General features: G+C 69.7%; 45 protein-coding genes (2 of these 45 cut by a window edge). 33 read left to right on the forward strand and 12 right to left on the reverse strand.

Features of this window, described 5'->3' with window-relative positions; genetic code table 11:
- Together ACTVAJ_RS14580 and ACTVAJ_RS14585 are read right to left on the reverse strand one after the other, a co-directional pair.
- Positions 1–62, reverse strand: the start of a protein-coding gene (locus ACTVAJ_RS14580) for an NUDIX hydrolase (RefSeq protein WP_470388676.1). 427 nt of this gene lie to the left of the window's left edge; 62 of the gene's 489 nt are visible here — the first part of the coding sequence; its start codon is at positions 60–62; its stop codon lies beyond the left edge, outside the window.
- Between the two features lie 2 nt (positions 63–64).
- Positions 65–874, reverse strand: a complete 810-nt coding sequence (locus ACTVAJ_RS14585; RefSeq protein WP_470388677.1) for a TauD/TfdA family dioxygenase — start codon at positions 872–874, stop codon at positions 65–67.
- 133 nt (positions 875–1,007) lie between these two features.
- Between ACTVAJ_RS14585 and ACTVAJ_RS14590 the strand changes: the two genes are divergently transcribed.
- The 5 genes from ACTVAJ_RS14590 (at position 1,008) to ACTVAJ_RS14610 (ending at position 8,507) form a co-directional block, all read left to right on the forward strand.
- Entirely contained in the window at positions 1,008–1,424 is a 417-nt protein-coding gene (locus ACTVAJ_RS14590) for an NUDIX hydrolase (RefSeq protein ID WP_470388678.1), read from the forward strand.
- Positions 1,421–2,599, forward strand: a complete 1,179-nt coding sequence (locus ACTVAJ_RS14595; protein ID WP_470388679.1) for a helix-turn-helix domain-containing protein — start codon at positions 1,421–1,423, stop codon at positions 2,597–2,599. The genes ACTVAJ_RS14590 and ACTVAJ_RS14595 overlap by 4 nt, the downstream gene beginning before the upstream one ends.
- Before the next feature lie 592 nt (positions 2,600–3,191).
- Complete coding sequence (gene tyrS / locus ACTVAJ_RS14600) at positions 3,192–4,613, forward strand: tyrosine--tRNA ligase (RefSeq protein WP_470388680.1); 1,422 nt, start codon at positions 3,192–3,194, stop codon at positions 4,611–4,613.
- Positions 4,614–4,733: 120 nt separating this feature from the next.
- Positions 4,734–6,614: a hypothetical protein gene (locus ACTVAJ_RS14605; RefSeq protein ID WP_470388681.1), complete on the forward strand. Its 1,881-nt coding sequence runs from the start codon at positions 4,734–4,736 to the stop codon at positions 6,612–6,614.
- Positions 6,615–6,821: 207 nt separating this feature from the next.
- Positions 6,822–8,507, forward strand: coding sequence for a DNA recombination protein RmuC (locus ACTVAJ_RS14610; RefSeq protein WP_470388682.1), 1,686 nt, complete (start codon positions 6,822–6,824; stop codon positions 8,505–8,507).
- Positions 8,508–8,748: 241 nt separating this feature from the next.
- Here ACTVAJ_RS14610 and ACTVAJ_RS14615 read toward each other — a convergent pair whose 3' ends face one another.
- Positions 8,749–9,309, reverse strand: coding sequence for a hypothetical protein (locus tag ACTVAJ_RS14615; protein WP_470388683.1), 561 nt, complete (start codon positions 9,307–9,309; stop codon positions 8,749–8,751).
- Positions 9,310–9,540: 231 nt separating this feature from the next.
- On the opposite strand from ACTVAJ_RS14615, the gene ACTVAJ_RS14620 reads away from it, so the two are divergent.
- From ACTVAJ_RS14620 to ACTVAJ_RS14670, 11 genes are all read left to right on the forward strand, one after another.
- Positions 9,541–11,649: a hypothetical protein gene (locus ACTVAJ_RS14620; RefSeq protein ID WP_470388684.1), complete on the forward strand. Its 2,109-nt coding sequence runs from the start codon at positions 9,541–9,543 to the stop codon at positions 11,647–11,649.
- A gap of 93 nt (positions 11,650–11,742) precedes the next feature.
- Positions 11,743–13,374, forward strand: coding sequence for a class I SAM-dependent DNA methyltransferase (locus tag ACTVAJ_RS14625; RefSeq protein WP_470388685.1), 1,632 nt, complete (start codon positions 11,743–11,745; stop codon positions 13,372–13,374).
- Positions 13,371–14,591 (forward strand): restriction endonuclease subunit S, encoded by a 1,221-nt coding sequence (locus tag ACTVAJ_RS14630; protein ID WP_470388686.1) that lies wholly within the window; start codon positions 13,371–13,373, stop codon positions 14,589–14,591. Before ACTVAJ_RS14625 ends, ACTVAJ_RS14630 begins: the two co-directional genes overlap by 4 nt.
- A complete protein-coding gene (locus tag ACTVAJ_RS14635) occupies positions 14,588–17,830 on the forward strand; it encodes a type I restriction endonuclease subunit R (protein ID WP_470388687.1) in 3,243 nt (1,080 codons plus the stop codon). The genes ACTVAJ_RS14630 and ACTVAJ_RS14635 overlap by 4 nt, the downstream gene beginning before the upstream one ends.
- 319 nt (positions 17,831–18,149) lie before the next feature.
- Positions 18,150–19,145 carry an SAVED domain-containing protein gene (locus ACTVAJ_RS14640; protein WP_470388688.1) on the forward strand — a complete coding sequence of 332 codons (996 nt, stop codon included), beginning with the start codon at positions 18,150–18,152 and terminating at the stop codon, positions 19,143–19,145.
- Complete coding sequence (locus ACTVAJ_RS14645) at positions 19,142–20,494, forward strand: SMODS domain-containing nucleotidyltransferase (RefSeq protein ID WP_470388689.1); 1,353 nt, start codon at positions 19,142–19,144, stop codon at positions 20,492–20,494. The genes ACTVAJ_RS14640 and ACTVAJ_RS14645 overlap by 4 nt, the downstream gene beginning before the upstream one ends.
- Positions 20,495–21,271: 777 nt before the next feature.
- Positions 21,272–21,565, forward strand: coding sequence for a lactococcin 972 family bacteriocin (locus ACTVAJ_RS14650; protein ID WP_470388690.1), 294 nt, complete (start codon positions 21,272–21,274; stop codon positions 21,563–21,565).
- A 16-nt stretch (positions 21,566–21,581) separates the two neighbouring features.
- Positions 21,582–21,884, forward strand: a complete 303-nt coding sequence (locus tag ACTVAJ_RS14655; protein WP_470388691.1) for a lactococcin 972 family bacteriocin — start codon at positions 21,582–21,584, stop codon at positions 21,882–21,884.
- Positions 21,885–21,963: 79 nt separating this feature from the next.
- Positions 21,964–24,036, forward strand: coding sequence for a bacteriocin-associated integral membrane family protein (locus ACTVAJ_RS14660; protein ID WP_470388692.1), 2,073 nt, complete (start codon positions 21,964–21,966; stop codon positions 24,034–24,036).
- Positions 24,037–24,047: 11 nt separating this feature from the next.
- Entirely contained in the window at positions 24,048–24,680 is a 633-nt protein-coding gene (locus ACTVAJ_RS14665; protein ID WP_470388693.1) for an ATP-binding cassette domain-containing protein, read from the forward strand.
- A 164-nt stretch (positions 24,681–24,844) separates the two neighbouring features.
- Entirely contained in the window at positions 24,845–25,039 is a 195-nt protein-coding gene (locus ACTVAJ_RS14670) for a hypothetical protein (protein WP_470388694.1), read from the forward strand.
- A 344-nt stretch (positions 25,040–25,383) separates the two neighbouring features.
- On the opposite strand, the gene ACTVAJ_RS14675 is transcribed toward ACTVAJ_RS14670, so the two are convergent.
- On the reverse strand, positions 25,384–26,094 hold the full coding sequence (locus ACTVAJ_RS14675) for a VOC family protein (RefSeq protein WP_470388695.1): 711 nt from the start codon (positions 26,092–26,094) through the stop codon (positions 25,384–25,386).
- A gap of 673 nt (positions 26,095–26,767) precedes the next feature.
- Here ACTVAJ_RS14675 and ACTVAJ_RS14680 point away from each other — a divergent pair.
- The gene (locus ACTVAJ_RS14680) at positions 26,768–27,943 is read left to right on the forward strand and encodes an acyltransferase family protein (protein WP_470388696.1); all 1,176 of its coding nucleotides are present in this window, start codon (positions 26,768–26,770) and stop codon (positions 27,941–27,943) included.
- 104 nt (positions 27,944–28,047) lie between these two features.
- Here the strand turns inward: ACTVAJ_RS14680 and ACTVAJ_RS14685 are convergent, their stop codons facing one another.
- The 4 genes from ACTVAJ_RS14685 to ACTVAJ_RS14700 form a co-directional block, all read right to left on the reverse strand.
- The gene (locus ACTVAJ_RS14685) at positions 28,048–30,561 is read right to left on the reverse strand and encodes an MMPL family transporter (protein ID WP_470388697.1); all 2,514 of its coding nucleotides are present in this window, start codon (positions 30,559–30,561) and stop codon (positions 28,048–28,050) included.
- A 40-nt stretch (positions 30,562–30,601) separates the two neighbouring features.
- A complete protein-coding gene (locus tag ACTVAJ_RS14690) occupies positions 30,602–31,276 on the reverse strand; it encodes a TetR/AcrR family transcriptional regulator (RefSeq protein ID WP_470388698.1) in 675 nt (224 codons plus the stop codon).
- 96 nt (positions 31,277–31,372) lie between these two features.
- On the reverse strand, positions 31,373–32,002 hold the full coding sequence (locus ACTVAJ_RS14695) for a hypothetical protein (RefSeq protein ID WP_470388699.1): 630 nt from the start codon (positions 32,000–32,002) through the stop codon (positions 31,373–31,375).
- Positions 31,995–32,531, reverse strand: a complete 537-nt coding sequence (locus ACTVAJ_RS14700; protein ID WP_470388700.1) for an RNA polymerase sigma factor — start codon at positions 32,529–32,531, stop codon at positions 31,995–31,997. The genes ACTVAJ_RS14695 and ACTVAJ_RS14700 overlap by 8 nt, the downstream gene beginning before the upstream one ends.
- A gap of 562 nt (positions 32,532–33,093) precedes the next feature.
- Here ACTVAJ_RS14700 and ACTVAJ_RS14705 point away from each other — a divergent pair.
- The gene (locus ACTVAJ_RS14705; protein WP_470388701.1) at positions 33,094–35,190 is read left to right on the forward strand and encodes an acyltransferase family protein; all 2,097 of its coding nucleotides are present in this window, start codon (positions 33,094–33,096) and stop codon (positions 35,188–35,190) included.
- 9 nt (positions 35,191–35,199) lie between these two features.
- Here the strand turns inward: ACTVAJ_RS14705 and ACTVAJ_RS14710 are convergent, their stop codons facing one another.
- Positions 35,200–36,261, reverse strand: a complete 1,062-nt coding sequence (locus ACTVAJ_RS14710; protein WP_470388702.1) for a hypothetical protein — start codon at positions 36,259–36,261, stop codon at positions 35,200–35,202.
- 669 nt (positions 36,262–36,930) lie between these two features.
- Between ACTVAJ_RS14710 and ACTVAJ_RS14715 the strand changes: the two genes are divergently transcribed.
- The 7 genes from ACTVAJ_RS14715 to ACTVAJ_RS14745 all read left to right on the forward strand — a co-directional run bounded on the left by ACTVAJ_RS14715 (position 36,931) and on the right by ACTVAJ_RS14745 (position 47,361).
- A complete protein-coding gene (locus ACTVAJ_RS14715) occupies positions 36,931–37,536 on the forward strand; it encodes a nucleotide exchange factor GrpE (RefSeq protein WP_470388703.1) in 606 nt (201 codons plus the stop codon).
- A 14-nt stretch (positions 37,537–37,550) separates the two neighbouring features.
- Entirely contained in the window at positions 37,551–39,179 is a 1,629-nt protein-coding gene (locus tag ACTVAJ_RS14720; RefSeq protein WP_470388704.1) for an Hsp70 family protein, read from the forward strand.
- A 62-nt stretch (positions 39,180–39,241) separates the two neighbouring features.
- A complete protein-coding gene (locus ACTVAJ_RS14725) occupies positions 39,242–41,953 on the forward strand; it encodes a SaeA-related protein (RefSeq protein WP_470388705.1) in 2,712 nt (903 codons plus the stop codon).
- The gene (locus tag ACTVAJ_RS14730) at positions 41,950–43,134 is read left to right on the forward strand and encodes a TRAFAC clade GTPase domain-containing protein (RefSeq protein WP_470388706.1); all 1,185 of its coding nucleotides are present in this window, start codon (positions 41,950–41,952) and stop codon (positions 43,132–43,134) included. The genes ACTVAJ_RS14725 and ACTVAJ_RS14730 overlap by 4 nt, the downstream gene beginning before the upstream one ends.
- A gap of 32 nt (positions 43,135–43,166) precedes the next feature.
- Positions 43,167–45,599 (forward strand): GTPase-associated protein 1-related protein, encoded by a 2,433-nt coding sequence (locus ACTVAJ_RS14735; RefSeq protein ID WP_470388707.1) that lies wholly within the window; start codon positions 43,167–43,169, stop codon positions 45,597–45,599.
- Between the two features lie 77 nt (positions 45,600–45,676).
- Positions 45,677–47,209 carry a TRAFAC clade GTPase domain-containing protein gene (locus ACTVAJ_RS14740; protein ID WP_470388708.1) on the forward strand — a complete coding sequence of 511 codons (1,533 nt, stop codon included), beginning with the start codon at positions 45,677–45,679 and terminating at the stop codon, positions 47,207–47,209.
- A complete protein-coding gene (locus tag ACTVAJ_RS14745) occupies positions 47,206–47,361 on the forward strand; it encodes a hypothetical protein (protein ID WP_470388709.1) in 156 nt (51 codons plus the stop codon). The genes ACTVAJ_RS14740 and ACTVAJ_RS14745 overlap by 4 nt, the downstream gene beginning before the upstream one ends.
- On the opposite strand, the gene ACTVAJ_RS14750 is transcribed toward ACTVAJ_RS14745, so the two are convergent.
- The 3 genes from ACTVAJ_RS14750 to ACTVAJ_RS14760 form a co-directional block, all read right to left on the reverse strand.
- The gene (locus ACTVAJ_RS14750; RefSeq protein ID WP_470388710.1) at positions 47,298–48,374 is read right to left on the reverse strand and encodes a protein kinase domain-containing protein; all 1,077 of its coding nucleotides are present in this window, start codon (positions 48,372–48,374) and stop codon (positions 47,298–47,300) included. The genes ACTVAJ_RS14745 and ACTVAJ_RS14750 overlap by 64 nt on opposite strands.
- A gap of 248 nt (positions 48,375–48,622) precedes the next feature.
- On the reverse strand, positions 48,623–49,000 hold the full coding sequence (locus ACTVAJ_RS14755; protein WP_470388711.1) for a YkvA family protein: 378 nt from the start codon (positions 48,998–49,000) through the stop codon (positions 48,623–48,625).
- 70 nt (positions 49,001–49,070) lie between these two features.
- On the reverse strand, positions 49,071–50,582 hold the full coding sequence (locus tag ACTVAJ_RS14760; RefSeq protein WP_470388712.1) for an MFS transporter: 1,512 nt from the start codon (positions 50,580–50,582) through the stop codon (positions 49,071–49,073).
- Positions 50,583–50,669: 87 nt separating this feature from the next.
- Between ACTVAJ_RS14760 and ACTVAJ_RS14765 the strand changes: the two genes are divergently transcribed.
- From ACTVAJ_RS14765 to ACTVAJ_RS14800, 8 genes are all read left to right on the forward strand, one after another.
- Entirely contained in the window at positions 50,670–51,065 is a 396-nt protein-coding gene (locus ACTVAJ_RS14765; protein WP_470388713.1) for a MarR family winged helix-turn-helix transcriptional regulator, read from the forward strand.
- Between the two features lie 499 nt (positions 51,066–51,564).
- Positions 51,565–52,575 (forward strand): hypothetical protein, encoded by a 1,011-nt coding sequence (locus ACTVAJ_RS14770; RefSeq protein WP_470388714.1) that lies wholly within the window; start codon positions 51,565–51,567, stop codon positions 52,573–52,575.
- 57 nt (positions 52,576–52,632) lie between these two features.
- Positions 52,633–53,400 carry a Flp pilus assembly protein CpaB gene (cpaB, locus tag ACTVAJ_RS14775; protein ID WP_470388715.1) on the forward strand — a complete coding sequence of 256 codons (768 nt, stop codon included), beginning with the start codon at positions 52,633–52,635 and terminating at the stop codon, positions 53,398–53,400.
- A gap of 3 nt (positions 53,401–53,403) precedes the next feature.
- A complete protein-coding gene (locus ACTVAJ_RS14780; protein ID WP_470388716.1) occupies positions 53,404–54,804 on the forward strand; it encodes an AAA family ATPase in 1,401 nt (466 codons plus the stop codon).
- A gap of 106 nt (positions 54,805–54,910) precedes the next feature.
- Entirely contained in the window at positions 54,911–55,270 is a 360-nt protein-coding gene (locus ACTVAJ_RS14785; protein ID WP_470388771.1) for a pilus assembly protein, read from the forward strand.
- On the forward strand, positions 55,267–55,662 hold the full coding sequence (locus tag ACTVAJ_RS14790) for a TadE/TadG family type IV pilus assembly protein (protein ID WP_470388717.1): 396 nt from the start codon (positions 55,267–55,269) through the stop codon (positions 55,660–55,662). Before ACTVAJ_RS14785 ends, ACTVAJ_RS14790 begins: the two co-directional genes overlap by 4 nt.
- 60 nt (positions 55,663–55,722) lie before the next feature.
- Positions 55,723–57,048 carry a CpaF family protein gene (locus ACTVAJ_RS14795; protein ID WP_470388718.1) on the forward strand — a complete coding sequence of 442 codons (1,326 nt, stop codon included), beginning with the start codon at positions 55,723–55,725 and terminating at the stop codon, positions 57,046–57,048.
- 58 nt (positions 57,049–57,106) lie between these two features.
- Positions 57,107–57,671, forward strand: partial view of a type II secretion system F family protein gene (locus ACTVAJ_RS14800; protein WP_470388719.1) — the 5' portion only. Its footprint extends 368 nt past the window's final position; only the first 565 of its 933 coding nucleotides appear in the window; it begins with the start codon at positions 57,107–57,109; the stop codon falls past the right edge of the window.

The raw sequence follows: 57,671 nt of genomic DNA on the forward strand, positions 1-57,671 counted from the left end.
ACCAAGCGCCCCTCGTTGTCGAAGAGGAGGGCGCGAGCGCTCTGTTTGACGATCTCGGTCATGTTCACTCGTTCCTGATCGTGTATTCGAGGTCGGGGAGGTGTACACGGAATCCGCGGTCCAGGGGAAGGCCAGAGCGCGGTTCCCCCAGGGCGCGCAGCATCACGCGAGGGCCCTTGAAGGAGTGGCGGCCGTGGAGCCAGCGCGTGTTGTCGAGGACGAACCCCTGTCCCGGGCTCAGGCGCAGGGTCGTCACGCGTCGGTCGATGACCTCCCGAAGGATCTCCACGTGCGGGATCGCGTAGGGCGCGAAGCGGACGAGTTCGTCGAGGCGCAGCCGGATCGTCCACCTGTCAGTACCGGTGGGCTCGAAGATCGCCCCGGCATGACCGGAGGCTCCCCCGAAGTAGGCGGTACGCGGGCCCGACAGCACACGCCAGGTCTCCGGCTCGGTACGGGCCAGGTCCTCGGCGACGGCTTGGCCGTCGGCGAGAAGGGTCTGGCCTCCGGCATCGGCCGGGGTCAGGCACATGAGCATGAGCAAACGCGGAGGAGTCGGCGCACACGACCGTTCCGTGTGAGGTAGCAGCTCGGAATCGGTGAACCCTCGCTTCCCCGCTCCCGGGCTCCCCTCTCGTGCGTGCAACAGGGTGAGGCCGTCCGGATCGCCGTCCGGGTGGGGGTAGAGGGCGGCCAGATCACGGGCCAGATCGGCGAAGGCAGCGCGGTCGGGGATCCCCTCGAAGATGGCCAGACCGCTCTTTGCGAGAACGGAGGCCAGACGTCGGTGGAGGTCGGTTCGGCTCAGGTCAACCAGGTGTCGGCCGAAGGAGGAGTCGACACCGGCGGTCGCAGGGGGTGTTGTCTCGTACACACCGCTCAGCTTCACGGACGGTGAGCGGGAAGGCCAGTGACAATCTGTCAAGGCGCGATCCGCCCAAAGGCGAGCGGTTCCCTGCTAGCTTCGCCAGTGTCGAGCCCACACGCCGTCGAAAGCGAGCTCTCCCGTGTCCGACACCCCCTACGTCCCGCGCACGTTCCCCGTCTCGGTCAAGGGCGTCGCCATCCGCGACGGCCAGGTGCTGCTGTTGCGCAACGAGCGCGACGAGTGGGAGCTGCCCGGCGGCAAGATCGAACTCGGGGAGACCCCCGAAGAGTGCCTGGCCCGGGAGATCGAGGAGGAGACCGGCTGGCCCGTTCAGGTGGCCGAGATCCTCGACTCGTGGATATACCACATCACCCAGGTCGACCGGCACGTCTTCATCGTCACCTACGGCTGCCACGTGGAATCTCACGCCCCGGTCGTGGTCTCCAGCGAACACAAGGAGGCCGGACTGTTCACCGAAGCCCAGGTGCCCGACCTGCCGATGCCCGAGGGCTACAAGCGGTCGGTCCTGGACTGGTTCGCCCGCTCCCGCGCGTGAGCGCTGCTCCCGCCATCCGCTGGCTCTGGCTGCTGCCCGAGGCACGCCGCGCCCTGGAAAGCCGGGAGTTGGCGGTGATCCTCCGCTGTTACCGGAAGCTGACCGGGTTGTCCCAGGCAGCGATGGGAGAGCTCCTGGGGTACGACCCCTCCTACGTTTCCCTGCTCGAGCGGCGACAGCGCACTATCAACGACCGTCAAGGGCTCCTGCACGTCAGCAAGGTTCTGGCTATCCCACCGCACGCCTTGGGGATCACAACCGAAGAGGACGCGGACTTCATCGCGGCACTCCAGTTCGGGGAGTCGACCGTACGGCTCGCGGAGATCGCACGGCAGGCGGGTCGCGCTGTCGAAGCGGTTGAGGAACTGTGGCCGCTGGTGGCCCGGTTGGAGGCCCGGCTCAGGGAGGGACGGGTCGACTACGGGACCGCCTCGCTGCTTGCCCGTGCGCGGGCGACCCTCGGCACGTCGTTGGGGCATGTCCTAGCGGAGGAACGACTGTACCTGGCCGCGTACTGGACGGGCCGGGCCATGCGGCTCGCTCGGCATCTGGACGACGGTGCCTTCCTCGGGCACGTGCTGCGGATGCACGGCAACGAGCTGAGGAAGGCGGGCCGCGAGGGGGCGGCCATCGCGCGACTGACTGAGGCCGCCGAGCTCTCCCATGACAAAAAGGAACGCGGCCAGACCCTGATCCTCCTTGCCAGAGCTGCAGGAGAACAGGGGAACACGGAGCTGCACGACGGCTCCGTGGCCACCGCCGAGCAGTTGATGGACACTGCGGGGCCGAGCGGGATCCTCTTCACCCCCTTCTCACTACGAGAGGTCCGAATGAGAGGGCTGATAGGAACCGGACGTGCGGCAATGGCGGCGGAGCTGGCCCAGTCGCGCCCAGGTTCAGGAGAGGCCCCGGCTCCTCAATGGGCGGCCATCGAGGCGGTCACCTCCGCAGACGCGCTTTCGGCGGCCGGAGACATCACCAGCGCACACGCTCTGTACGGCGAGGCCCTGTCGCTCGCCGTACGCCACAGGCTGCCGCACCAGGTTCAACGCGTCGTACGGAGCACGGCGGCGGTGGGGCTCGAGGAGGTCCGGGCCAGTGCCTTGGCACGCCTGCATGACCTAGGACGACACGGAACACCCGCCGGTTCCCTCACTGGCACCCCTAACGATTGAGTTCGAGCCCCAACACCCATCAGAGGCTCCATCACACCCGGAACGAAACAGGGTGTCTGGGAGCTGCTGTGGCCACGTCGTTTTCCGTCTCCTGTGTCTCTGGGCGTGGATATCATTGGTTAGGCGCCCGCACAATGGATGCGACGCCCAGCGTGTAACAGAACGCTTTGACCAACATGTCCCGCTATGCGGCGATGATTTCATACTGTCTGCGATCTATACACGACTCACCACAGGTTTCAACGGGCACCCGAAATCCTCGAAGAGCATCCCGGGATCCGGCATCACCGTCGAAACCCCCACCGACGAGATCCGCCGCCTGGTCAGAGCGGACCAAACCAAGGACCCCGCCCTCTCCCCCGTCTACCAGCTCATGTACCAGATGTCCTACACCTCATACGAGGATCTTCTCGACATCCACCAAGCCTGCACGGAAGGAACACCACGGTGGAAAGCGGAGAAGGAGCGCTTCATCGAGTTCCTCGCGCACGTCAAAGAGCTGTGGCCGTAATCCGATCGGACCGCGAAACCCATCCCGATAGACTTTGACGACGATCGATCAACCCCCGTCTGACTTTTGTGTAAGGACGCCATGACACGCCTCGGTGACTCGATATCCCACAGCCTCGGTCTGCTCGACCAGGACCTTTCCTCCGAAAAGGTCGTCGAGGAGCTGCTCACCGAGACCGTCGCCCGACGGCGGTTGGACCTGTCCGACCTCAGCCCGGCCGAGCAGGCCGAACTGATCGCTGGACGCACCGTGGACGTCCTGCCCACGGTCGAGAACCTGCGCGAGAAGATCGAGGAGGTGACCTCCGAAGGACGGCCCCTGACCGTCAAGCTGGGGATCGACCCCACATCCGCGGACGTCCACCTGGGGCACGCCGTCCCCATGATCATTCTCAGCCGGTTCCAACGCATGGGGCACCACATCGTGCTGATCATCGGCGACATCACCGCCAAGATCGGCGACCCCTCCGGCCGGTCGGGGGACCGCCCCGCCCTGACCGACGCCGACATCGCCCGCAACCTGGCCACCTACCGCGACCAGGTCGCGCCGTTCTTCGACTTCACCCGGGCCGACTTCCGACACAACAGCTCATGGCTCAGCGAGGTCCGGCTGCCCGAACTGATCGAGATCCTGGCCCAGGTCCCGGTGTCCATGTCACTGCAGCGCGAGGACTTCCGTACACGTCTGGAGCAGGGGCACGGGTTGAGCACGGCGGAGTTCATCTACTCCGTGGTCATGGCGATCGACTCGGTCAAGATCGAGGCCGACATCGAACTCGGCGGTGTGGACCAACTGCTCAACATGCAGATGGGACGCAAGGTCATGGAGATCACCGACCAGAAGCCCCAGCTCGTCGCCACCATGCCGCTCATCGAGGGCACCGACGGCACCGGCAAGAAGATGAGCAAGAGCATGGGCAACTACATCGCTCTGAGCGCCGCCCCCGAGGACATCTTCGGCAAGGTCATGTCGATCCCCGACCGGCTGGTCAGCCCCTACCTGCGCGCGTGGACCGAATGGAGCGACGCGGAGATCGACGCCGTGAACGCGCGTGTGGAGAAGGGGACCCTGCACCCGATGGATCTGAAGAAGGTCCTGGCGGGCGAGGCGGTCGCCGCGCTTCACGGCGTGGAGACGGCGATGTCGGCCCGAGCCGCGTTCACCGCCCAGTTCTCCCGTCGCGCGTTCGGTGACATCGACACGCTCCCGGTCGTGGACGCGGCCTCGGCCAGTGAGACGGTCGGTGCCGTACTCGCCCGAGTCCTGGAGTTCACCCCCAGTGTCTCGGCCGCACGACGGATCGCCAAGCAGAACGGCCTGCGCATCGTCATCGAGACAGCCGGAGGCCAGGAGGCCGTGATCCTGACCGAGGACGACGTCCAGCGACCGCTGAGCGAGGCCGTGGACAAGGCCCTCTCCTCCTCCGGACAGCCAACGGAAGAGACAGACGTGTACCTCAAGGCCGGACGCAAAGTCGCCCGCATCGAACGCTCGACGCAGTGAACGAGAACTAACGAGCGGTGGGAAGCCTCGGTGCCACAGAGCACCGAGGCGGGAGCTCCTTGTGGGGTTCGGGACTATGCCTAGGCAAGGGCCTTCTCGCGGAGCTCTGTCGTTGGGGCCTTGACCCTGGCGATCCCGCTTGTGGCCAAGAAGCGGTACAACTGTGGAGCCGAACCGGGCGCTGCCAGAGAGACCCCTCACAAGAAACGTCACCACATGACCGACCACGGCCCCTACGTCGGGCGGGTGTACGCGGCCTTGTCCAGATCGATGAGTATGCGCACCTTGGAGACCGGCCGCACGGGTACGGGCCGCTGGGCGCGCGCTCGTCTACGCTCCCCCTTCCCCAAGGGCATTCGCAGCGGATCCGTCGAGTGGAGCGACGATGCCGGTTGGTCGATGCTCCTGTCCACCACGAATGAACCCGAGCAGCGGTACTGGTTGAATCGGGCTCCGGTCGTCGCGGTGTCCGTTGTCGCAGACTGGGTTCTCCAACTGATCGAGGAAGTCCGGGTGCCGACCGCGGGGCTCCTGTTCTCCCTCGTGGATCTCCACACGAAGAGGGTGCCGCACACCGAGCCGCAGGAGAAGGTGGACCGGGAGCTTGCAGCCTACGAAGATCCGGCCAAGCGGTACGGCGGGTTCTGGGCGAACGGACAGCTCCCCATGGAGAAACCGCAGGAGCCCGAGACCAGAGTCGCCGCCCTCACGCTCACCGACGTGATGCACGACTTCCTGAGCCGGGACGGAATCGACAGCGGCCAGTATGCCGTGCGTGGAGCTCACGAAAAGTGGAAGCGCGGGACGTATCTGGGCCTGTTCATCGATGAACGGGCCGGTCGGGATGCGCGGACCGTCCTGGGCCTTGGAACGGTGGCTCCTGCGGGCAAGTCCGGGACCTTCGAGCGCAAAGTCGAGATCTCCCACTACGCCCGCCTGTCACAGCCGGTCCCCTTGGAGCTCTTCTCCGATCTGGGCAAGGTCGCCAGGGACTCCTTCGATCGCAACCGGAATCTGACCCCGGTGGCCGGGCAGAAGATCCTGGCAAGGTTGACCGATAGGTCACCCGAGGCCGCCCGGCTCATCGCATGGCTCGAAGAGCAGATCAGGCTGGAGGAGCCCGCTACCGAGGACCGTCCGATCCGGCCGCTGGAGCGCGACGCGCTCGGTGTGCTCTTCGAGGCCTTCGACATCGAGCGGGAGCACTTGCTGAGCTGGCGCAGGACGGACGAAGCCGATCCGTTCCTCACGGGACTCGCTGGGGCCCAGAAAGGGGGCCGGTTCAATCCGCAGGAGAAGTGGCAGGTGGACTTCGACGCCACCAACTTGCCGGGGTGGAGATTCCACAACACCGATCACGTGGCCTGGCGCAGGTTCGAGAACAAGTACGGGTCCAGATCCCTGCTGGTGGCCAATATCGACCGCACCCCCGGGGAGACTAAAACCGGTGTGGACCTGGTCTACTACAACCCCCACGGCGGCAACTTCGTCATGCTCCAGTACAAGACGATGCGTCAGACCAAGGAGGGCCTGTACAGCAGCATCGATGACCGGTTCCTCAAGCAGATCGAGCGCATGCGCGAACTGGACGAGAAGACCCGTGACACCACCCCCAGGCACCCGGACATCCGCCTCGTCGATACCCCCTGTTTCGTGAAGCTGTGCCCTCCACAAACACGCATACCTGCGGGTACCGAGCTCATCTCGGGCATGTACTTCACCCGTGAGCACTTCGAGATCATCCACGAGCACACCGAGGACCTCGGGCACGAGACAGGCAAGCGGATCCGCCAGACGTCGATTCCCCGGTACTTGACCGGCACCGACTTCATCTCCCTGATGTCCAACGGCTGGTTGGGCAGCCGGGGCACGGGGACCGAGCAGCTGTACGAACAGCTCGACCTCTCCCTGGCCGAGGGAAGGTCGGTCATGTTGGGGACGCACACCGACGGACTTCCTCTGATGAACCACAGCTCCGGGCAGTGGCAGGAGAACTTCTGACCCCCAATCAAAGGGAAAACTGGTCGAAACAGGCTGATAACCGGCCTTATCAAGGAATCAACTGCATTCCACCCTCTGGGTTCTCTATGGTGATGGCCATCGCGTTTCACCCGCTGCACACCTTTCCCGTGCAGCCAGTGGAGCGCGTGGTCCCATCCTCTTCGCGGACCGTTCGAGCGGCCCGCACACTTCCCCAGAGGAATCACCGTGAACACATTGCCCATCATTGTTCTGCCCGTGCTTGCGGGTGCGGTCTGCGCCGTCCTCGGCTACCTGTACGCCCGCCATCTCGCGGAGTCCGAGAGCCGCCGGCAGGAGAACGAACAGGGACTCCTGCACACTGATCTCAAGGTCACCGAGGAACAACGTGACCAGGCCCGCTCCCAGTCCGAGACACTGCGCGCCGAGCGCGACGAGGCCCAGCGGGCGCAACGCGAACACGAGTCCGCCCTCTCCGAACTGCACTCCCGGTTGAACACCGCGTCCGAGGAGAGGGGCAGGCTGGAGACGGAGCTCGACGCGGCTCGGGACAGGCACCGGCAGGCCGCCGCTGAGGCCGAGGGGCTAAAGAAGTCCCTTGAGGCGAGCGACCAGCAAGTCCGTGACCTGACCGGCGGTCTGGCCACCGCCGACAAGGACAAGGTGGCGTTGGAGACCGAGGCCGCCCAGTTGAAGGAGCGTGTCAACCACCACGAGACCGAGCTCGCGAAACTGCGCACCGAGCGGGTGGAGCTGGAGAAGCGGCAGGCCGAGGTGGCTGCGGCCCAGAAGGAACTGGAGAAGGTCCGTGAGAAGCACGACCGCCTGCACTCCGAGCAGGTCGAGGCGACCGTGACCAAGATGCTGGCTGCCTCCCAGGAGAAGCTGACCGCCACGGCCGACGAGAAGCTCGGAGCGACCACCAAGGCCGTCACCGAGGTGCTGCGGGAGATGGGTGTGCAGTTGCGGGAGATCGATGGTAGGCGGACCTCCACCGAGGCACGGCTCAACGAGCAGATCAAGAGTCTGGCGGCGGAGAACGTGCGGAGCCGCACCCAGACCGAGGAGCTGGTGAAGGTGCTGCGCAAGCCACAGGTTCGCGGGCAGTGGGGCGAGATGCACCTGAAGAAGACGGTCGAACTCGCCAACCTGCGCGAGCACGTCGACTTCAAACGTCAGGTCACGGTCGAGGGCGAAGAGGGGAATCTGCGCCCCGACATGACCATCGAACTGGTCAACGGGCACAAGATCGTGGTGGACGCCAAGGTGTCGCTGGAGGCGTTCATGAACGCGGTGGAGGCCGACGACGAGGCCGAGTACGACAGGTTCATGGGCGAGCACGCCACACACGTTCGTAAGCACGTGGACGGGCTGGCTGCCAAGGAGTACTTCACGAAGGTGGCCGGAAGCCCAGACTTCGTCGTCATGTTCCTGCCGAACGAGGCCCTATTGCAGGCTGCCCTGGACAAGCGGCCCGACCTGCACGAATACGCCTTGAACAAGAGGGTCGTGATCGCCACCCCGACCATCTTGATCCCGGTCCTGCGCGTCATTGGCCTGTCCTGGGAGGAGGAGAAGGTCCGGGAGAACGCGGAGGCCATCCAGAAGCTGGGGCGGGAGATCTACGAGCGCCTCGCCACCTTGGGTGGGCACCTCTCCTCGCTCGGCAAGCACCTCGACCGGTCGGTGGAGTACTACAACAGGACGATCGGCTCGTTGGAGCACAACGTGCTTCCGGCCGCGCGCCGTTTCCCCGACCTGGGGGTCTCCACACCCAAGGAGTTGCAGGAACTGGACCAGGTGGGCGAGATGACCCGGACCCTCAAGGCCCCAGAGTTGGTGGCGTCGGCCGCCGCGGGCGCCGGATCCACCGGCCCTGACGAAGCCATTCGGGAGACCGAACCGCTCGACTGAGCGGGTGCACCGGCCCGACCGGCCGTTCCCCGTGGTGTTGGGGGAACGGCCGGTCTTTCGGCTCCGTTCGGTAGGTCAGGTGGAGGTCGTCACGGCGGCGCGCAGCGCAGGGTGTAGACCCCGACGGACTCCCCCGCCTCCGAGTGGAGCGGGTTGCTCTCCGCCGCTCTCTCCCGCTGACCAGAAGACACAACGGTGCCCGGTCGTCGCCTCCCCTGGCGATGACCGGGCACCTGCACGTTCACCCGTGCCTGCCGGGCAGCAGGCACGGGCTCCCCTCTTCCTCCCGCAGCCATCCCTGATCCACCAGGTACCTGATCACCAGCGCGCCCTCCCACTGGTCCCAGCCGAACACCGCCTCCAGCTCGCGCCAGGTGGGGCCGCGCCCGTGTTCGGCGAGGTGGTCGCCCGCGTAGGCGGCCACCCATGGCTCAAGCCCCTGGACGATACGGTGCGCGCGCCACGCCTGCCCCGTCCTCAGCCGCCGCTGCGCCCCCGGTTTCCTGGGCTCCACCCGGCGGCGAGGCCGTGGAACTCGGGGATCCTCAGCAGAGGGCTGAACAGCGCGAGCGGGGTAGGACCGCTTCTCCTGGGACGTCAGATGCCACCCCTTGCAGGCCGGACACTCGTAGACGCGTCGGGGAAGCCGGTCCGACCGATCCCTCCCGTAGCGACGGATGGCGGCGAGGGCGAGCTCGGCGCTGATCCTGTCCTTGAACCAGCGCTTGCCGCAGCGGCGCGGACGGGGGGCGCGCGGCGGCCTGGTGTTGTTCTTGCGGTTGCGGTGGTCGTGTCGACTCATGAGGGGTCCTCAGGGTTCGCCGGTGCCGGTGGCGCACCGGATGCCATGGGCTGAGCGGCGGGCGGCTAACCGTCCGTACCGATGCCAGGACGGTAGCCAAAATGGCTCTGACTTAGCCATCGCGATACTGATAACCCTGGTTATCAGTGAACCTGAGACATAATCGGTGTTTCTGCCCTAGAGTGGCCACACCCCTGACCCCAACCAGCGCAGAGAGCGAGGAAGCACCGGATGCCGTCATCACCCCCGCTGCTCTCCCTGTCCGACATCGCGACCCTCGCCCGTGTCCAGCGCCCGGTCGTCTCCACCTGGCGGCGCCGCCACCCGGACTTCCCCGAACCCGTGGCCGAGCACGGAAACCGCACTTGGTTCGACGGCCGCGCGGTGGTCGACTGGCTCACCGCCACTGGCCTGGGCAATACCCCCGCCGACGAGGTCGGCCCGGAGCTGGCCGCGCACGGACTCATCTGCCTCTCGGAGGAGATCGGCACCGATCGCCTCGTCTCGGTGATCGGCGCGCTGCTGTGCCTGCACCACATGGACGAGAAACCCCTCGCGGGCACCACCCAGGACGCCCTGCTCTCCCGGGTGGAACGGATGGACCCCGACGACGAGTTCTTCCTCCGGGAGCTGACCGAGGATCCCGAGCTCACCCTGCGCCTCGCGCCCGTCGCCGAGGAACTGATCGAGGCCGCCTACACCGCCGGCGGCGCCCACGAACACCTCATGAGGCACCGGCACCGACTCGGGCTCAACGGTCCCGCCACCGGCTCCCTCTCCCCCGAGCTGCGCCGCCTGGTACTCCAGGCCGCCGACCCGCTCGGCCACGTCTCTGCGAACGGCACCCTGACCATCGCCGACCCGTACGCGCTCTGCGGGGACCTGCTCCACGACATGGTCTCCGCGCTCGACGACCCCTCCGATGTCACCGTGCTGGCCGCCGAGCAACGCGCCGACCTGGCCCGCCTCACCCGCCGCCGTCTGCTACTGGCCGGGGTGCCCGAACTCGACCTGGACGTGCAGGAGGGCACCGAGCCGGAGGACCGCCTGGCCGAGGTCGACGTGCTCGTTACCCTCCTGCCCTACCAGGCCGGGGAGAGCCGTTCACGGCTGCGAGCACTGCACCAAGTCGAGGCGGTCGGCGACCTGCTCGGGCCTGGGTCCACGGCGGTGATCATCGGCCCGACCGACGCGCTCGTGGGCGCGCTGGACACGGAGGAGGCCCAGGCCCGTTCCGCCCTGCTCCGCGGCGGGCTGGTCGAATCGGTCACCACGCTGCCCGGAGGGGTCGACCCCTCCCGCCCTGGCTACCGGTGCGCCCTGTGGACCCTGCGCAGAGGGCCGGTACCATCCACGCGCGGCCGGGTTCTGATCAGCGACATCGGTACCCGGCCGCTGGCAGAGAGCACCCAGACCCTGGCCGAGGACATCCTGCTCTGGCGGGAGGGCGGTCACCACCGCTCCGCCGACGACCCCCTGCCTGAGCCGTCCAATTTCGGCCTGTCCGACGAGCACGCGTACCGGCACGGCCACGCGATCCCTCTGGACACGCTCGAAAAGCGGTTCGGGTCGCCTCTGGTGCCGTCCGGCCCTCCGGAATCCCTGGCCCTGTCCCGCACGATCGGTGACCGCCCCGCGCTCATCGCCGAGGCCGAAAGACGCCTGTCCGAAAACGAGGCCCGGGCCTGCGCCTACGCGGAGGAGCGCGGAGCGTTCCGGGGGGACCTGCAACGCCGTGTCGGCCCCGCCCCGAGGCGGATCACCGTGGGCACCCTCATCCAGCAGCGGCGGATCGTCCCCGTCAAAGGGCACCGGATCGCGGCCGAACACATCGACCCGCAGGGACAGTTGGACGTGCTCGGGCCCGACGAGGTCCTGGGGCGGGCGCCGCACGGCAGCCAACGGATTGACCGGCTGGTGCTGGCCGCGGAGTACCCGCACGCGGACCTGACCGAGCCGGGGGACGTGGTGTACACGACTGGCTCGGAGTTCGGGGTGATGGTCGACCACGAGGGTTCTTCCGTGGTCTCCTTCCCCGCCCGGATCCTGCGGGTGAACCGTGCGGCCCGCCGAGCGCTGACCCCCCGGGTACTGGCCCTGCTGCTAGAGGGGGACTCCTCCGTCCAGCGAACGCCGAGGGCAGTCCGGGCGCCCCGCGGAATCAGGGAGGTCGTCGTGCCCGATCTGCACCCGGACGAGGTGGCCAGGCTGGACGGCTTCCTGGCCGAGGCCGAACGAAGGCGCGCGCTCCTGGACGAGCAGTACGCCGAGCTCGACACGATCCGGCGGCTGAGCGCCGCCGGGTTCGCCGACGGAACCCTGACGGTCCCCGCCACCTGACAGACTTTCGGAGTATCCCCGCTGCTTCGGCCCGGCCCCTCCGTGCGACCGCGTCACCGGACAGCACCACCACCCAGAAGGAACACACGACACATGCCACCACGCAAACGCGCCGGAGCCGATCAGGGCGAGCTCTTCAGCGCGTCCAGCCCCCAGCAGATCCGGGCCATCCTGTGGAAGGCCGCCGACCAACTGCGCGGCTCGATGGACGCCGCCCAGTACAAGGAGTTCGTACTCGGGCTGGTCTTCCTCAAGTACGTCTCCGACGCCTTCGAGGAGCGTCAGCGGGAAATCCTCGTGGAGTTGAAGGAGGAAGGCGTCCCCGAGCACCGCTGGCCCGAGTTCCTGGAGGACCCAGACTCCTACGCCGAGGAGAACATCTTCTGGGTGCCCAAGAAGGCCCGGTGGAAGTACATCGCGGACAACGCCGCCAGCACCCCCGAAGGGGTCGGCAAGCTCATCGACGACGCGATGGGCGAGATCATGACCGCGAACAAGGCCCTGACCGGTGTGCTGCCGCAGATCTTCAACCGCGACAACGTCGACCAGAAGCGGTTGAAGGGGCTGGTGGACCTCATCAGCGACGCCCGGTTCACCGGGGACGGCGAGAAGACCGCCCAGGACGTGCTCGGCGAGACCTACGAATACTTCCTGGAGCAGTTCGCCCGCGCCGAGGGCAAACGGGCCGGTGAGTTCTACACCCCGAAAAGCGTGGTCGAGCTGCTGGTGGAGATCCTGGAGCCGTACGAGGGGCGCGTCTACGACCCGTGCTGCGGCTCGGGCGGCATGTTCGTGCAGGCGCAGAAGTTCGTCGAGCACCACGGCGGCCGTGACCACACGCACGACATCGCGGTCTACGGCCAAGAGGCCAACGAGCGCACGTGGCGACTGGCCAAGATGAACCTGGCCATCCACGGCATGGACCCCGAGGGAGTGGGAAAGCGGTGGGCGGACACGTTCGCCGACGACAAGCTGCCCGACCTCAGGGCCGACTTCGTCCTGGCCAACCCCCCGTTCAACCTGCATCCGTGGGAGCGGCGGGCAGACGACGACCGGTGGAAGTTCGGCACCCCTCCGGCGAACAACGCCAACTTCGCCTGGTTGCAGCATATCGTCTCCAAGCTCGGCGACCGGGGCAAGGCGGGCGTGGTCCTGGCCAACGGGTCGATGTCCTCCCAGTCCTCGGGTGAGGGCGAGATCCGCAAGGCGCTCGTGGACGCTGACCTGGTGGCGTGCATGGTGGCGCTGCCGGGGAACCTGTTCCGCACCACGGCGATCCCGGCGTGCTTGTGGTTCCTGGTCAGGGACAAGGGCGTGCAGGGTGCCACAGCGACCAGCGACCGGCGCGGAGAGGTGCTGTTCATCGATGCCCGCGAGATGGGCGAGATGGTCAACCGCACCGAGCGGGTCTTCTCCCCGGAGGACGTGGAAAGGATCGCGGACACCTTCCACGCCTGGCGCGGCACCGCTTCGGCCAGGAAGAAGAAGCTGACCTACGAGGACGTTCCCGGCTTCGCCTACTCGGCCAAGCTCCAGGAGATCGCCAAGCACGACTACGTGCTCACCCCGGGGCGGTACGTGGGGGCGGCCGAGGTCGAGGAGGATCCGGACGCCGAGCCGCTGGACGAGAAGATCGCCCGCCTGACGAAGGAGCTCTTCGAGCACTTCGACGAGTCCAAGCGCCTTGAGGCCGTCGTCCGCGAGCAGCTCGGGAGGATCGGATGAGCGAGTGGCCCACAGTTAAATTCCATGAACTATCCGCAAAAGAAAAGAGTTCAATATCTAAGCCTTACGGATCAGCATTCACAAAAAATGACTACACCTCACATGGCATCCCCATGGTACGAGGAATCAATCTAGCCAAGGGAATATTCCACGATGATGACTTCACATTCATCAGTACAGAAAAAGCCAACAAAGTCCCCGGAGCAAAGCTTAAATCAGGAGACCTAGTATTTACACATAGGGGCACCGTGGGTCAAGTCTCCATGATTCCCAGAAAACCAAAATTTGAAATATACGTAGCCTCGACCAGTCAAGTGAAAGCACGACTGGACCCCAGCCTGGCCTTGCCAGAGTTTTATTATTACTGGTTCCGGTCACCCGAAGGACAACAAAGACTCCTCAGCAATACATCCACCGTCGGAGTACCCGGGCTGGGACAACCAGTGGCCACCATCAAGGCCATCGATGTCCCCCATCCTCCAATCTCCGTACAACAGGCCATCACTGCGGCCCTCGGCGCACTGGATGACAAAATCGCAGCCAACGAGCGCATAGCAAGAACAGCTTCAGATCTTGCCACATCCCACTTCAAGCTTCACACAATCTCCGCTGGCAAGGTCTCACTAGCACGCATAGCCAGCCCAGTCCTGGGCGGCACCCCTGACCGACAAATGCCCGCATACTGGGGAGGTAGCGTTCCCTGGGCATCGGCAAGGGATGTTGCCAAGGCCGAGTCTGGGGTACTTCTCGACACCGAAGAAAAAATCACCCACTCCGCAACCGAGAACACACGCGCGAAGCCCGTACCCGAGGGTTCTGTAATAATCACGGCACGCGGAACAGTCGGCGCGGTCGCGCGAACCACTAAAGCATCCACGATCAACCAGTCCTGCTATGCTTTCATTCCAGGAATCATCACGCGATCGGTGCTCTACGAAACCGTCCTCATGGCAGCCCAGGAAAGCCTAAACGTCAGCCACGGCACGGTCTTCTCTACATTGAATATGAAATCCTTCGAGCATCTTCTTGTCCCGTCCATAGAAAAGGAACAAGCGGCGACCATCGAAAAGGCCATCCACCCTCTGCACAGGTCCGTTGAAGGCGCCCTGCAAGAATCCCGTGCACTCGCGGAGCTGCGGGACACCCTTCTGCCTCAGCTGATGTCCGGAAAGCTGCGTGTCAAGGACGCCGAGAAAATCGTGGAGGACAACGTATGACACCCCCCAGACCCGGCGCTACCGCTTCCTCCGACCGGGTGACCGAAGCCCAGTTGGAGCAGCACGCCAAGGACGAGCTCGGAGAGCTCGCCTGGCTGCCCACCGACGGCAAGGAGATCGCCCCCGGCTCCGGGAAGCGCCGGGCCTGGGACGACCTCATCCTCCACGATGAGCTGCGCGAGGCCGTGGAACGGCTCAACCCCGAGCTGACTGGTGACGCCGTGGACCGCGTCCTGACCATCGCCACCACCCCGCACTCGCGCGAGGCCCTGCCCGAGAACCAACTGGCCCACGGCTACCTCACCTCGGGCATCCGCCTGACCTACACCGACGAGTTCGGTGCCGAGGTCTCCCCTACCGTCCGGCTCATCGACTTCCGCGACCCGTACGCCAACTCCTTCCGAGCGGTCAACCAGGTCCGCGTCGTCGACGGCGACCACGAGCGCCGCTTCGATCTCGTCCTGTACGTCAATGGCCTACCCCTGGCCGTGGTCGAGCTCAAGAACGCCTCCGACGAACACGCCACCCTCGCCAGGGCCCACGCCCAACTGCTCACCTACGCCGACGAGTTCCCAGCCGCGTTCCGCTACAACGTGCTCTGCCTGGTCTCAGACGGGGTAACCGCCAAGTACGGCACCCCGTTCACGCCCTTCGAACACTTCGCCCCCTGGAACGTGGACGGTCAGGGCAACCCCGTCGGCGACGCCGATTCAGAGTACGCCGGTGCCGAGCCCCCGCTGGTGCTGACCCTGTCGCTGCACGGGCTGTTCGACCAGGCCCGCTTCCTGGACTTGGCCCGCAACTTCGTCAACTTCACCGGTACCGGCAAGCGCATCGCCAAGGCCCACCAGTACTTCGCGGTGACCAAGGCCCTGAAGGCCGTTGTGGAGGCCTCCCGGACCAACGGCCAGGCGGGCGTGGTCTGGCACACGCAGGGGTCGGGCAAGTCCGAGGAAATGGTGTGCCTGAGCGGCCTGGTCGGCCGCGAACCGGCACTGAACAACCCCACCGTCGTGGTGATCACCGACCGCAACGACCTCGACGACCAGCTCCTGGGCACCTTCCAGGCCAGCCGTGAACTGCTCGGCACCGACCCGGTCCGGGCCGACAGCCGTCGGCGACTGCGTGAGGTGCTGACCAACACCAACACCGGCGGGATCGTCTTCACCACCTTGCAGAAGTTCGGCAAGACCAAGGCCGAACGCGATTCCGGGGCCGACCACCCCCTGCTGTCCGACCGGCGCAACATCCTGGTCATCGTCGACGAGGCCCACCGCAGCCACTACGACAGCCTCGACGGCTACGCCCGCCACCTGCGCGACGCCCTTCCCCACGCCACCCTCATCGCCTTCACCGGGACTCCGCTTTCGCAGGCCGACGCCAACACCCGCGAGGTCTTCGGCGGGGGCAAGGACTACATCGACGTCTACGATCTGCGCCGGGCGGTGGAGGACGAGGCGACCGTCCGCGTCTACCATGAACCGCGGCTCATCCCCGTCTCCCTCCCCGCAGACGTGGATCCTGAGACCATCGACCAGCAGGCCGACTCACTCACCTCCGGCATGGACGACGCCGAACGCCGCAGGGCGCTGCGGGCCGCCCTGCGGATGACCAGCGTCTACGGCGCCCCCGACCGGGTGGCCAAGCTCGCCGACGACCTGATCGCGCACTGGGAGGAGCGCTCCCGCCTGGTCCGCCCCCATCTGGGCGGCCCCGGAAAGGCCATACTGGTGTGCTCCACCCGCGAGGTGTGCGTGCGGATGTTCGACGCCCTGGCCGAGCGGCGTCCGGACTGGGCCGGCGAGGGCCCCGGCCGGGGCGTGATGAAGGTGGTCCTGCACAGCGAACCCTCCGACCCCGCCGTGCTCAAGGCCCACGCCATGCGTCCCTCCGAGCACCGGATCGTGCAGGCCCGCGCCAAGGACCCCGACGACGAGCTCCAGTTGCTCATCGTGCACTCGATGCTGCTCACCGGGTACGACGCGCCGCCGATCCACACCATGTACATGGACCGGCCGATGCGCGGCGCCGGCCTGATGCAGGCGCTGGCCCGTGTCAACCGGCGTTTCCGAGGCAAACGGGACGGCCTGCTGGTGGGCTACGCACCGCTGACCGAGAACCTGCGCAAGGCTCTGGACGAGTACTCCCCTGGCGACCGCGAGGACCAGACCCTGGGCCGAGGCGTCGACCGGGCCATCACCGAGGTCCGCAACGAGTACGAGACGATCTGCGGTCTGCTATCGGGGATCGACTGGCGCAGACTGCTCTCCACCAGTGGTGGGGACTCGCGTCTGCGGGCGCTGAAGCTGGTCTCCGACCACCTGGTCTCCCGCGCGGCCAAGTGGGAGCCTGCGGAAGGCGAGGGCAAATCCCTCTCCAAGCGTTTCCGTGACAGCGCTACCCGGTTGGAACGCTACTTCCAGCTGTGCGCGATGAGTTCGGAGATCTCCGAGCGGTTCGAGGACCTGGAGCACTGGCGGCGCGACATCGCCTTCTTCGTGGAGGTGCGCGCCTGGGTAGTCAAGATCGAGGCTGCCAACCGCGAGGCACGGGGCGAGAAGCTGCCCGCCGAGATCAGCATGTACCTGTCCCAGTTGGCGGCCGAAGCCGTGGACGCCGAAGAGATCACCGACCTGTACGCCGAGGCGGGTCTGGGGAAACTGGACATCACCCGCCTGAACGAGGCACAACTGCGCCGCCTCCAGGATTCACCGACCCCGAACCTGGCGGTGGAGGCGCTGCACCGCCTGGCCCAGGAGAAGATGCGTGAGGCCACCCGGTACAACGCGATCAGCCGGGAGCGCTTCACCCGAAAGCTGGAGGAGCTCATGATGCGTTACATGCGCGAGCAGCTCACCAGCGCCCAGGTACTGGCCGAACTGTTCTCCGTGGCGCAGGAGGCCATGGCCGAGTTCCGGCGCGGCGAGCGCTTCGACCCTCCGCTCAGCCACAAGGAGCTGGCCTTCTACGACGCCGTGTGCAAGAGCGAGAGCGCCCGCGAGCTGATGAAGGACGAGGTGCTGGCCGATATCGCCCGTGCGCTGGTCCGGGACGTCGAGAAGAACCTGAGCACCGACTGGTTGTCCCGCAAGCCGGTACGGGCCAAGCTCCGCAGCCGGATCAAGAGGCTCCTGGCCAAGTTCGACTATCCGCCGGACCAGGAGGAGAACGCCGTCAAGGACGTGATCGAGCAGATGGAGAGGTTCGCGGGGGTCGAGGCTCCCAATGCCGGGAGCTGACCGCCTGAGAACACGGCACACAGGGCCGGAGAACCGAGTGTTTCGTGCCGGGTGTGATGGAGTCGGCTCCCGGCACAGCCGCTGAGTGATGTCCTGCGAGGTCAAGTTGGCGTCAAGCAAGGGTGGCAGCAAACGGAAGACCCTGCCTGACAAAGTCAGGCTGGAAGTGTGGGTCCGTTCGGGCGGCCGGTGCACACTGTGCAATCGGTACCTCCTTGACGGGACGATGACTGGCAGACCCGTCCGGCTGGGGGAACTCGCCCACATCGTGGGGCAGCAGAACACGCCCGGCTCCCCGCGAGGCCGAAGCAACCTCGTCATGCGCGACACCGCAGACAACCTCATGCTGGTCTGCGCGGACGAACACGACGAGATCGACGCCCGCGAAACACTGGATCACTTCACTGTAGAAAAGCTGCGTGAAATCAAACGAGCCCACGAGGATCGGATCAAGCACGCGACAGGGATCGCTCCTGGCCGCACCACCACCGTGGTACGGATGATCGGTCAGGTTCGAGGTCAGGAGGTCGAACTCACTCGGGAGACAGCCTCCTCGGCCGTTCTCGCCTCGGGCAACCGCATCCCCCTCTACCTTGAGTCCTACTCCCGCCACGGCATCGAGATCGATCTGCGCCACGTTCTCGGCGAGGCCACGATGGATCTTCGAGAGGCCCCCGGCGAGAACAGTGCCAACGGCGACTACTACCGCCAGGCCAAGGCCGTAATTGATCGCGTGATCGACCACAAGCTCAACGAAGGCATCGCCAACGACCACGTATCGCATCTAAGCATCTTCGGCTTCGCGCGTCTTCCCTTGCTCGTCTACCTTGGGTCACGGCTAGACGACACCGTGCCCACCGACGTCTACCAGCGCCATCGGTACAGCGAGTCCTGGGCCTGGAGCGACGAGGGGCAAGCCGTCATCTTCAGCGCTCACCGCAGCCTGGAACTGCAGCCAGAAGGTGGTAGCGAGGCCGTGCTAGTGCTCAATATCTCTGGCACGATCCAGACCAGGGAGCTTCCAGCCCCCCTGACCGGGCTACCTCGCTATCTGATTAGCCCGATGGATGCGAGAGCCGTCCCGGACGTCATGCGGCACCGGGTGAGCCTCTCCAACTTCCAGCAATGCTTGCGGGAGTTCTTCTCCGAGATCGAGGCGGACGCCAAGTACATCCGACGCCTCCACGTCCTGCCAGCTGTGCCTCTCTCAGCGGCGGTGAGCCTGGGCCGCCTCCACGACCACCAGGTCCACCCTGCTCTGACGATCTACGACCGCACCAACTACGGATACCGTCCTGCCCTGGAGATCAAGTGAAACTGAACGGCTACTTCGACACCCTCCTCAAGGGCACCGTAAACCTCAATCAGACCCGCCTCGACCAACTGCAAGACCACGTCACTGCCATCCTCAACTACCTGAACAGCGACCCGGAGTTCGGCCCCTTGGTCCTTGACCACACCCCACAAGGATCCTGGGCCCACCGAACTATCATTAAACCGGTGGCCGGAAAAAATGACGAGTTCGACGCCGACTTTCTACTCAACGTCACTGTCCAGACAGGCTGGGAATCCACCCCCTCCAAATACCGAGACGCCTTATACAAGGCACTGAATCGCAGCAGTAACTACAGTTCAAAGGTAATCGAGAAGAACCGCTGCGTTCGAATCAAATACGCTGGCGACTGCCACGTGGATATCGTTCCGCACCTTATCCTTCCCGATGATCGCCAGGTAATCGTCAACTCGGATGATGAGGAGTTCGAGGAGACCAACCCCGAGGGCTACACCGCTTGGATGAAAGAGAAGGATGCGCTTGCCGGCGGCCACCTGCGCAAGGTGATCCGCTTGGTGAAGTACCTCCGGGATTCCAAAGACACCTTCTCGATCCCCTCGGTCATCCTCACGGCTCTACTCGGCGAACGGGTCCAGGTCTACGACACGGACAACCGCTACAGCGGTGTAGCCAACACGCTCGTTCATCTCATCGAAGACCTGTCGGCGTGGCTGGACATGCATCCTCAGATACCCATCATCGCTGACCCCAGTTGCCCGCAGACCAGCTTCAACCACCGGTGGGACCAAGACAAATACGCCAACTTCGCTAAGTGCGTCCACTCCTATGCCATACGTATGCGCGCAGCCCTCGACGAGGAGGACAAGGACAAAAGCATCCGGCTCTGGCAAGATCTCTTCGGCAACGGATTCAGAGCACCTACTACCGTCGAGTCGTCTTCCTCCACCAAGCGCACACAGCCCGAAAATTTGACCTCACGGGCACCAAACGAGAAATTCATCGAGGAAATGGGGATTCCATTATCCGGTGGGTTTCGGGCTCACATCGCTGCCCGCGTCAAGCATCCAACCAGAAGCCGCTCGTCTGATCTCCGAAGGGCCAGATTCGCCCCGAAAGGGTGGAACATTAGATTTATGGTAACCACCGACGCTCCACCACCGTACGAGATCTGGTGGAAGGTCCGTAACCACGGACAGGATGCCGAGAACGCACGTGACCTACGCGGCCAAATCACGAAGAAGCGTGGGGCTCAGATCGTTGAAACCGCACGCTACTGCGGCAAACACTACGTAGAGGTATGGATCATAAAGGATGAAAAGGTCGTGGCCAGCGACCATCACGATGTTGAGATTCGTCGGACGCCGTCCTGACTTCGGAACTTAAAGTCCGATGACAGAGACAGAACCACTGTGGTGCACCCCCCCGGGGGGTGCACCAGACGGGCCAAGGACGTGCACCCGGAGGGTGCACACTCCCCAGCGGAACGCGGGGCAACCCGGCGCAACCGAGCAGCCGCCTCCCCCACTGCCTGCGGGTTCTCGCGTTTTCCCAGGTCAGGCCGCTTCCCCACCGCAGTTCAAGTCCCGTCACTCACCCCAGAGCCGACAAAGCCCTGACCTCCGGAAACATCCGTCGGTCAGGGCCTTTCGCGTTGCCGGGGTGCACCAGCGGGTGCACGGGGGTGCACAAGCCAGGGCGTGAAGCGGACAACCCACGCAAAACCAAACAGGTCGGCCATGGCGGCACTTGGTTGCGGATCGACTCGCACTGGCACCAGCCCCCGGCCGCACCCAAGGCGAGCTTTCCACCGCCCCAACCTCGAGTTCACCATGGCCACGGTGGAGTCGCCCAAGACCGCCAACAGGGGGACCGACAAACCGCCCACCAGCCACTTGCGGGCACCGGGAAACCACACACCGATGCCCTGGGCGCCAGTGTTTCCCAGTGTGCCGGATACGGCCATGGCCAGCTCCGGACACCTCCACCACCTGGAATGAAATACCAGGTGAAACAACGTTCCTTCGCAGGGTGCTCTTATTTGCGCAGGTAAAAGAGTTCTGTCGTATCTGAATGATCACTGTTAGCTTCCTTGGGGCCGGTCGCCATGCGTGACCGGACGACAACAACTCCTACCAAGGAAGCCACCCATGAAGAACAACCTCAGACGTGCCGCAAGCACCGTGCTACTTACCGGCAGTTTGGCTCTCGGCGCCACCGGCATCGCCTCTGCGGTCGTCGACTATGTCGGAGGCGGCGCATGGGACCACGGCATCATCAACAATCGTGTGTATTCGAACTACTACCACGGCTCCACCTGCCACGGTTCCACGGCTGTGGGTACCTACGTCGATCGCGCCTCGGCCGGAGCCGGAAGAACCTCCTTCGCCGATGCCCCCGAAGCGTGGACGAACAACCAGACCTACTACCGCACAAGCTGCTGACCTAGGGAGAGACCCTGTGAACACCCTCAAGCGTCTGTCCATGGCCACACTCATCGCCGCCGGCATCACCGCGGGAACCGCGGGTATCGCGACGGCGACGACCGAGTACGTCGGTGGCGGCACCTGGCAGCACGGCGTCACCGGCATTCCCGGCGCTGGCACCAGCTACTCGTACTACCACAACAACTACGTGTGCCACGGGGCCACTGCGGTGGGTACCAGAACCGTCCGTGACTCCGCATACGCCGGTTCCTGGGCCAGGGCCGAGGCGCCACGTGCCGTTGGCAACAATCAGGCGTACTGGCGCGCTAGCTGCTGACCACCGCCCCTACCGCAGCCCGCCGGTACAGCTTCACCGGCGGGCTGCCAGCCCGCCCATCCCCTGACAGGACCACCAGGTGCCGAACAGAATCCTCTCCTTCGCCTACACGGCGTGTATCGCGTTCGCGGCGCTCATCGCTTTCCTTCTCGCCGCCACCGCCGAGCAGACGATCTACGTCCTCGAAGACTCGGAGATGGTGTGGATCACGGAGAACGAGGGCACCCACGACATCGACGATGTCGCACGCACCGTGCAGGAAATCGCCGACGAGTACGACGCTGCCGTCGGTTACACCATCCTCGACGTCAACGAACCCTCATCGCTGGCCCACATGTACCTGGCCGTCTCCGAACCGGACTCCCGCTACGCCAGATGGTTGGAGGAGGAATACCCGTCCTTCAGCCGCGGCTTCACGGTACGAACCCACCCCATCAGCGAGTTCGGCGAGGTGGGGCCCAACGGGCACTACCTCATCTTCGGCGCCCCAGAGGCCCAGCCCGTGTTACGTGACGCGCTTACTGAGCACGGCCTGCATGAGGCTCCCGGAACCCAGGTCACCCAACTGTGGCACTTCTTCACCGGCGGCCACCTGCTCAACCTCATGGCTGTCGCCCTGCTCGGTACCATCACCGCTGTCGGTGCCGGCGTCCTGCTCGCTTCTCGCGACTATGCCGTCATGCGTCTCCAAGGCCACTCCTATGCGGCCATTCTGCGCGAGGACCTGGTCAAGGTCGCCCGCTTGTACGCAATAGCGATGCCCGTAGTCGCCGCCGTCGTGCTGGCCTTTCTGGGTTTCTACAACGGGTGGAACCAGTTCGGCTTCTACGCGCCGCTGGCACTGGCGTTCCTGGCGATCCTCGTCCTGCCCTGCCTGCTCGTGCACGCCGCCGTGCTCGGTCTGGTACACACCACTGACATACTCCCCGCGCTCAAGGGCCGCCTACCCATACGCAGTACCACGGTGGCCATCTACCTGGTGCGTGTTCCCGTACTCATCCTGGCCCTGGTCATCGTCGGCACCGTCGTCACCGCCGGTCAGAACGCCCGCGATCAGCGCATCGGCCTGGAGGTCTACGAGCGGTACGGTGACACCTCGCGTCCCGCGCTCAGCGCCAACTACGGCTGGTCGGACGAACAGGCCGTCGACGACGAACTCGGGCCGTGGCTTCGTCAGGTCGACTCCGAGGGCGACATGGTGCTGGCTGTGCACGTGGACCCGTTCTCGATCCTGCCCAGTGACCCGTCCGGGGTGGTAGCACCCGGCATGGACCACCCCATCCTCCTGGTCAACGACACCTACCTGACCGAGCAGGAGGTCCTTTCGCCCTCCAGAGATCGCTACGGGCCGGACGAGACCATTCGCGTCATCGCGCCCTCCTCCGCCTCCAGCTACACCGACCAACTGGTGGAAGGTATCGACAACTGGTTGGAGGTGAACGGTAGGGCCGAGCGCACCTTCAACATCGAGGTGCTGCTGGCCGCCGACGACCAGACCATGTTCACCTATGGTGCGCAGCGCTTCGACGGGCCGATGTTCCTGCCCCTGTTGCGCGAACCGGTCATCATCGCCCTGCCCAACGGCGAGGTGATGTCCGACAGCAGCTACGTCACCCACATGTCCGGGCGGGAGACCGTCTTCCCCGACCCGGAGGTGGTCGAGGAGTTCCGGACCGATAATCCCGAAGCGTCCCGCTACATCTCCATGGTCGAAACCCTCACCACCAGCGCGCTGATAGAACATGCCAACACGCTGGTCACGTTGCGCAGCGAAGTGTTCAACCTCATGGGTGCGAGCGCCGTGCTGCTGTTGACGGCTGTGGCCGCGTGCATCATCCACGTGCGTACCCGAGCACAGACCATCTTCGCCCGACATCTCAGCGGATGGTCCTTCACCGCCACACACCGGCGGCTGCTGGCCGTCGAGGGAACGATCTCGGCGGCCTTCGTGGGTTGGGCCACCTGGAGCACCGTCACCACTCTGGCCACGGCAAACGACCCTACCCGGCCAGCACCTCCCTCGGCGATGAGCACCACGGGGGCCGAACCGTTCTACGCCACGGTGATCGCCTTGGTCTCCCTGGCGATCACCATCGCCACGCTGGCGTTCTTCCACCGCCGTATCGTCCATGAAGGCGCCTCCCAGGCCTAAGGAGTCCACCCGTGATTCGCACTCTCCAACTGACCAAGTCCTTCGGTGAACGAACCCTGTGGCAGGACGTCGACCTGACCGTCCGCACCGGTGAGATGCTCGCCCTCGTCGGACCCTCCGGGTCCGGCAAGACAACCCTGCTCAATTGCCTGGGGCTCCTCGAGAAACCGAGTGGCGGAGTCATCGTCCACGACGGCAAGAGAATCACGCGTCTCGGCGCGGGCGGTCGGCGCCGCTTCCGCCGAGCCCACCTGGGCTACCTGTTCCAGAACTACGCACTGATGGAGAACGCCACGATCAAGGAGAACCTCGACGTGGTCGGGCGTGACCGGAATCTCCAGACAGAGGCGTTGAATCGTGTCGACCTGGCCAAGCGAGAAAAGGAGAAGGTGCACCGACTGTCTGGTGGTGAGCAGCAACGCGTCGCTCTGGCACGGCTGATGGTCAAGCAACCCACCGTGGTGCTGGCCGACGAGCCGACTGGTGCGCTGGACGAGGCCAACGGGCGCATGGTCATCGACACCCTGCGCGAGATGGCCCGAGAAGGATGCGCGGTGGTGGTCGCCACCCACAATGAAGTTGTACGCGAATCCTGCGACGCGGTGTTCAACGTTCGCACCCAACGTCTCACCACAGCCGTGTAGGAATAAGAGATTCTCAAAAAGAAATTCATCGAACCGACATACTGATTTTCATATCCCTTAACAGGGATATATCCATGCCCCGCGAAAACCAAGCCAGCGAAGGTTCTCGAAGATCTTCCGCCGATTCCCTTCGCTTCGTCCCGCACCCAAGCGATGGTCCACGCATGGCAACCATCAACCAGCGCATACTGGCCGACGGGCGCACCCGGTACTGGGTGAAATGGCGCCTGGGCGGCACCCGTGGCGGAGCACCCCAGTCCGAGCCGTTCGACACCCACGCCGACGCCCACACCTTCAAACTCCACGTCGAAGCAGCGGGCCACCAGTGGCCGGAGAACGGGATCCCCCGCAACGGATGAGCGCAGGGGTGGGTCCCCGGCCACGGATGGATCAAGGTCGACAAGAAGGCTGCGTCGAGGGGAACGGACAGCACGTGTCGATCAACGTTGGCAGTGGGTGCAGCCCTCCGCCGCGGGCAGTGTGCATGGGTTCCGGAAGCACTGCGGCCTTCCGAGTTCCGGGGATGGCCGCCGCTCGCCACGCCTGAAGATCGTTCGCCCCGGTGTCGTCCGGTACCGGCCGCCGGTATCGGACGACACCGGCCAGATGGGCTCCCACACCGGCGGAGGGCCTCCGTCGGTGACGCTGGCCGGGGGAGCACCGGAGGCGGCGCTCCCCCGTACCTGGTCGGTACGGCTCCGCCTCAGGCCGGGGTGAGGACGCAGAACTCGTGGCCCTCGGGGTCGGCCAGGACCGTCCACGGCACGTCGCCCTGGCCGATGTCGACGAGGGTGGCGCCGAGCTCCCGCAGCCGGGACACCTCCTGCGCCTGATCGTCGCCGCGGTACGGGCGAAGGTCGAGATGGACGCGGTTCTTCACGGTCTTGGCGTCGGGCACGCGGAGGAACTCGAGATACGGGCCGACGCCCTTGGCGGAGCGCATGACCGCGTGATCGTCGCTCACCTCGTGCAGGGTCCAGTCCATCGCCTCGTCCCAGAACCGGGCCATCGCCCGGGGGTCGACGCAGTCGACCGTCACCGCGGCCACCGGCCCGGTGTCCCGGTACGTCTCCCGGGGCTCCAGCACACGGAACTCGTTACCCTCGGGGTCGGCCAGGGCGGTCCACGGCACGTCGCCCTGGCCCGGGTCGGCGGGCGTCGCTCCCAGATCCCTGAGACGCGCGACCAGCTCCCTCTGATGGTCCGCGGAGGTCGTGGCGAGGTCGATACGCACACGGTTCCTCACCGTCTTGGGTTCCGGGACGGCGACGATGTCCAGGCAGACGGCGACGGGGTCCGGATAGTCGAAGCCCTCGGGTTCCAGGTTGGTCACGCCGGGACCCTCACTGGAGAGTTCCCAGCCGAGGACCTTCGCCCAGAACTCGCCGAGCGCCGAGTCATCCAGAGCACTCATATGAATTTGAATAAGCCGGGTTGCCATGCCGCCGATCCTATGCCCGCGCGGATCAGGGAATCGGCCCGCCACCGGACCGGAGCGGAGGTCGGGCCGCCCCCGGAGTCTCGTCGGCGCCCCCTCGGCGGCCGACCAGATACGCCGGGCACGGGGAACAAAGGTCCTCAGGAGGTGTGCCCGGCCGGTGCAACGGCGCGGCATCCGCAGCTACCGACAGCCGGAACCGTTCGCTACAGGCACAGAACACACCAGACCGCGTGGTTACGTCACACGACCGCATTGGGCGACCCCCTGAACCGGTAAAACGTTAAATCATTGCCGGTTTCCGAGGGCGGGTCCCGGCGCGCCGCCCAGAATCGGTTCGGGCCCCGGCCCCGTCCGTTCCGACCCCAACTCCCGCTCTCCCCGTACCGGACGCACCGCGATCAACGGCACCGTCAGCAGCGTCGGCCACAGAATCCGCCGGGCCGGGAATCCCCGGCTGACCGCGAGCCGGGCCACCGACGGGGACAGCGGTGACACACCGGTCGGGGCCGGAGCCGGGGTCCGGAGCACGCACGGGCCACGGCGTCTCCCGGCTCGGGGCCACCGCCGCAGGATCCACCGATCGGTGGAGGCGTTCTGTCCGGTCGGTCGATGGTCGCTGCCGGGCCGGGTCCCTAGCGTCGGGGACATGAACCAGGACACCACCGAACCCGCCCCCGCGACAGCCCCCGCCGGAGTCCGTCTGCACGGCCTCGACGCCCTGCGCGGCAGTGCCCTGCTCCTGGGCATCCTGTTACACGCGGTGCTGCCGTTCGTCCCCGGCCTCCCGTGGTTGGTCACCGACCCCTCCCCCACGGCGGCCGTGGTACCGCTGGTCTTCCTCATCCACCTGTTCCGGATGTCACTGTTCATGGTGCTCGCCGGATACTTCGGCGCCATGGTGCTCGAGCGACGCGGCCCGTGGAACTACCTCAGGGACCGGCTGACCCGGATCGTGCTGCCGGCCGTGGTCTTCTGGCCGGTCTCGGTGGCCACCCTGGGCCTGCTGGCCGTGGCCGACTCCGCGTGGCGCGGGCTGCCCCCGCCCGAGCCCCCGCAGAGCGCCCCGGGCCTTCTGGGCGTCTTCGGCCCCGGGCAGCTGTGGTTCCTCTGGACGCTGGCGCAGGCCGTGGTGGTCGTCCTCGTCGCCAGGACCGTCGCGTACCGGCTGCTCGGCGCCGAACGCGTGCGGGGGACGGTCTCGCGCGCCGGTGACCTGCTGGCCTCGCCGGGCGGGATGCTGCTGGCCGCCGTCCCGTACCTGGTGGGTCTCCTCATCCAGGGGGACGTCTCCAGCGGAGGCATCGTGGCCCCGTCGACCGTTCTTCCCGAGGCGGGTTCGCTGATCCCCTACCTGGGCGCGTTCGCGGTGGGGTGGGCGCTGCGCCGCGGCCGGGACGCGCTGCCGCGGCTGTCCGGCCGCTGGATCCCGTACCTGGTGGTGGCGGTGGCCGCCTCGGTCGCCGCGGGCGCGGACTTCGGACAGGTCCTTCCGCTTCCGGTCGGGGCCGCGCTCATCGCGGTGGCGGGCTGGGCCTGGACCTACTGCCTCGTCGGTGTGTGCGTGCGGTACCTGACCCGGGAACGGCCGGCGGTCCGCTACGTCGCGGACGCCTCGTACTGGGGCTATCTGCTGCACATGCCGCTGCTCGTGCTCGGTCAGATCCTGGTCGCCGACCAGCCCTGGCCGGTACCGGTCAAGCTGGGGGCGGTGCTCGGCGCGACGTGCCTGGTGCTGCTGGTGAGCTACCACCTGCTGGTGCGCTCGACCGTCCTCGGCCGGTGGCTCAACGGTAGGCGGCACCCGTTCCGGCTGCGGCCCTGACCCTCCACGCGGTTCGGCGGCGGGGATCCGGCGGGGCGCGAGGGCCCACCGCCGGAACCGCCCCGCCGGATGCCCCCGCCCGACGCGTTCGGGTGCACCAAAGGTCAGGCCCGCCCCGAGCCGACGCCGATCCCGTTCCCGGTCGGCGGCTCCGCGCCGGTCTCCTCCTCCGCCACGGCCCGTTCCGGGGCGTGGTCGCGCTCCAGGGCCGAGCCCTCCACGTCGATGTCGGGAAGGATCCGGTCGAGCCACCCCGGCAGCCACCAGGCCGCCTCCCCCGCCAGGTGCATGACCGCGGGGACCAGCAGCATACGGACCACGAACGCGTCGATCAGGACGCCGAAGGCGAGCGCGAAACCGACGGAGCTGATCATCATCGTCTCGGAGAAGACGAACCCGCCGAACACCGAGATCATGATGATCGCCGCGGCCGCGACCACCGCGCGTCCGGCGCGGAAACCGCGCACGACGGCGAGCCGGGCCGGGGTGCCGTGCACGTAGGCCTCACGTATCCCCGTTCCGATGAAGAGCATGTAGTCCATCGCCAGGCCGAACAGGATGCCCACCAGGAGGGTGGGCAGGAAGTTCAGGATCGGCCCCGGGTTCTCCAACCCGATGATCCCACCGAGCCAGCCCCACTGGTAGACGGCGACCACACCGCCGAGTGCGGCGAGGTAGGACAGGACGAACCCGAGCGTGGCCACGACCGGCACGAGGACCGACCGGAACACCAATAGCAGGATGAACAGGGAGAGTCCCACGACCACCGTGAGGTAGGTCGGCAGCGCCTCGCTGAGTGTCTCGGAGATGTCGATGTTGCCGCTGGCCATGCCGGCGACCCCGAGCGTCCCGGTGCCGTGGATGGGTTCCAGGTCGCGGAGGGTGTGCACCAGCTCCTCGGTCGACGGACTGGCCGGACCCTCCGCCGGGACCACCTGGAAGATGGCCAGGGTGTGGTCGTCCGAGACCCCGACGGGCGCCACCGCGGCGACGTCGGCGTGGGAGTACAGCTCCTCGGCGACCTCGTACTGGTAGCGCACCGCGTTGGCCTCGGCCGCCTCGTCGGTGGGACCGCCGGGCAGGTCGGCGGTGACCAGGAGGGCCCCGTTGCGTCCCTCCCCGAAGTCCTCGGCGACGGCGGTGTGGGCGCGGTACTGGGTGGAGTCGGTGGGCTGCGAGGAGCCGTCGGGCATCCCCACCCGCAGGTCCAGGGCGGGAAGGGCGACGACGCCGAGCGCCAGGACGGCGATCGCCGCGCGGCCGAGTGCCCCGCGGTTGGACATCGGCCCGGGCCCGGCGCCTGGCCCACCGGCGGGGTCGCGCCCGTCCCCGGCGGCGAGGCGGTCGCGCTCGCGACGGGACAGGATGCGCGTGCCCACCAGCGACAGCAGGGCCGGAACGAGCGTCACCGCGATCAGCACGGCGAAGGTGATGGCGATGGCGCCCACACTCCCCATGAGGCCGAGGAAGCCGATACCGGTCAGGTTCAGGCCCAGGAGGGCGATGAGCACGGTGCTGCCCGCGAAGACCACGGCGTTGCCCGCGGTGCCGTTGGCCAGCCCGATCGACTCGGCGACACCGGCGCCCTGTCTGAGCTGGCGGCGGTGCCGGTTGACGATGAACAGCGCGTAGTCGATGCCGACGGCGAGGCCGAGCATGAGCCCGAGGATCGGTGTCACCGTGGCGATCTCCAGCACACCGGACAGCGACATCGCGGTGAGCGTGGCGATACCGACGCCGACCAGGGCGGTCAGGATCGGCAGTCCGGCGCCCACGAGGGTGTTGAGCATGACCACGAGCACGACGCCCGCGACGATCACGCCGATCGCCTCGGTGGCGCTGACGAGGCTGGGCAGGGCCATGGCGATGTCGTCGCCGAAGTCGACCGTGGTTCCGGCCACCGGGCCGTCCTCGAAGACGGCGATCACCGCTTCCTTGGTCTCCTGGGAGACCTCCTCCTGGCTGTCGGTGAAGGAGACGTTCACCAGGGCGGTGGCTCCGTCCTCGGACACGGTGCGGATACCGGCGGCCATGTCCATCAGGGCCTCGCCCCGGTCGAGCTGCTCGCCCTCGGCCTCCATGGTCTGCCTGTGGACGTCGATCTCGGCCTGCTGCGCGTCGAAACCGGCCTCGAGCTGTGCGTCGAGGATGCCGGAGGCCTCGGCCCGGGCCCGGCCCCCGTCGAGCCGTTCCTGGTTCTCCTCGAGTTCGGCCCGACCGGCGTCCAGCTGCTCACGGCCCTCTGCCAGCTCCTCCCACCGTTCGGCCCGCTCGTCCTCGGTCGCGAACGGGTCGATGACGTCCTCGACCCCGGGCACCTCGGCGGCCCGCTCGACGCGTGCGCCGATGGCCTGCCGCTGCTCCTCGGTGAGGGCGGACCCGTCCTCGCTCTGGTAGACGACGGTGCCCACACCGCCGCCCATACCGGGGAACTCCTCCTTGAGGCGCTGGTTCACCTGGTCGGTGGGGGTACCGGGGATGGAGAAACTGTCCTCCAACTCCCCGGCGAAGAGGGAGAAGGCGCCGCCGGCCGACACCAGGAGCGCCAGCCAGAGCGCGATGACGGTTCGGGCGCGCCGCGCCGAGGCTCGCCCGAGTCTGTGGAGAAGTTCAGCCATGGTTGCTCGCAGAGGGAGGTGGGTGGGCTGGGGGGCGCGCTCAGGACGCGTCGGCGTCGGAGGCCAAAGCTCCGAACCCGTCGCGGTTCACCCTGATCATGCGCTTCAGGAGCTCGTCCCAGACGCGGCGGGACCCGGCGGAGTCGACTCCCCCGGTGCGCTGCTCCCAGTGCCGGACCACCACCAGCGCCCCGCCGACGAGCGCGCCGCACATCAGGTCGACCTCCAGGGGGTCGGCCGCGGGGTGGTGGCGCAGGGTGGTGGCCGCCATCCGGGATCCCAGTGTGCTGATCGCGCGTTCGAAGAGCACCGCCTGACGGGGCTGGGGCCCGTGGTCCCCCTCCCCGAAGATCCGGGTGAGCTCGGTGATGGGGGTGACCAGGTCGGTGGCGCGCAGAGCGCCCGCGAGCCGGTCGAACATCGAGGGGTCGTCGGGGCGCTCGACCGCCGACGCGGAGAAGTTGGCCTCGACGTTGTCCAGGACCGCCCCGAGCATCTCGTGGAACACCTCGAGGGTGATGTCGTCCACCGACCTGAAGTGGTTGAACACGGTTCGGCGCGAGACGTCGGCCCGTGTCGCCAGCTGGTCGACGGTGAAGTCGGTGCCGCCGATCTCGGTCATCAGCTGCGCGGCCGCGTCGACGATGGCCCTGCGGTGCCGTGCCTTGAGGGCCTCCCGCCGATCGGGCGCGGGAGACGGGTGGTGCTCTGTCATGACCTCAGACTAGGGATATGAATGCACTCAGTGCAACGACGCACTGAGCGCAACCAATCGCACCGCCCCGGCCGCTGCCGCACCGCGCCCCCGCCCTCACTCGGCGGTGTCGTCGGTGTCGCGCCACTCCGGAGGACACTCGGTGTACTCGGCCTCGGGCAGGTCCCGCGTGATCTCGGACCTCCCGGCGGGGATCTGGTCCCCCTCGTAGATCGCCGCCTGGTCCGAGGGACGCTCCGGAACCATGATCAGGATGTCCGTTCCCGCTTCGAGCGCGTTCAGCTGATCGACGTGGGCGGGGTCCTGAACGGTCATCCGCACCGTCGGATCCCCCGAGTCGGGTTTGATCCACTCCCGGACGGCGATCGACAGCGTCACCGTGTGCGGTTCCCCGGCCTGCTCCACGGAGGTGACCTCACCCTCGACGATCGTCCGGGCACAGGCGATGGCCTCCGGCAGTGTCTGTCCCCGGCCCGCGCTGGCGGCCTCCTCCTCCCCGGAGATTCCGGTTCCCGCGTCGTTCAGCACGGTGACGGCCAGTACGCCGGCGGACACGGCGACCACCGCGCCGAGAGCGCCGGCCACGGGTACACGCCAACGGGGACGCCTGGCGGTCGCGACGTTTCGCGCCCCGACGCCTCCCGGGGCACGGCCGACCTCGTCACCGATCAACCGGAAGGCGCGGCGCAGCCGCTGCTCCTCGAGGTCCTCGAAACCGTCACCCATGGTCCTTCACCTCCGTGTCGCCCAGCTTCGAGCGCATCGCGCCCACAGCTTTGTGCAGCCTGCTCTTGACCGTGCCTTCGGGGATCTCCAGGACGGCCGCGATGTCACGCACCGTCAGGTCGGCGTAGAAGCGCAGGGTCAGGAGCTGCCGCTGCGCGGCGGGCAACTCGTCCAGACAGTCGGCCACGGTCAGAGCGAGGACGCGTTCCTCCTCACCTCCGGCCGCCGCGGGGTGCCTGGACCACCGCACGGCCAACCGTTCACGGAGGCCGTCCTCCCGTGTCCTGCCCCGGTGCCAGTCCGCGGCGACCCGGGAGGCCACGACGGCCAACCACGCCAACGGCCGACGGATGGGGGCGTTCTCCGCTCGGGCACTGTGCTGGAGGAGTTTCAGACGGACCTCCTGGACCCCGTCGTCCAGGTCGTCCCAGGGCACCCCGCCCAGAGCGAGTACGGCACGGATCCTGGCCGTGCCCTCCTCGTCAGCCGCGACATCCTCGGTTCTCCGCGCACCACGGAATCCCGCCATATCCTGGTCCTCTCTTCCCCTGTCATGACGGAACCGGCGCGCGGAACGTTCATCGTGTCGGGGGACACGAAAGCGGGCGGGGTCGGGTGGCCCCGCCCGTTCCTCAGGCTCGGTCAGTCACACGCGTCCTCGGTCGCGGCCTCGACCGCGAAGGTGTCCGGCCGGGGCGACGCGGCGTTCAGCGCCCGAACGAGCGCGGCACGGTCCTGCCCCACCAGCTGCTCCTCCAAGGCGTGCGCGGAGTGCTCCGCGGCGGCAGCGGCCCGCCGTGCCTCCGCGCTGTCGCGGACCCGCCCCTCCAGTTCGCCCCGACCGATCGCCCCGTCGTCGAAGGGAACCTCGGAGCCCTCGCCGAGTCCGCGCCACCCCGCGGGGGAGGGCCCGGAAGCGGACCCCGACCGGTGGGGAGGACGGGCGCGGCCGGATGCGACGGGCCCCGAAACCGTGGTCGGGGAAGGGAACGCGACTCCCGGAAGGCCGTCGGGTGAACTCCGGACTGAGGTTGCGCCAACGCCCCCCGTGTCGGCTTTGTCCCCCGCGGTGACGACGGCAACATAACGGAATGCGCCCGAACCTCGTGTGGCGTCCGACGCCACGAACCACCCCCCGGCCGAGTGACGGATCCGGACCGCCCGCGGCCGCGCACGACGGCCGCAGGTTCCGCCCCGAGGTACAGGGGTTGCGCGCCCTGGCCGTGCTGCTGGTCCTCGTCTACCACCTGGACCCCCGTCTGCTTCCGGGCGGCTACGTCGGCGTCGACGTGTTCTTCGTGATCTCCGGCTTCCTCATCACCTCGCTGCTGTACCGCGAGGCGGCCGGGCACGACGGCCGTGTCCGGCTCGGCCGGTTCTACGTGCGGCGGGTCCGGCGGCTCCTGCCCGCCGCGACGGTCGTGCTCGTGGCCACGGGCGCCGCCTCGCTCGTCCTCCTCCCGCTGACCCGGCTGGCCGACACCGCGTGGCAGCTGGTGGCCTCCGCCGCCTACGTCGAGAACCTCTACCTGGCCGACCAGGCGGTGGACTACCTGTCCGCCGAGGCGCCGCCCAGCCCGGTACAGCACTTCTGGTCGCTGTCGGTCGAGGAGCAGTTCTACGTGGTCTGGCCGCTGCTGTTCGCCGTGTGGGCCCTGGCCCGACGGCGGCTGCGCGCCGACGCCGGGCTCCTGGTCGCGATCCTCGGCGCACTGTTCACGGCGTCGCTGGCCGCCTCGGTCCTGTCGGCCGTGGAGGGCACGGCCGCGGCGTACTTCCTTCCCACCACACGCGCCTGGGAGCTGGCGACCGGAGGACTGCTCGCGGTGGGGCTGGCGCGGGGCGGCACGCCCCCCTGGCTCAGGCTCCCCCTGGGGTGGCTCGGTCTGGCCGCGATCATCGCGGCCGCCGTGTTCTACGACTCCGGTACGGCCTTCCCCGGGTGGGCCGCGGCCCTGCCCGTCCTCGGTGCCGTCGCGGTGATCGCGGCCGAGGACTCCCCCGGGCTCCCGGCCGCGTCGGCGTTGCTGAGCACGGCCCCCGCCCGTTTCGTCGGGGACGTGTCCTACTCGCTGTACCTGTGGCACTGGCCGCTGATCATCCTCACCCTCGCGGTGACGGGGCGGGAGCGGTTGGGGATCCTCGACGTCGCGGTCGTGGCCGCGCTCTCCCTCCTGCTGGCGTGGGGGACGAAGGCGTGGGTGGAGGATCCCGTGCGCGACCGGGGTCTGGTGCCCGACGGGCGCCGGGCGCTCCTCGTCGCCCTCGCGGGCCTGCTCGTGGTGGGCTCGGTCGCCGCCGTGGGCCTGGTCCGGGTGGAGCGTGCCGGATCGGTGGCCTTCGATCCCTCCGTGCACACGGGGCCGGCGGCGCTCGACCGTGCGCTGCCCTCCTCCGGGGATCTCATGTACCCGGCCCCGCTGGACGCCGCCGAGGACCTGCCCGCGGTCTACGACGACGGCTGCCAGGCCTCCCAGGACGCCACGGCACCGGACACCTCGTGCGTCTACGGCGTGGCGGACGCCGCCGTGACGGTCGCGGTCGTGGGTGACTCGCACAGCGCGCAGTGGATCCCGGCGCTGGAGGAGTTGGCGCTGGCGCGCGGCTGGCGGCTGGTGGTGTTCACGAAGTCCGCGTGCGCGTTCACGGACACTCTGACCAGGCGGTCGGAGTCACAGCCCTACGAGGAGTGCCGGACGTGGAACCGTGCCGTGGTCGACGAGCTGCTCACCCTGCGCCCGGACATGGCGGTCACGAGTTCGTCGGCGATGGCGGACCCCGCCGACGACGTGTCGCCGGGAGAGGCGCGGAACCTCATGGCCGAGGGGATGAGCCGGCTGTGGGACCGGGTGGGCGAGGCCGGAACGGACGTGGTCATGATCCGGGACACGCCCCGTACGGGCGAGGACGTCCTGGAGTGCCTGGCCGCCAACACCGACGACCTGTCCCGGTGCGACCGGTCGGAGGAGGAGGCGCTGGAGCTCGACGACCCCCAGGAGCGGGCCGTCCGGATGATCGACGGCGACGCCGCCCTCATCGATCTCAGCGACCGGTTCTGCGCGGCGGGCACGTGCCCGGCCGTGGTGGGGAACGTGGTGGTCTACCGGGACTCCCACCACATGACGGGCACCTACTCCCGGATGCTCAGCCAGGACCTGGGGGAGCGGCTCGACGCGGCGCTGGACTGACGCGGGCGCCTATCCGTGCTCCCCGGGGACGGTTGGTGCGCCGTCCCCGGCCTCGTGCGATCCGTCGTGGGCCCGGGATCCGCCCTCGGTCTCGGGGAAGAGCCCCCGCAGCCGGCTCGCGACCCCGGTGAAACCGCCGCGTTCGAGGACGCCCACCTGGTCCCGGGCGAAGGCCGTGCGGGCGTCCGCGTCCCCGGCGGAGTCGATGAGGCCGCGGATGATGGCCACCTGGACGTCCTCCTCGGCCGGATGGGGCCCTGGGGCGTCGTCGGCGGGCCACCAGTAGCTCTCGTAACCCTCACCGTCGACGTCACTGCCCGGTCCGGGGGGCGGGGGCAGGTCGGGGCCGTCGAAGGGGGTGAGTTCCTCGTAGTCGGCGGCGTAGTCGGGCTCGTCGGCCCCCACCAGGTCCGCCCCCGGTGCGTGCGGCGGGGCCGGAAGCGCGCCCAGGTCCTCCTCGGCCGCGCGGATCGCCTCCCGCAACGCGCGGTCCTTGCGCAGGTCGGCCATCCGGCACAGCCGCTCGACGTCCCCGTCCGGGAGGCGCAGCCGCACGTCCTCGGCCCACACGACGATCCCGGCACCGGTGACCGCCCGTTCGACGGCCAGGAGCGCCCCCAGTTCGCACTCGGCCAGTCCGCGGTCGTGGGGGTCGACCTCCCGGGCGAGCTCGGCCGCCCGGGTCACGACGGCGAGCACGGCCGGGCCGACGGGATGCCGCAGACGCAGGTCCATGTGACCGTCCCAGCGCCAGTGGACCACGGCGGAGAAGTCGAACCGGTGATCCTCGACCGCGCTGGGCAGTGCGACCGGGCGCACCCGTGTGCCCGGCGCTCCCCCGGCGGCGGCCCCCTGTGCGGTGGGCGACCGGCCTCCGGGAGCCGCGGCACCGGGGTCGGCGGTCCCGGAGGCCGCGGTGCCGGGGCGGACCAGGATAACGCCCACGGCGAGGAGGACGGCCGGTATCAACAGCAGGACCCACGGAGGCGGCAGGAGATAGGCGACGACGCAGGGGACGGCGAGGGCGACCGCGGCGACGACCAGGGCACGCGGACGGAGGGCGGGGGACACGGGGAGCGTCTCCTCTCGCGGTGCGGCGTCGGGGTCCGGGCCCGCGACCGGGGGTTCGGTGCGGTGCCGTCCCCGACAGTCTGCCCGAGTCCCCGAGCGGTCGGGGCCGGAACGGTGCTCCGGACCGGGGGTGAAGCGTCACAGGGGCGCCCGTGTGTCACCCGTCCGCGTCCGGGACCCGCGGCGAGCTGATCCCGGCGCCAGCACGGTGTCACCGGCTCCCCGGGGCTCGCCGACCGGCGTCCCCGAAGCCCTCACGCGGTCCAGGACGATGCGGTCCAGGACGACCCCGGCACGGCCGAACACCGCGACCGCGAGGAGCGTCCGGAAGGCGCCCCGGCTCCCCACAGCGGCGGTGGCCCGGACCACCGCCGTCGACGCCTCCGCTCCGCCGCGGCGGTTCCCCGATTCCGGGCGCCCCCCTGTCCGGTTTCGGCCAGCAGACCGGTGCCCCGACCCTGCACGAGGGGGATCCTCCCAGGTCGGGACAGCGCAGCTCCCGGCGTTCCCACCGCACGCCCGTATTCTCCCCGTGAAAACCCGGGTTCGGGAGTATGCTCATGCACGCCCAGGCCCTCTCCGTCCCCCTCCCCGGTGGTCCGCCCGGCCTCCTCCGAGCAGCGGGGCCGTCATGCGCGCCCGCGCACACCGCGGTGAAAGGCAGCACCGATGGAATCACCCGACGACGCCCCCAAGGCCCGTCCACCGCGGCCGGCGGACACCTCCGACACGGCCCCGGCCGGTCCCGACGCCTCGGCCGCAGTTCCCCCACCCGCGTGGGAGCGGCTCTCCGCACAGGTCACCGCCCTGGACGAGCGGCTGGCCGGACTGGACGAGCGCGCCCGTCACCGCGAGGCGGTCATCGACCGGCTGCACACGGAGAACCAGGAGCTCAAGGCGGGCGAGCGGCGCGCCGTCCTCGACCCGGTGATCACCGACCTCATCAACCTGTACGAACAGCTCGACCGCGAGTCCGGCGGTCTGCGCGAGCGCGGCCAGGGCCGCCTGGCCGACCTTCTGGCGAGCCTGGCCGACGACGCCCTCCTGGCCCTGGAGCGGGTCGGGGTCGAACCCGTGGACACCAAGGCCGGCGACCCCTTCCGGCCGGACCTGCACCGGCCCCTGTCCACCGTCGACGACCCCGACCCCGAGCGCGCCCACACCGTCGCGCGCGTCGTCTCCCACGGATTCCGGGACGCCGCCACCGGGCGGGTCCGCCGCAGGGTCCAGGCGCACTTCTTCCGACACGTCGACCCCGACCCCGAGCACCCCTGACCAGGAAAGGGCCCATGACCACCTACGGAATCGACCTTGGCACCACCTACTCCTGTGTCGCCTCGGTGGATGACACCGGGCGAGCCGCCATCGCCAAGAACGCCATGGGCAACGACACCACGCCCTCGGTGGTCTACTTCGAGTCGGCGGACAACGTGGTCGTGGGCGAGGAGGCCAAGAACACCGCGATCCTCTTCCCCGAACAGGTCGTCTCCCTGGTCAAACGGCAGATGGGCGAGTCGGCCGGTTACGAGTTCCACGGCCACACGCACACCCCGGAGACCATCTCCGCGCTGATCCTGCGCGAGCTGGCGCGCGCGGCCGGGGAGCACGACCGCGGCACCGTGGAGGACGTCGTCATCACCGTGCCCGCCTACTTCGGCATCACGGAGAAGGAGGCCACCCGCAGGGCCGGGGAGATCGCCGGCCTCAACGTCCTGGACATCGTCCCCGAGCCGGTCGCCGCGGCCCTGCACTACCAGAGCCTGGACACCGACGCCGGGGTCCGGCACCTGCTCGTCTACGACCTCGGCGGCGGGACCTTCGACACCACCGTCATCCGCGTGGAGGACAACGACGTCCGCGTGGTGTGCACCGACGGCGACCACCGCCTCGGCGGAGCGGACTGGGACGAGAAACTCACGGACTTCCTGCTGGAGCGGTTCGTCTCCGAGCACCCCGACCCCGACCCCAGCGGCGACGAGCAGTTCCTCCAGGACCTGGCCACCGCCGCCGAGCAGATCAAGAAGTCCCTGAGCACCCGTGAGAACGCCCGCCACAACCTGCGGTTCGAGGGGTCGGCCGTCCGGGTGGAGCTCACCCGCGGCGACTTCGAGGAACTCACCTCCGACCTGGTCGAACGCACCCTGGCCATCACCGAGCGCACGGTCGGGGCCGCCCGTGAGCGCGGGGTCACCCACTTCGACGACGTCCTGCTCGTGGGCGGGATGACCCGTATGCCGGTCGTCGCCCGGTCACTGCGCGACCGGTTCGGGTTCGACGCGCACATGCACGAGCCCGACCTCGCCGTGGCCAAGGGCGCGGCCCTGTTCGCACTGGTGCGCCAGGTGAAGAACGTCATGGGGGCGGCCGCCGACGACGGGGACCGCGCACGCCGGGCCGGAGAGGTGGCGGCCGCGCTCAACATCCCCACCGCCCAGGTCGAGCAGCTCGCGGACAAGTCGATCACCAGCGTCGCCCCGCGCGCGTTCGGCGTGAAGGTCGTCGACACCGACGATCCCGTCTTCGCCCGCGACCCCGACTCCGCGCGCCGGTTCGTCAGCCACCTCATCCGCGCCAACGAACCCCTGCCCGCCACGGCCGAGGACGGTTTCGCGACCGTGTCCGACCACCAGGAGTCGGTGGAGATCGACGTCTGGGAGCAGGCCGGTTCGGTCGCCTCCGAGGACCTGGAGCACAACGTCCACATCGGTGACGCCCTGCTGTCCGGTCTGCCGCAGGGCCCCGCCGGCACCCCGTTCCGGGTCGAGTTCCACCTCACCGAGACCGGTCTGCTGCGTGTACGGGCCTGGGACCCCGCCAACGGGAGCGAGATCAACTTCGACATCCAGATCGGCGGGATGACCCAGGAGAACGTGGAGCGGGCCAGGAACGCCGTCGCGATGATCCGCACCTCCGGGTGACGTCCGGGGCGTTCGGAAGGCACGACGGGGCGAAGGCGAGACGAGGGGAGCGGCGGTAGGCGATGCCCTGGGACGGACAGGCCCGCAGGCGGTACGAGGAGGAGGTCCTGGCCGCCGCGCGCACGAACGGGATCCCCGACGACCTGTTCGCGCGCTACGGCATCGACGCCCGACTCGAACAGAGGCTGCGCACCTCCCCCGAGGAGTTCACCGACCACGTCACCGGGATGTGCGCCTACTGGCGGGGCCTGCAGGGCAAGCGGCGGGCCCTGCGCAAGATCCTGGTCGACCTGGTGGCCGCGCACGACCGGCTGAGCCGCGAGGGCGCCCTCACCCACGGCCACTTCCAGCGGGTCCGCCGCGAGGCCGCGGAGCGCGCCCGGCGGGAGTGGGCCGACATCGCGGGCAGCCTGACCACCGCCGTCCTGGACCGCGACACCCTGCGGTCGATGACCGGATCCGTGGGCGTCACCGAGGCGGAGGCCGAACGGACCCTGGCCGACCGGGGCGTGCGGGTGGTCGACCGCCTGCCCGAACTGCCCGCCGCACCGCCCATCCGCACCTTCCGCACCCTGCGCGACAACCTGCGCACCCGTGGTGTGGCCTTCTCCCCCGTGGTGGTGTTCGGCGAGGAGCGCCTCGCCCGGGGGTTCACCGTCCTGGACGGGTTCCGCCTCACCGGCGGCGACGGCGGGGACTCCGGTGGGGAGACCGCCCTCAGCGACGCCGCGCTCACCGCCGCCGCCCGCCGTGTGCAGGTCGAGGCGCTGACCGACGGCAAGTCGGCGGCCGAGAACGTGCTCAGCATCCTGCGCGCGGGCGGCGACTCCTCCGTGCGCGACGCGCTCGTGCTGTGGGAGGTCGTCAGCGACCTGCGCGACCGGCCCGCCGCGCTCACCGAGACCGGGATGGTCAGGCACTGGGTGCGCCGCGGGTTGGACGAGCACGAGGCGCTCCTGCTGGCCGCCGCCGTCCGCCGGAGCGACACCGGCCTCGACCCCGCGGCCCACGCCGAGCAGGACGTGCGCGCGCTGCTCGCCGACCACCAGCTGCGCCAGGCCCAGGCCGCCGCCGTGGACCTGCCCGGGGAGCACGAGTTCCACGCCCGGCTGCGCGAACGCGCGGACAGGGTCGAGGAGCTCACCGCCGAGGCCGAGCGCCACCTGCGCTCGGGTGAGCGGGAGGAGGCCGCCCGGGCCCTGGCGGCCGCCGCGGACATCGCCGCCGACGACGACGCGCTCGCGGCACGGTTGGGCGAGGTGGAGCCGCTGCCGCCGCGCGGGGCCTCCGCCCGTGTGGACGGCCACCACGTGGTGGTGTCCTGGCAGCCCAGCCCGAGCCTGGCGGGGACCATCACGTACCGGGTCGCCCGGCGGACGGGCCGCGGCGGGAGCGCGCGCGAGGTCGCGGTCGGCGAGGTGTCGGGCACCGGGCTGACCGACGACGGCCTCCCGGTGGGCGGTGAGGCCCGGTACACGGTGGTCGCCGTACGCGGGGGGCGCGGTGTCTCCACCGCCGTGTCTACTCCGGCGGTGATGATCACGCCCGAGGTCGCTGACCTGCGAGTGCACGCGGGAGAGCGGGCGGTGACGGCCTCGTGGCGGCCGCCCGCCGAGGCGGTGCGCGTGGAGGTGCTCAGGGCGGAGGGCGCGCCGCCCCGGGGGCTGGGCGACGGGGTCCTGGTGGAGACGGAGGGCGACGGGTTCCGCGACGGCGCGGTCCGCGCCGACGCGGAGTACTACTACCGCGTGCGCGCGGTCTACCTGACGTCGAACGGGCAGGCTCGGGGATCGACCGGACTGGTCCACCGGGCGTGCCCCGGTCCGCGCCCCGTTCCGGTACGCGACCTGGAGGTGGCCCCCGGGGAGGGGACGGGCTTCGTCGCGTCGTGGACGCCGCCGCCCCGGGGCCGGGTGTCGCTGCGGGTGGGCCCCCGGCCGCCCGCCTGGCCCCCGGGCCAGGACGTCGGCCCCGACCAGCTCGCGGAGTTCGGGCACGAGGTCCTCGCCGAAGCGGAGGCCGGGACGGACGGCCGCGCGCGCCTGCCGGTGGTCCTGGCCGCGGGTGCGCACCACGTCCTCCCCGTGACGGTGGTCGGCGACCACACGACGGTGGGCGGGCACGTGCGGATCACGGCCGCTCCCCCGGTCCTGGACCTGCGGGCCGAGCGGTTCGACACGTCCGTCCGGGTGGGTTGGACCTGGCCCGGCGAGGCCACCACGGCGGTGGTGACCTGGCGGCCCGACGCACCGCGCCCGGGCGGCGCGCCGACCCCGGCGGGCCCCGCCGCCGAGTCCGCGGGCGAGTCGCGGCTGAGCCGCCGCCAGTACGCCTCCGACGGCGGGTTCGAGGCCCGGATGGGGTCGGGCGCGGTCCGGGTCTCGGTGCGCATCGTGGTCCCCTCGGACGCGGGGGAGTCCGTGAGCGCCCCGGTCACCGTCACCGTCCCGGGCCGGGTGGTGCTCGACTACCACGTGGCGTCGGCCGGTCTGCTGGGCCGGGACCGCCTGGTCAGTGTGACCGCGGAGCACACGTGCGACATGCCGGAGATCGCCGTGGTCCACGCCCCGGGCACGGTACAGCCGCACTCGGCGGAGCAGGGAAGCGTCCTGGCCACCCTGCCGTCCGGCCGCCTGGCGGCGGGCGAGTCCGTCTCGGTGCGGGTCCGGCCGCCCAGGACGTCCGGCCCGGCCTGGCTGGTGTGTTTCCCCCTCGACGCCGACGTCCGAGGCGTGCGCCTGCGTCAACCCTCAGTGAAGGAACTCCGCCTGTGATCTCGTTCGAGGGGCGCCGACTGGTCTGCCCGTACTGCTACTCCGGTTTGCGCGAGCGGGAGATCCGGTTCCGGTGCACGGGACGCCCCGGCCCCGGGGGTGCGCGCTGCGAGGAGACCGAGGACACCGCGATCCGGACGCACCTGGGACGGCGCGAGCGGCTGCCGCCGGTGTTCGAGGGCGACGGGCGACGGGCGCAGGCGGTGTGCCCCGCCTGCTCGGCGACCAGCGGCAAGCAGGTCTGCCCCACCTGCCACGCACAGCTCCCGGTGAACTTCGGCCGGATCCGGGGCCGCCTGATCGCCCTGGTCGGCGCGCGCGACACCGGCAAGACCGTGTTCATGACCGTCCTGATCCACGAGCTGATGAACCGGGTCGGCGCCCGCTTCGGCGCGTCGGTCGCCGGTTCCGACGACCACACGCGGCACCGGTTCCGCTCCGACTACGAGACACCGCTCTACGACGACGCCCGGCTGCTCGCCGCGACCCGCCGTACCGGTGTCACCCGCGAACCCCTGGTGTTCCGGTTCACCACGCAGCGGCGGGGCCTGGCCGGGGACCGTTCGCAGCACACGCACCTGTCGTTCTTCGACACCGCGGGCGAGGACCTCACCACCGAGGAGAGCGTGGAGGCCAATCTGCGCTACCTCAGCAGCGCCGACGGGATCATCCTGCTGCTCGACCCGCTCCAGATGGAGGGCGCCCGACGGCTCGCCGCGTCCGGGACCCGCATGCCCGCCGGGAGCGCACCGCAACACCGGCCGGTGCACATGCTCGAACGCGTCACCGACCTGCTGCTGCGCAGGCAGGCGTCGCCCAACAGACTGATCCGGGTGCCGATCGCGGTGTGCCTGACCAAGATCGACGCCCTGCGCGACCAGGTGGACGACGGTTCCCCGCTGCACCGGCCCGAGCCCGCGGGACCGTTCTTCGACGGGTCCGACAGCCAGGACGTGCACGCACAGATCCAACAGCTGCTCCACCTGTGGGACGGCGGAGGCGTCGACGGGCACGTGCGCAACCACTACCGCAACGCCCGCTACTTCGGGATCTCGGCGTTGGGCGGGAGTCCGGACGGTGAGAACCGCGTGCGGGGCGGGGTACGCCCCTACCGGGTGGCCGATCCGTTTCTGTGGATGCTCAGCGAGTTCGGGGTGATCCCCTCGCGTGACCGTGCCTGAGGAGAACCCGACGGAAGGGAGGGGGACGCGCGATGGATGTCGCCCAGCTGTACTACACCTCGTGTGAACACGGCCTGGCGGGCTACGCGGGGTACCAGTTCAACGCCGCCACCCCGGGCGTGGACCCCCGCGTCCTGCGGGAGGTGGAGCGCTTCACCGTCTACGAGCCGCCCCGGTCGGCCCCGCCCGACCGGGTGGACGAGCATCCGGTCAACCTCTGCTACGCGCCGGACGTGGGGGGAAGCGCGGTCCTGAGCCGGGTGGTCTCCAGCGGTGTCGACCCCTCCGGACGCCCGGGCAACTACTTCGCGCACTGCCTGGTGACCACGGGCACGGCGGAGGGCGACCCGCTGCCCGCCGAACTGTGGGGCGCGGGTTTCTGGGCCGCCGAACCCGTCACCGAACCGGACCTGCCCGTCCTGGAGCTCCCCCCGGGCCCGCTGGACCGCGAACGCTCCCACGCATGGGTCCGGCGCTGGCCGTCGGACCTGGTGGCGAGGCTGCTCGCCGCCGCCGACGCGGCGATCGACGACGGTCCTCCCCTGGTCCTGACGGCCGACAGCGCGTCGGTCGCGCACTGGGTGGCCGCCCTGACCCACCTGCTGCCTCCCGCACGGGCGCGCGCCCTGTCGTTCGCGACCTACACCGCCCATCCGCACGACACGTTCGTGCACGTCGTGGGGGTACCCCCGGGCGCGGACACCGCACCGCCGCGGGGGCGGTTCACCGTGTGCGACCCGTCCGCCGACCCGGTCGACGCGTTGCCCGAGCCCGCTCCGGAGACGGCGGCGCTGGCCGACCGGCTGGTCGCCCTGGGCCCCCGGAACGCGCCCGGGCTGTGGCGCAGGGCCGGACTCCACGCGTCGGGAGGGGAGACCTCACTGGCGCAGTGGCATCCGGTGGTCGCGGCGGCCGCGGCCCTGGACGGCGACGGGACCGCCGGAGCCGACCTGCCCGCGGTGCGCGTGTGGCTGTCCCGCGCGGTCGGCTGGCTGCCGCCGGAGGTCGCCGCCGCACTGGTCGCCCGGGTAGTGGACACCGAGGGGGAGCGGCTGGACGACACCGCGCTGGCCGACCTCCAGGAGGTGGCGCACCGGGTCGGCTCGGAGGCGGTCACCGACCGCCTCGAACACGTGATGCTCCGCCGCTCGCTGGACGGCATCGCCGCCGGTCGGCCCGCCCCGCGGATGGCGCCGATGCGCTCGGCGTCGGTGCGCTCGGCCGCGGGCGACCACGTCGACGCGCTTCTGGACGGGGTCCGGGGCGAGGTGCCGCCCGACCGTGCGCTGGAACTGCTGCGGTGGGCGCGGTCGGGCGGCCTGTCGCCCTCGGCCGCGGGCCTGGAGGGGTACGGGGGCCGGGTGGTCGCCGCCAGGGTCGCCGGGAGCGCGGCGGGTGGTGAGCCCGAGGCGGCGGTGCGGTCCCTGCTGGAGGGCTACGACGATCTGCGCCGCGGGGCGGCCGTGCGGTTGGCGGCCCTGCCCCGCGCGCGGGTGGCCGAACTGGCCTCCGGACCGGTGGGCGCGTTGTTCGCGCACGACCGGGACGCGTCGAGCACCCTGCTGCGGGAACTGCGACGGCTGGGCACCGACCGGGGGAGGGACCCCGCGCGGCTGCTGGCCGACGTGGTGGAGCTGAGGAGGGAGGGGCGTGCCGCGGGCGCCCCGGGGATCTCCCCGTCCGATCTGGACGCCGGGCTCCTGACCCGCGTCTGGGGTGTCGGCCACGGCCCGAGGGAGGCCCTGCTCACGCTGCGGACCGTGCGCACGCCGGTGGAGGTCGGGGCGGACGTGGACGAGTGGGTGACCGAGGCGCTGGTCACCGTCCCCGACGCCGGGCAGACCGGAGCGTGGCGGGAACTGGTCGGGGCGCTGGTCGACCACTGGCTGCGTGACGGACTGCCACCGGTCGCCGAACGCGTGATCACCGAGTGGTCCGCCGCACGGTCCTCCCTCGACGTGCTGCGCGAGACCACGGGGATCCGCGCCGCCGCGGGGCTGACCGCCGTGTACCGGCGGTTCGAGGGAACCCACCCGGCCGTGCGGGAGACGGCCCACCGTGCGGTGGCGGACACTCTGACGCGGTGGCGGGAGCCGTCCGCCCTGGCGACGGCCCTGCGCGACTGCCCGGACGCGGTGTTCGCGGGGTTCCTGACCGGGGTGGTCCGGGCTCTGGAGGGCCGGGGTCCGGACGTGGAGCGGGCCGCGCTCGTGTTCGCCGTCGCGCGGGACGGGCGGCTCCGCCAGTACCGGCCCGACCGCGCCGAGGAGCTCGTGGAGCGGGCCCTGTCGCCGGCCGCGGGTTCCTGGCGGCGCCGCGACGTCGCCGGGGTCCGGCAGCGGCTCGACGGAACCGTGGCGGAGGAGTTCGACGCCTGGCACCGGGACCGGCGCGAACAGCGGGGCGGGCGCTCCGGGGGAATCCTGGGCAGACTCGGCCTGCGGGGAGGTGGTCGACGGCCATGAACCGCCCCTCCCCCGCACCCCCCGCCCCTTCCCCGCGCCCCGGCGAGACCCGGCGCCCGAGGTCCCCGTGGCCGCGTGTGCCCGCGGCGTCGTGGTTCCGGTCCCGCCGGGACGACGGTGACGGTGAGATCGCCACGGGCTGCGGCGGCCTGGTCGCGGCGGTCATCGTCGTCGCGATCGTCGCCTACTTCTGGCGGATCATCGCCGCGGCCCTGGTCAGCGCCCTCATCGTCCTGGGCGCCGGCGGTCTGGTCGTCGGGCTGGTCATCCTGGTCTGGTTGTACTTCACCGGCATCCACCACGTCATGTTCACGCTCGATCCGCAGGAGCCCGAGCCGGGCCCCGGACAGGACCCCGCCCACCTCGCCTACCACGGCGGCCCGGCCTGGTACGACCTGAGGGAGGTCGTCGAGGACCTGTGGGACGACACGGCACCGTGGTCACTCCTGCTCGCGCCGCACCTGCTGCTGCACGCCGCCGTGGTCGCGGTGTACGCGGCCCTGACGTGGGTGGCGGTCGGGGTGCTCCGGGTGGTCGACACCGGGCTGCTGCTGGTGCGCGGCATCCGGATGGTGTGCCCGCACTGCTACCACAGGCTGGGTTACCCGGCCTACCAGTGCGTGCACTGCGGCCGTAGGCACGCCCGGATCCGGCCCGGGCGCCGCGGGGTGGTGCGGCGGACGTGCCTGTGCGGGACCCGGATGCCCACGCTGCTCCTGCTGGGTTCGGCCGACCTGAACGCGACCTGCCCGCACTGCGACCACGCCCTGGAACACCGGCCGGGTGAGGCCCGGGAGTTCGTGCTTCCGTTGTTCGGTGGAACGGGGGCGGGCAAGACGCGGCTCATGCACGGGCTGAACCTCACCCTGTCCCAGGCCACCGAGGCGGCGGGGAACGCGTACGTGGAGTCGGTGGGCGAGGAGGCGCGGCACCGGCTCGACGACAGTGCGACGGTCCTCTCGCCCGCCGTGCGGACCAGCCCCACCCCTCCGGGCCGGGAGGTCCGGGGGATGACGGTGCGTGTGGGCGTGGACCGGCGGACCCTGATGGTGCAGCTGTTCGACGCGGCGGGTGAGCGGTTCAACCGGTCGGACACCGCGGAGGGACTCACCTACCTCGGCAAGGCGTCGACGTTCGTGCTGGCGGTGGACCCGCTGGCGATCGAGTCGGTGTGGCGGGCGCTGTCGGCAAACGAGCGGGACCGGCTGGCCGGGGACCGCTCGCACACCCGTGATCCGGAGCTGACCTACGAACAGGTGCTGGAGGAGATCGAGCGCCAGTACCGGATGGTGCGGCGCCGCACGCGCTCCGCCCGCCTGGCGGTGGTGGTCACCCGGGGCGACCTGGTCGGGACGGCGTCCGTCGCGCCCGGGGCGGAGGGGGTCGAGGCCTGGGCCCGCGACACGCTGGGCCTGGCCAACCTGCTGCGGTCGGCGCGGGCGCACTTCGGCACGGTGCGGGTGTTCCTGACCTGCTCGGTCACCGACGCGGACGGCCGGGCCGACGCCAGCCTGGGCGCGTTGCTGCGGTGGACGCTGGAGGAGGAGTCCGGGGTCTTCGCCTCGCTGCTGGACGCACCCGGGTCCCCGGTGGAGGGAGGTGTCCGATGACGCGTGGAGGTCTTCCGCACCGGCCCGCGCGGGTGGTCGTCGCGGTCGCCGTGTACCTGGTGACCGGAGCGCTGACGGCCTGCGCCCTCTACTGGACGGTGGTGGTCGCGCTGCGGTGGCTGGCCGGTGTGTGGGGGTGGGCGCTGGGCTGAGCGGAGAGGACCGCGGCGGCTCCGACGTCCCTGGTGTCCTCCTCCGGCCGGTCCTGCAGGTGGCGGGCGGCGAGTCCGACGGCGACGGCGACCAGGAGGAGCACCAGACGCGTGACCCTCTGCCTGGGGGTGAGGTATCCGGGCCTGGTCTCCAGGGTGGTGGGCGTCTCGGTCCAGTGTTCGGCCATCGCCTCCCGGACCACCTCGTGCGGGTCCAGTTCCGGATGGGCGGCGCTGCCGCTCAGGACGGCCAGCAGGTGCTCGGCGGTGGGCCGGTCGGACTCCCTCGGGCTGAGCGCCGCGGCGACGAGGCCGCGCAGGTCCTGCGGCACCCCGTCCAGGTTGACCGTGCCGTCGTCCAGGGCCCGGCGGAAGCGTTCCCGGAAGCGCTGGAGCGCCGCGCTGACGTCATCGTCCTCGTCGAGGCCGAAGGGGAGGACCTCCTGATCCTCGTGGAGGAGTTCGGTGCCCGTGGCCGCGGCGAGCACCACCAGACCCCAGGAGAACACGTCGGAGGCCGGGGTGGCCGGATCGTCCGGGCCGATCTCCAGGGGCAGGGCCGGGTCGGCCCCGCAGGCGTCCCGTTCGCCCTCGGGACCTTCGACCACGCCGCCGACGACCGGCCCGTCCTGGGTGAGGTGGACGTTGCCCGGGTACAGATCGCCATGGGTCACCCCGGCCCGGTGGATCACCGAGAGGGCCTCGGCCACGCCCACGGCGAGCAGCCGGACGCGCCGCTCGTCGAGGGCGCCACGAACGGAGAGGTGGTGGCTGAGGTCGCGGCCGTCCGGGTAGGGGCACACGCGCCAGGGCGCGTCGGATTCCAGGTCCATGGCGACCACGGGCTGCACGCGGGGCGAGTCGGTCCCGCGCAGCAGGCGCGCCCGCTCCCCGACCACCGCGCGCCGCCACGCGGGGAGGGGGCCGCCCTGTCCGAGGTGGCGCGCGACGTACCAGACGTGCCGGTCGTCGGTGACGCCGAACTCCATGAGCCCGGCGGTCGGATTGACCACGCGGCGGCGGACACGGAAACCGCCGAGCGTCTTCGGATCCCTCCGACGCCGACGCGGCGACGACAGGCGAGGCTGATGGGACTTGGCGGTCTTGGGGGACGGCTGCACGCATGTCCGATCTGTGGTGTTTTGCGAGGATTTCACACCGTACACGTCCATGAACAGCGAAGACACACCGCCCGGCCGTCCCGGAAAACGCACGTGCCCGAGGGGGAAGGTCCCCTCGGGCACGTGCGGTGTCGGTCGGTTCAGTGGCTCGGGGCCGCCTGCGGGTTGGCGCGGTGGAAGGCCTGCTGGGCCTGGCCGTCGCGTTCCCACCGAACGAACCGCTCGCTCTCACCGAGCAGCATCGTGGTCAGCCACACCGCGACGCCGACGTCGTCGGCGACACCCAGCAGCGGGACGACCAGTTCGGGGATGAAGTCGATCGGCGAGACGACGTAGAGGAGCATGGCCAGCATCCCCGCCAGCTTGGCTCCGCTCAGTTCCGGGTACCGTCCGCTCAGCCTGGCCCCGACCATCCGCGGGACGGCGCCGATCCGCTGCCACACGGAGATGCGGCCGTCGGTGTTCCGGATGACCTGCCAGGCGGCCGCGCCGGCCGCGGCGCGGTTCTCCTTACGCATCGCTCGCCTCCTCAGGGGAACGGGGCTTCTGACGATATGACGCGAATCCGCGCCGATAAGTTCCCGTGCCTCAGCCCAGGGGCTGCGGTTCCCGCTCCCGGTCCGCCCGGAGCCCCGCCTCCTCGACCTCCGGCGCGGCCTGCGGCCGGAAGCGCCGCGCGACCAGTGGGGACAGGGCGATCAGCACCCCGGCCAAGGCCACGGACGTGACGAAGACCAGGCCGGGCTGGAACTGCTCGAGCATCCCGGCGGCACCTCCCCCGGTGCCCTCACCGGTGGCGTGGTCCACCGCGATGATGGCGGTGGTGACGGCCAGGACGAGAGCGCCGCCCACCTGCGCGGAGGTCTGCACGAGCCCGGCGGCCAGCCCCTGTTCGTCGTCGGCCACCCCCGAGGTGGCCTGCACGTTGATCGCGGGGAAGGCGAGGGCGAACCCGACGCCGAGCAGAAGCGCGGTCGGCAGGAGCATCGGCAGGTAGGAGAACTCGGCCTCCACCCGCAGGAACAGCAGGTACCCGGTGGACAGGGCGATCAGCCCGCCCGCGATGAGCACGGGGGTGCCGAAGCGGTCGATGAGCCGGTCGGCGAACGGCGCGCTGAAGGCGACGAGCAGCCCGGCGGGCAGCAGCGACAGCGCCATCTGCAACGGACTCTGCTCCAGCGCCTGCTGGAGGAAGAGCGTGAGCAGGAACTGGAAGCTGATGAAGGAGCCCATCAGCGCCACGGCGCCGACGTTGGCCCGCACGAGGGTGCCGCTGCGCAGGATGCCCAGGCGGACCAGGGGGAACCGGACCCGGCGCTCGACCAGGACGAACAGGGCCAGCAGCACCGCGACCACGGCGAACGAGCCCAGGGTGACCGGGTGCCCCCACCCGGCCTCGGGGGCGGTGACCACGGTGTACACGAGCAGGAGCATGGTCGCGGTGAGGATGGCGGCGCCCACGAGGTCGTAGCCGCCCCTGGCGCCGGGCCGGTCCCTGGGGATCAGGAGGGCTCCGGCGACCAGGGCCAGCAACGCGAACGGGGCGGCGAAGAAGAAGGTCCAGCGCCAGCCGAGGGACATCAGCAGCCCGCCGAACAGCAGGCCGGAGGAGAAGCCGCTCGCGCCGAAGACGGTGTACACGGACAGGGCCCGGTTGCGTTGGCGGCCCTCGGCGAAGGTCGTGGTGAGGATCGACAGGCCGGTGGGCGCGGTGAAGGCGGCCGCGATGCCCTTGACGAACCGGGTGGCGACGAGCAGTGTGCCGCTGTCCACCAGACCGCCGACGACCGAGGCGAGGGCGAAGACGCCCAGGGCGGCGAGGAACACCCTGCGGCGGCCCAGGAGGTCGGCCGTGCGGCCGCCCAGGAGGAGGAACCCGCCGAAGCCGAGGACGTAGCCGCTGATCACCCACTGGAGGGTGGCGGTGGAGAGCCCGAGTTCACCGCCGATGGAGGGCAGTGCCACGGCGACCATCGACACGTCGAGGCCGTCGAGGAAGAGGGCGAGGGACAGGACGATCAGCAGCGCCCACAGGCGTGGGGACCACCGATCCGCGTCCCCTGTGCGCGGAGGGGCGCTGTGGGTCTGTGGAGAGGTCATGTGGCGAGACATTACATGCACGCGCATCTAATGTCTAAGCATTAAATGCATTTGCATTAGATGTCACCGCGTGTTAGGATCCCGACCATGCCCCTGACACCGGACAGCGATCTGTGCGAGCGGTGGCGGCAGTTGATGGCCCGCTACCACGACGTCTCGTGCGCGCTGGAGCGGGCACTCAGCCAGCAGCACGAACTGGGGGTCAGCGAGTTCGAGACGCTCGACCTCCTCGTCAAGTCCCCCCAGGGCAAGCAGTTCGTCCACGAACTCCACGCGGGCATCCACCTGAGCCAGAGCGCGCTCTCCCGCACCGTCGCCCGCCTGGAGAAGCGCGGCCTGGTCACCCGGGCGATGTGCACCAACGACCGTCGCTCGGTGAGCGTCACCCCCACCGAGGAGGGCCGCCGCCTCCACGCCGAGGCAGCCCCCACGCACACGGCCGTCCTCGCCGAACACCTCGGTGAACTCCAGCCCCAGGCGTAACACCAACGACGGGCGGCACCGCGGTACGCCGGTGCACGCGGACCGGCGTCGTCCACAGGTCGGGGAGAAACCGTTGAGACGGCCACGGACGTGCGGCATCCTCGAAGGGCACGGTGTCCGAACACGACGTCCGACCTCGACCCGACACAGCCCGTACGGGTGCGAACCGCGAACCGCTAGCGGGTATCAGCCCCTTTGTCTACGCTATGACCACATGCGGTCACCCCGCGTGTGACATGTCCATCGGCACTCGAACCCCACCGCCGTGGCACGATCCACCTCGGCCAGCGTCGGAGCCCCCCGCCGCGAACGGCTCCCGCCCCACGTCCGCCCTCCGATGCCCGAGTCCTCCCATCCTCCGCGCCCAACGGAGACAAACGCGAGGCCTCCCCCGTCGACCCACACATTCGTTACGATGCGACCGAGTGGCACCTTCGGCGCGGGACGCCGCTCCCCGTCCCGGAGGACCCACATGCACAGAACCGATGGAGCCCGCCCAGTGTCCAATGCCCTACCGCGACCGGCCACGACCGTCGCCCTGTTGGCGGACATCCCGAGTACGGGTCACGTGGGCGAGACGCGGGCGCACAGGTTCCCCCTGCACGGTGACGGAGTCGGCGAGCGCAGCGCGGCGTTCGTCGCCTTCGCCCGGGAGGAGACCGCGGCGGGCCGCAAGGTCATCGCCCTGTATCCCGCATGGCGGTCCGCCGACGCGGAACGGGCGGTCAACTTCGCCCGCGCGTCCCTGCGCACCGACCACATCGCCGGGATCGCGGTGGACCTGTCCCCACTGGCCCTGTCCCTGATCGCCGACCAACTCGCCTACCTCGCCCCCTACCTCCCCCCGGGGATGGTCGCCGCGCTCTGCGCAGAACTGCCCAGGCACATCCTGGCGGGCGCCTGGCTGCGCACGGTCTCCGGCCTGTCCACCATCCCCACCTCCCTGCGGCAGCACGTGGGCTCCTTCGCCCCGTCGGTGTCCTTCCTCGCCTACTGCGCGCCCACCCCCCGGGTGGGACGACTGCGCCCCGCCGACGTCCCCGGCAGCCTCCCGTTCCGGCCGGTCCCGCCGGTCCAACTGCTGAGCTCCACCCCCGACCCCGGGATCACCGGCGTCTTCGACGAGCACCTGCCACAGGTCATCCAGCCGGTGGCCACCCGTTCCCTGCCCGCCCAACCGCTCGGCCCCGCGTACTGGGGCACGGGCAAGTACGTCGAGTTCGTCGCGCTGAGCGCACACCCCCAGGCGCTCGCCTACGCGGCCAGCTCCATCCGCGCCGCCACCTGCTCGTGGTGCGGTGAGCCGATGGCGGCCGACCGCTGTCCCTTCTGCGCCGCCACCGCGACCACCAGCGCTCCCGCGGCCGCGCCTGCGGCACCCCCGGCGACCGCGCGAACCCCCGCTCCGCCACCGCACCAGCCCCCGCCGCCGGGGGACCGTCCCCCCGCGGAGCCCCGCCCCGAGGGCCGGGCACCCCGGCCCGACACCCCGCGCACCTACTCCCGATAGCGTTCTCCCCGGTCGCGCGGACCACCCACGACGACACAGGAAACGGAAAAGCCCCCTATGAACCCCCGTCAGCGACGAGGCGTCCTGCTCATGATCGTGGCGGCGATCGGTGCCGTCGCCGTGTTCGTCTCCGTGTTCACCTACCTCAGCTCCCAACAGGAGCGGCTGGGCGACACCGCGACCGTGCTGCGTCTGGCGGAGGACGTGGACGCCTACCAGCCCATCGGCGCGGACTCCGTCGAACGCGTCCAGGTGCCCAGCCTGTACTTCGACCCGGAGGTCTTCATCACCGACCTCTCCGAGATCGAGACGCCCTCGGACCAGCAGCTGGTCGCGGCCTCGTTCATGGAGGCCGGTGTCTACCTCCAACGCGGCATGGTCATGCCCCAGCCCACCCTGACCACCGGGGAGCGGGAGATCGCCATCATGGTCGACGCCGAGACGGGCGTGGCGGGCAAGGTCCGGCGGGGTTCGATCGTGGACATCTACGGCACCTTCCAGGCCCGCGACCACGGAGAGGCCTGCGCGGTACGGGTCATCACCGAGGTCGAGGTCCTCGACATCGGCGAGCTGCGCACCCAGGAGAACGCGACCGGCGGCGTCGCCGGGGTGGTCCCGGTGACCTTCCGGCTGGAGCCCGAGGACGCTCTCCAACTCGCCTACGCCGAGGACTTCTCCACCAAACTGCGGCTGGCCCTGGTCAGCCCCGACGGCGGCGGTTCACCGGGCGAAGCCGAGTTCTGCAGCGGCGACTTCGCCGACATCGTCGGCACCCGGGACGACACCACCACGACCGACCAGCGGCGCGCGCCGCGGGGGGAGTAGACGTTGAGTTTCCGAGTCCTGGCGGGGATGCCCAACTCCGAGGCGGAGATGGTGCTGGCGGCGCGCTTCGAGGAACTGGGCACCGCCGACCTGGTGGCCACCCGGCCCACCACGTCCGCCCTGATCGACGCCGCCGGGGAGTTCCCCGACCTCGACGTCGTCCTCGTCCACCAGGACCTGGGACCGGCGCCGGTGTTCGACGCCGTGCGGGACCTGTCCCACCGCCACCCCCAACTGGCGATCCTGCTGGTGTCCACCACGATGGACCCCGACACGTTCACCGGCGCCATGGAGGCGGGGGCCCGCGGTGTGCTCTCGGAGGACTCCGGAATCGCCGAACTGGAAGCTCGCGTGTCCAAGGCCGCCGAGTGGTCGCGCACGCTGCGCCGCCACCTGGAGTCGGCCTCCCTGGACCTGCCCGTCTCGGGGTTGCGCGGGCGCATCGTCACGGTCAGCGGCGCCAAGGGCGGGGTGGGGGCCACCACGTGCGCGGTGCACCTGGCGATGACGGCCGCCGCCGCGGGGCGCGTGGTCTGCCTGGTCGACCTCGACCTCCAGACCGGTGACCTGCCCGCCTTCCTCAATCTGCGCCACCGGCGCTCCATCAGCGACCTGGTGGACGCCGGGGACGACATCAGTCCGGGCATGCTGTCGGAGACCCTGTACGTGGACCCGCGCGGACCCCACGTCCTGCTCGCTCCCGAGCACGGGGAGCGCGGTGAGGACGTCGACGCACGCGCCGCACGCCGGGTCCTGTCCGCACTGCGCTCCCGGTACGAACTGGTCGTCGTGGACTGCGGGTCCACCATGAACGAGGCCACCGCCATGGCCGTGGAGCTGGCCGACACCGCCGTCGTCACCGTCACACCGGACGTGCCGGCGATGCGCGGCGCCCAGCGGTTGATGGCGATGTGGGAACGGTTGCAGATCCGCACCCAGGACTCGGTGTTCTCACTGGTCACCAGGCACAGCCGAAAAAACGAGGTGCAACCGGACTTCCTGCGCCAGCTGCTGGGCACACGGGTCCTGCGCACCCCCGTCCCGGCCAACTACCGCGCTCTGGAACCCGGCGAGAACAACGGTGACCCGACCAAGGTCACCGACGAGGCGCTGCGCAGGGCGTTCGCCCGCCTGGCCGCGGAGCTGGACCTACTCGACGCACCCGAGCACGGCCCGGTCGGCGGACAGGCCGGGGCGCCGGCCCCGCCCGGCCGGATCGGGATGTCAGCCCACCCCCCGGCGTCGTCACGCGACGGCTCCCCGTCGACCCGTGACGTGTCCGGGTTCCTCAACGCGACCTCGACCGAACCCGCGCGCGCATCGGCCAACGGCCTCCCGGAGCTGTCCGCCGGCAGCCGCCCGCCGGGATCCGGATCGGGGGGACCGGGGAGGTTCGGTGCCTGAGGACCGGGTGGGCCGCACCCTCCGAAGCCGGCTCCGCCCGGGGGCCGGCACGAACCCGCGCCCCGCCGCGGGCACCCCGCCGCGGCGTGGCGACCGCGGCGGCGTCATCGTGGAGTTCGCCGCGGCGGTGCCGTTCCTCATGCTGGCCCTGGCGCTGGTGTGGCAGGTGCTGCTGCTCGGTATCACCTCCATGTACGCCTCCCACGGCGCGGCCGAGGCCGCCCGGCAGGCCGCCGTCACCCCGGACGACATCGAGCGCGTCGACGAGGAGACACGCAAGCGGGTCCGGTCGCCCTGGAACGGCGAGGACGTGCTGACCGTGGCGGTCGTCGAACGCGACGGCGCCCGGTACGCCCAGGTCACCATGGCCATGCCGGTCTTCCTCCCGGGGGTGGGCGGCCCCTGGGACATCACCGCCGAGTCCCGGGTCGTGACCGAGGTCGAACCGAGGGGGGCGACACCGTGACCCCCGCGTCCGTACGACGCCTGCTGACGGGCCGGGCTCCCCGCCGCGACTCCGACCGGGGCGGACCGCTGCTGGAGTTCGCGGCCATGTTCCCGATCCTGCTCATGGTCTGCGTCCTGGCGATCGAGGTGTTCCTGGCCTTCGTGGCGGTCGAACGGCTGGAGTCGGCGGCCCGCGCGGGGGCCCGGGTGGCCGGAGCCGAACAACTGGCGGGAGCGGAGGCGGCGGCGCGCGAGGCGCTGCCGCCGTGGCTGGACGACGCGACGGTCACCAGCGGTGTCAACGACAGCGACGGGTACTACGTGGAGGTCTCGCATCCGATCCCCATCGTGTTCTCGTCCGTCGGCCTCGACCTGACGCTCACCCGCCGCGTGGACATGCCCCATGTGTGACGCGGGCCCGGTGCGCGAGCGCACCGACGCACCGGTACCGGAGGGAAGGAGAGGAACGCCGTGGGTCTGAAGGACCGGCTGGAGGAGGACCGCGCCAACGAGGGGCGCGGGGACCGCGGAAGCGTGACGCACTGGCGGCGGCGCCTGCTCGAGGAGATCAACCTGGAGGACCTCACCCGCCTGACCCTGGCGCAGAGGCGGGTGCGGTTGGAGAAGGTCGTCGGGCACATCCTGTCCCGTGAGGGGCCGGTACTCTCCGAGCGTGAGCGCTCCCTGCTGATCCGTCGCGTGGTCGACGAGGCGCTCGGGCTGGGTGTGCTCGAACCCCTCCTCGCCGACGAGACGGTCACCGAGATCATGGTCAACGGACCCGACAACGTGTTCGTCGAGCGCGCGGGGCGGATGCAGCGGGTCGACGCCACGTTCAACGGCGAGGAGCAGCTGTACCAGACCATCGACCGGATCGTCTCCCTGGTCAACCGCAGGGTGGACGAGTCCTCGCCCATGGTGGACGCCCGTCTGCCCACGGGTGAGCGGGTCAACGTCATCATCCCCCCGCTGTCCCTGTCCGGCCCCATCCTGACCATCCGGCGCTTCCCCAAGCCGTACCCGATCGACGAACTGGTGCGGATGGGGAGCCTGGACGCGGCCACCGGCATCCTGTTGTCGGCCATGGTCCGGGCCCGGTTCAACATCGTGGTGTCGGGGGGTACCGGCACCGGCAAGACGACCTTCCTCAACGCGATGTCGGCGTTCGTGCCCACCAGCGAGCGCATCGTCACCATCGAGGACTCGGCCGAACTCCAGCTCATGCAGGACCACGTCGTGCGTCTGGAGTCACGGCCGGCCAACATCGAGGGCAGGGGCGAGATCGCCATCCGCGACCTGGTCCGCAACGCCCTGCGGATGCGGCCGGACCGGATCATCGTGGGCGAGGTGCGCGGAGCCGAGACCATCGACATGCTCCAGGCCATGAACACCGGCCACGACGGCTCCCTGGTCACCGTGCACGCCAACTCCGCGGACGACGCGATCCACCGCCTCCAGACCCTGGCGACCCTGGGCGAGGGCCTGGTCCCCTACGACGCGATCCGCGACCAGATCAACAACGCCGTGGACGCCATCGTGCACCTGGGCCGGTGGCCCGACGGGTCGCGCCGGGTCAACGAGGTGTCCGTGGTCTCCTCACGGCGCCGTGAGGAGTTCCGGCTGGACCCGGTGATGACCTTCGAGGCGCTGCCGATGGGCCCGCACCGGGCCGTCGAGGGCGAGTTCCGGCACCGGCCGCTCCCCCGCCACGTCGCCGGGCGCATCTACCAGGTGGGCGAGAGCGTCCCGGCCGCGTTCGGCGTGGTGCCCGACGAACGTCCCGGGGGCGACCGGTGAACCGTCCCGCCGCGCCCGACCGGGCGCACAAGTCCCACCGACCCCGAAGGGAGCCCCGGTGAACTGGCAGTTCGTGGCCATCCTCGGCGGTCTGGCCGTGGTGCTCGCGCTGGCCCTGTGGGCGCTGTGGGAGTTCGTGGCCAGTGCCCGGACGCGGCGGCTGATCGCCGCGCGCAGCGCCCTGACCCAGGCCGAGTACGAGGCGTCGACCCTGTCCGCGCGCCTGGACGCGGCGATGCACCGCACCCAGTGGGGGGCGCGGCTGCACCGGAGGATCACGCGGTCGGGCGCGCAGGTCAGACTGTCGACCTTCGTGGGCGCGCTCGTGGGCGGCTCGCTGCTCGCCGTGGTCGTCGTCTGGCAGGTCCTGGCCCCGGTCCTCGGCCTGCTCGCGGCGGGCGGGGTGGCGTTCCTGTTCTTCTCCTACCTGAACCGGGCCGAGGCCAAGCGGCGTGAGGAGTTCACCTCGCAGCTGCCGGACCTGGCACGGGTGTTGGGCAATGCGACCTCGGCGGGGCTGGCGCTGCCGACCGCGGTGTCGATGGCCGCGGAGGAGCTGGACGGTCCGGCGGGTGAGGAGCTGAGTCGGATGGCCGAGTCCATGAAGGTGGGTGCGAGCTTCG

The sequence above is a fragment of the Nocardiopsis sp. KDC1DS13DA1 genome (assembly GCF_055632325.1).

Bases quoted from the DNA above. Each gene is read 5' to 3' on its own strand.
- ACTVAJ_RS14670 (WP_470388694.1), top strand. From the start codon at position 24,845: ATGGCAACCATCAACCAGCGCATACTGGCCGACGGGCGCACCCGGTAC.
- ACTVAJ_RS14680 (WP_470388696.1), top strand. From the start codon at position 26,768: ATGAACCAGGACACCACCGAACCCGCCCCCGCGACAGCCCCCGCCGGA.
- ACTVAJ_RS14700 (WP_470388700.1), bottom strand. From the start codon at position 32,531: ATGGCGGGATTCCGTGGTGCGCGGAGAACCGAGGATGTCGCGGCTGAC.
- ACTVAJ_RS14715 (WP_470388703.1), top strand. From the start codon at position 36,931: ATGGAATCACCCGACGACGCCCCCAAGGCCCGTCCACCGCGGCCGGCG.
- ACTVAJ_RS14620 (WP_470388684.1), top strand. From the start codon at position 9,541: ATGCCGTCATCACCCCCGCTGCTCTCCCTGTCCGACATCGCGACCCTC.
- ACTVAJ_RS14640 (WP_470388688.1), top strand. From the start codon at position 18,150: ATGCGCGACACCGCAGACAACCTCATGCTGGTCTGCGCGGACGAACAC.
- ACTVAJ_RS14615 (WP_470388683.1), bottom strand. From the start codon at position 9,309: ATGAGTCGACACGACCACCGCAACCGCAAGAACAACACCAGGCCGCCG.
- ACTVAJ_RS14675 (WP_470388695.1), bottom strand. From the start codon at position 26,094: ATGAGTGCTCTGGATGACTCGGCGCTCGGCGAGTTCTGGGCGAAGGTC.
- ACTVAJ_RS14695 (WP_470388699.1), bottom strand. From the start codon at position 32,002: ATGGGTGACGGTTTCGAGGACCTCGAGGAGCAGCGGCTGCGCCGCGCC.
- cpaB (WP_470388715.1), top strand. From the start codon at position 52,633: ATGAACCCCCGTCAGCGACGAGGCGTCCTGCTCATGATCGTGGCGGCG.
- tyrS (WP_470388680.1), top strand. From the start codon at position 3,192: ATGACACGCCTCGGTGACTCGATATCCCACAGCCTCGGTCTGCTCGAC.
- ACTVAJ_RS14685 (WP_470388697.1), bottom strand. From the start codon at position 30,561: ATGGCTGAACTTCTCCACAGACTCGGGCGAGCCTCGGCGCGGCGCGCC.
- ACTVAJ_RS14760 (WP_470388712.1), bottom strand. From the start codon at position 50,582: ATGACCTCTCCACAGACCCACAGCGCCCCTCCGCGCACAGGGGACGCG.
- ACTVAJ_RS14650 (WP_470388690.1), top strand. From the start codon at position 21,272: ATGAAGAACAACCTCAGACGTGCCGCAAGCACCGTGCTACTTACCGGC.
- ACTVAJ_RS14720 (WP_470388704.1), top strand. From the start codon at position 37,551: ATGACCACCTACGGAATCGACCTTGGCACCACCTACTCCTGTGTCGCC.
- ACTVAJ_RS14745 (WP_470388709.1), top strand. From the start codon at position 47,206: ATGACGCGTGGAGGTCTTCCGCACCGGCCCGCGCGGGTGGTCGTCGCG.
- ACTVAJ_RS14725 (WP_470388705.1), top strand. From the start codon at position 39,242: ATGCCCTGGGACGGACAGGCCCGCAGGCGGTACGAGGAGGAGGTCCTG.
- ACTVAJ_RS14755 (WP_470388711.1), bottom strand. From the start codon at position 49,000: ATGCGTAAGGAGAACCGCGCCGCGGCCGGCGCGGCCGCCTGGCAGGTC.
- ACTVAJ_RS14735 (WP_470388707.1), top strand. From the start codon at position 43,167: ATGGATGTCGCCCAGCTGTACTACACCTCGTGTGAACACGGCCTGGCG.
- ACTVAJ_RS14690 (WP_470388698.1), bottom strand. From the start codon at position 31,276: ATGACAGAGCACCACCCGTCTCCCGCGCCCGATCGGCGGGAGGCCCTC.
- ACTVAJ_RS14765 (WP_470388713.1), top strand. From the start codon at position 50,670: ATGCCCCTGACACCGGACAGCGATCTGTGCGAGCGGTGGCGGCAGTTG.
- ACTVAJ_RS14705 (WP_470388701.1), top strand. From the start codon at position 33,094: ATGCGCCCGAACCTCGTGTGGCGTCCGACGCCACGAACCACCCCCCGG.
- ACTVAJ_RS14630 (WP_470388686.1), top strand. From the start codon at position 13,371: ATGAGCGAGTGGCCCACAGTTAAATTCCATGAACTATCCGCAAAAGAA.
- ACTVAJ_RS14635 (WP_470388687.1), top strand. From the start codon at position 14,588: ATGACACCCCCCAGACCCGGCGCTACCGCTTCCTCCGACCGGGTGACC.
- ACTVAJ_RS14625 (WP_470388685.1), top strand. From the start codon at position 11,743: ATGCCACCACGCAAACGCGCCGGAGCCGATCAGGGCGAGCTCTTCAGC.